The organism is Solibacillus sp., from assembly GCF_040273735.1.
Taxonomy (GTDB): domain Bacteria; phylum Bacillota; class Bacilli; order Bacillales_A; family Planococcaceae; genus Solibacillus.
On record NZ_JBELZM010000005.1, the window covers coordinates 1 to 57,671 of the forward strand.

Here is a 57,671-nt window from a genome sequence, read left to right on the forward strand (position 1 = left end):
AGGAAGGTGAAACTGAAGAATCAGAAACTCCGGTATCAGAAGAGGACCCAGCGGAAGATGTAACAGAAGACCCTGCAGCGCCAGTAACTGATGAAGATCAGGCTGAGGAAGGTGAAACTGAAGAATCAGAAACACCGGTATCAGAAGAGGACCCAGCGGAAGATGTAACAGAAGACCCTGCAACGCCAGTAACTGATGATGATCAGGATAAAGAAGGTGAAACTGAAGAATCAGAAACGCCGGTATCTGAAGAGAATCCAGAAGATGATGTAACAGAAGATGCACCAGCAGCTGAGGATGATCAAACAGAAGATGTAACAGAAGAACCGGAAGCACCAGTAACTGAAGATGATCAGGCTGAGGAAGGTACAGAAGATGACTTTACTACATGGGTAGAAGGATCTTATCAATTTATTGATAATAGCTACCAAAGCTTAATTAACTACTACCAAACTCATATTGAACAATATTTAGGTAATTACGATTCTGAACAAACTAATGAACAAACTGAAAATATTCCAGTAATTGATGAAGCAACAGATGTTTCTTCTGATGTTGTTGAAACGGTACCAACAACTGTAGAGGAAGATACAACTCAAGAAATCCCGATTGATGATACAGCACTACCAACTGAAACTGAAGAAAACCTGGAGACTCCAGTAGTTGTAGAAACTGAAGAGTTACCTTCTACTGTTGAAACACCAGAGCAAGTTACTGAAGAAGTAGAGAATACTGTTTCAGAACCGGTAGAAGAACCAGTACAAACAGATACGGAAGAAATTAGTGTTGAACCTGAGACAGAACAAGATCAAAGTGAAAAAATCGCACTAAAAGATAAAGTGGTTGGTTACTACCAAGACCTTGTAGCATCTTTCTCTAACTTTTTAAGCTTCTTAAAATAAGCGGGGCAAAGTGAAAATAATTAAATAACAGATGGTAAAAGCTTGGAAAGCCTTATTTAATAAGGTTTATCCAGGCTTTTTATTTGGGAGAACGTAATTTATTTTAATTAAATCCACTAATATGCAATAAATAATTCACGAAATTAGATATAAATTTATTGATTTACGATAAATAATGTAATAAGATCAGAAGTGAAAATAAATAAATGAGGTGCGATTTATGGAAAAAGTAACTACGTTGTTTTTAAAAGTTGCTGTTGTTTTTTTAGGTATTCCTGTTTTGGTGCTCTGCATTTTTCTAGTACCTGAGTTGGCAAATGTTGCTGCAAAATTGCTTCCGGAGTTTGCTTTCGTAAAATATTTTGTTTACATCGTTTTCGATGCTTCGGCAATTCCTTTTTTCTTTGCTTTGTATCAGGCTTTCCTACTTTTGCGCTATATCGACAATAATAAAGCGTTCTCCGATTTAGCTGTGAAACCATTAAAGAAAATAAAATATTGTGCTATAACGATCAGTGTTTTACATGTATTGGTTTTGCCGCTGTTTTATGTGTTTGCGGAAATGGATGACGCACCGGGAGTTATCTTAGTCGGATTAGTTGTTCCTTTTGCTTCATTGGTAATTGCAGTCTTTGCAGCTGTTCTTCAAAAACTTTTACATGAAGCAATTAATATCAAATCTGAAAACGATTTAACGGTCTGAGGTGAATAACAATGGCAATTATAATTAATATCGATGTGATGTTGGCAAAAAGGAAAATGAGCGTAACAGAACTTTCGGAAAAGGTTGGGATTACGATGGCAAACCTTTCTATATTGAAAAATGGGAAGGCAAAGGCAATTCGGTTAACAACTTTAGAAGCCATTTGTAAGGCGCTGGATTGTCAGCCTGGAGATATTTTAGAATACAAAAGTGATGAAGACAGTTAACTATTACAGCAGAAATAGATTATGACAATAATTAGGGGAGGGAAAGCAATGGAAAGTAATAACTTGGTTATTGAAAATATTACTAAACCTGATGTACTCGAGAGAATGTATAGAAAAGACCCGAAAGCTTTTACCAAGTCATTTAAACAGGCATGGGAACAAAACTATGATTCTCCAATTTTGAGTGTTTGGTATGAAAGATTGAATTTCAGTGAAAAGGATAGTACAAAAAAGTCTGCGTCGTTTCAAAGCGGATTTATTTTCATGGGTATATTAGCGATCATGGCAGGGGTAAGCACAAGAATTATATTCCATTTTGTCGAACAGGAAGCAATTGCTCCGATTAATCTGGCATTTGGTATTATTCCCTTTATTGCTGCATACTTTGTATACAAGCGTACTCCTAAAAGAAGTGTTATTTATTCTTTAGTAGCAATGTTCTTAGTTTCAGGAGTTTATCTGAATATGCTGCCACTAAATTTCAACGATGATAGCATTATTTTAGCTTATTTACATTTCCCTATTTTCTTATGGGTGCTGTTGGGGCTTGCATATACAGGAAATGATTATTTAAATAGCAGTACAAGATTAGCTTATATCAAATTTAATTTAGAATATGGTATCCTCTATGCCAGCATGGCAATTAGCGGTATGGTTCTTGCATTATTAACATTGCAGTTATTTAGCTTCATTGGCTTGAACATTGAGGAATTCTATTTTAGTAATATTGTTTTATTTGGTGCAGCAGCACTTGCAGTTGTTGGTGTACACCTTGTATCAATGAATTTAAAGCTTGCTAAAAATGTTACTCCATTTATAGCAAAAATCTTTAGCCCGATAGTTTTAATCACTTTGCTTGTATATCTTGTAACAGTCATATCGGTCGGAAAAAATCCATTTTTGGACCGCGATTTCCTGATTGCCTTCAATGGTATACTCCTTGGTATACTAGCTGTTACAATATTTTCCATTACCGAGAAAGACTCGGACGATAAAAAGAGCATCTTCGACTATGTCAATTTCGCTTTAATCGTTGTTGCGCTTATCTTTGACAGTGTAGCATTATCAGCGATCATGTTCAGACTTACTTCCTATGGTATTACACCTAATAGGCTTGCTGTTTTAGGAGTAAATATACTAATCTGTGCAAATCTACTATGGATAATGATTTCCTATTTGCGTTTTCTGCAAAACAAATCCGGACCTACTGCTATCCAAAATGCCGTTACGAAATATCTGCCGGTATACGGATTATGGGCAGCTATCGTTATATTTACTTTTCCGATAATTTTTTAAGTAAAGGTTGTTTAGAAATTTACAATAGCTACATTCTATAAAGGTGTAGCGGGAATAGTCCAATTTCTCATTCACAATAATGGGAAATTGGGCTTTTATTTTAGCTAATAGGTGTAGTAACATCTGAGTAATAGAAGGGGTGTTATGATAAATAAACAGCTGTATTTTCTTCGGAATCTCGGAACGCGGGAATATTAAATAAAATGAATGGGTGCGATATTACAAAATGATAATAAATCAACTAATTGCAAACAATATTTTTAATTTAGATACAGTGGTACCAGTCGATCGATCGTTAGGAATTGCTGGACTTTCTGGATCTGGTAAAACAACTTTTTGTCAAACAATCGGGGAAGAGTCCAAGAAACGACTTGTTTCATTATTGCCAAAGTCCGAATATCAATATCTATTCCCTAATATAATGGAAACCAATTTTAGTGCTATTAAAATGGAAGAAATGCCATTAGTACTTTTTCTCGGAAAGTCGTCCATATCCTCCAACCCACGTTCAACTATTGGTACACATACAGGCGTGTTTAAAGAGATTCGCGATGTTTTTGCCGGGAAATTTGATCTCTCTCCTGAAGTGTTTTCGTTTAACAATGAACTAGGCTGGTGTACTTCGTGTAAAGGACGCGGTACGACTAAAAACATTGAATGTAAAAAGTGTGAAGGAAAACGCTATAATCCGGAAGTTCTGCAAAAAAGAATCGAGTTATTAAATCAACCACATAATATAGCCGATGTTAACGATTTAAGTGTTGAAACCATTTTTGCATTAAAAGATGTGTTACATATTAGTGAAGGAAAACAACATATCCTTAAAAATCTTATCAATATGAAAATTGGTTACTTAACGATAAATCGTATAATGGGCACATTATCAGGGGGAGAATTAACGCGACTTTATTTGGCGGAATTTATGGCTACAAGTGAAAATACCGTTATTATCATCGATGAAATCTCTGTAGGACTTGATCATCAAACATTACTGAAAATTTTAGAGCAAATAAAGCAACTTGGTTACAAAAATCAAATTTGGCTCATTGATCATTCAGACACAGTGCTCGATGTTACGGGGGAGCAGTTGTTTTTCGGACCGGGCAGTGGGAAATACGGTGGAAAAATTGTAGAAGAATCTCCTCGTCCTAAACCAATCAATTATGAACTGAATAAGGCAATGCCAACAGAATACTATCATTTTAAGGAGCTATATAGCCGCAATATTCAGATTGCTGAAATTCAGATTCCTAAAAATAGAATTGTTACTTTTACTGGAGAGTCCGGATGTGGTAAATCTACACTTGTCAATGAATGTATAGCAAAGGATTTTCTGAAAAGATACCCGAAAGATAAAATAGTAATGGTCGGGCAAAATCGAAACCAATCAATAACAAGCCGGTCAACTGTAGCCACTTTTCTTGATATTAAAAGAAAACTAACGAAGTATAGTGAAGAAATTGAAGATATTTTTCAGCGCTCGATTGAAGATATTATTGAAGAATTACCTGCTGGAGATATTACCCATAAACGCTTGAACCTGTTAATCAAACTTGGACTTGGTTATTTAACATTAGAAAGAAAAACACAGTCTTTATCGAATGGCGAATTCCAATGCGTCCATTTAGTTTCCGAGCTGTTTGCCAATTCTAAAAATCCACATATATTATTTATTTTTGATGAGCCTTCAAAAGGTTTGTCGCAAAATATTTTAAATCAGTTCATTGATAGCATTAGAGCCATACTTCAGGATGAATCTGTATCGATTATAATGATTGAACATAATTCGTATATGCTGGAAAACTCCGATTTTATCGTTGATTTCGGAAAAAGAAAAATTGAACCAGTCGAACATCTAAATGTAATGAGTCATGAAAATTATTATAGTGAGCAAGACGGCATAGATAACGTACCGGAGCAAATCCCTTCAGCTATTAACCAACAAAATGGTGTTCATTACTTAAAAGAAAATCATATTGCCTATTTTAAAAATGCAGAAAATATTTATAAAGGCGGTATTCTAAAAAGTTTATCATCCATGGCCCGCTTAATTTATGGTGAATACGAGTCTGCTAAAATAGCTCCAGTCATTGCTATTGATCTGGAACGTCAATTATATAGTCAATATAGTTTTCTGTATGAAGTTGGTGGGTTAATCAATCATATTGTAGCCGCACATCCAACAAATAAAGATACGGGAAGCTTCGATTTCTATCTTCAAGACAATCATTGTCCAAGTTGCTCTGGTCGCCGGTTTATTGAAAAATTTGATTTTGATGTTGTCATTCAGAACAAGACTGTTCCTTTTTGGGAGGGCTTATTGCATCCAGACGTAATGGAAGTATTGAAGTATTATAAGTACTCAAAACTGGAATTCCTTTTTGAAGAAATCAAGAATGAACTCGGTCAAGATATAAGTAAAAGTTATAACGAGATGACGGAAGCTGAAAAGGAAACTTTTTTATATGGATATTGGGAAAATTCCTTCTATGATAAAGCGGAAAAGGCTAGAAGAACATGGCAAGGCTTTAATCAAATTATAGGGATGTATATGTTCATTTCGAAATCACCTATTAAAGAGCTGATGAAGGAATCGAAAGAGATGATTACATGTCCGGTTTGTGAAGGGACTGTGTTAAACCACCAGAAACAGCTGAAGTATGGCAATAGAGATATTCGTGAGATTATAAAGCAGCCGCTTGAGGAAGTAATAAAAATAGTAGGTCCGTTACCAATAATGGTCAAATTAAAATCAATCGTTGGCGGCGATATGGTTTTAACAGAAGATGTCTCTTTACTGGCTCGAGAAATACAAGTGGCATTGAAATTGTTTGAAATTGAAGTGGCGAGTTTTGCACAATATGAAGTAGTTTTACAAAATACCCTCCCTTTTTGGGACAGCATTAAAGGTCATATTGATGTCATTAGTAGAAACAATCGCGTAACCGTTTGTGATTTTGTCAATATCGATGAAACGAGAGAAACGATCATTGATAAATACTTTACGAATGCAAAGTACAAAAAACTAACATATGTTTATGAAGCATTCGGTTACAAAAAACTTATTACCCAAATAAATAAAATCAAGAAAAGTTATCCTTGTTCTTTCTGTAAAGGTAAGAAAGCACTTTCGGAAGATGGACTACACGATGGCGTAGCAAAATTAACAATTCCATGTGTAAGCTGTAATGCAAGTGGCATCAATAATGAAGGTTTGAATGAACTAGTTGAAGGGATACAAGTGAAAACTTGGTTAACCGGAACGGTAAGTGAAATTGTTGATAAGAGTCTATATACAAAAGGTGTTTCAGAAATTCCGATTTTTAATCGAATTCGTGAGTTAAATAAAAAAGAGATGATGGCTGTCTATCAATGCCTTGAGGAAAAAAGTTAAATTAACTTATAAAATTAGCACTGACGCAAAGGCAGATGACGAAGAGAAATTCGTGCATCTGCTTTTGTGTGCAGAAGATAATTTAAATTTAATGGTAAAGCTCCCAGCCGAAAATTAAAACGACAAGGAGCAGCGCCGAAATACAAGAAAATGTATAGCGTATTTTTTGACTACGAGTTGTCGTTGTTATTTTCCAACCAGCAAATATGGCTACAAGACAAATGGCTACGAATGCAATGTACGCATAATTGACCCAAAAATGAATTTTCAAGTTTGTATAAGAAGCATAATTTAATGTTCTGTAAGCTAAAACTATTATGTTTATAAAAGGTATACTATTTGCGGAAAGTAATAGTAATTCCCATTTATCTACAACAGTAGCTCGGACTGTTTTTTTTCGGTTTTTTATCTTTTTGATGAACAATATTAGTAAAACTATGAGTGTATACAGACCACTAAAAGCTACTGCTAAGAGACTGAACAGATTCATTATCTTCATTTTTTGAGTGACTGGTAGAAAATCACTTGTCGGCATTGAAATCTTTTTCACCTTTCCCTCATTCAACGTAACATGAAAATATACACGATAATCATTTAAAGATTTATACAAATATGGAGCGATTTGTTCCAGTTTCATCCCAAAAGCATCCACATTGTTTAAGTCTGTTGCTTCAAAACGACCAATACTAAGTGCACTGTACAGCTTTGTAAAACCTTTATAAGGCTGCCTTGCCATAAAGTAATTTCCTTCAAGTTCCTGCGCATTCGGCATTGTTAGCTTGCCTTCTTCAGCAGAATACTCACCGAATATAAGTGTTGGCAATCCATAACTTAGTCCTGCTTCACCCGCCTGATTCGTGAAAACAATTACTCCCATATCTTCATCATTAGAAAAGGTGAAGTTGCTTGAAAAACTATCAGTATTTCCTGCATGTTCAAGTGCATCAACGGTATATAAACCTTTCCAAAAACCATGTGCATTTCGTGGGAAGCCATCATCATAAAAGTCACTTGTCGTCAGCATTTCATCCAATGTCCGATTGTTTTGGAACAAAGGACTGTTTGTTCCGTCTGCCGGCATAAGTGCCATCATGAATTTGGCAGCATCCGCTATTGTACCAATTGCACTTCCGGCTGGATATAAACCAATATAGATCCGCTCATTTTTTGAAATAGTGAACTCACCATCATTTTTAACAATGTAACCGTTAATTTCATCTCTTTTTGTTGCGACACTAGCGTTATCTTCCTGGGTCGGGTGAATCGTTGTGTCCTTCATATCCAATACAGAAAAAATATGTTCATTAACATAATCATAAAAAGGCTGTGCTGCAAGCTGTTCCACAATAAAACCGGCGAGTGCTACACCATAGTTTGAATAGGCAACTACACTTCCGGGTTCGTTCACCTGATAAGGCTCAGTAATGTGAAGCATTTCTTCCAAAGGCTTTATTTCATTTGCTGACATATAGAATAAATCTGTAAATTTTTCTTCCCACCCAGCGTTATGGTGCATCAAATTCAGCATTGTGATAGGGGCATCATAACGTATTTTCGTCAGAGATCCTTCCGGCAAATACGTGCGAATATCTTCATCTAATTTTAATTTCCCTTGCTCTACTAGCTGCATCACACTGGTCCAGACGAGAAGCTTTGTAACGGAACCCCATTCAAATACATTATCCGTTGTGACATTCACCTGATTTTCAACATCAGAATAGCCATACGCCGTATTCAAGAAAATTTCTCCGTCCTTCACAATTAGTACATTTGCTCCTGCAGTAGTCGTTCCAATGTATTTAGAAGCATATTCATCAACTCTTTCCTTTAGCTCTGCATAAGCAATCCCTGCCGGTGTTGACATGCTTTCTTTTGCAGAAACAGCTGGTACACTACATAGCACCATTACTGCTAACAATAAAATTATTTTTTTTATTACTCCTCGCCTCCTCTATTACATCAATACAAATGAAACAATTAAAATATTCCATTATTAAAGTATTTATATATTTATTTAAGCGAAGCTATCTCTATACAAAATGTAATTTTTCTAATATTCTTAATATAATATAGATGATGGGGTGAAGTTATTGAAAGCAATACGAATCAATCAATTTGGAACATCTGAGAATTTAGTAGTTGAGCAAGCAGAGGTAAATACTCCAGCTGAAAATGAAGTACTGGTAAACCTTCATGCAGCGGGTGTGAATCCTAGCGATGTTTATACTTCTACTGGTACATACGCGATTAAACCGAACCTGCCATATACGCCTGGCTTGGACGGGGCGGGGATTGTTGAACAAGTTGGAGAACAAGTGACAAACGTAAAAGCAGGGGACCGTGTATTTATCGCGAGCTTGCCGAATGGTAAGTCGACTGGTACATTAGCACAACAGATTGTTTGTGAAAGCCGCTTTGTTCATCCGATTCCGGAGCATATCACGTTTGAGCAGGGAGCCGCATTAGGAATACCAGCATTGACAGCGTACAGAGCATTGGTAGGAAGAGCAAAAGTGAAATCAGGTCAAACGGTTTTCGTTCACGGAGCTAGTGGCGCAGTAGGTTTACAAGCTGTTCAAATTGCAAAAGCTTTAGGGGCAAAAGTAATTGGAACAGCAAGCCGTGATTCCGGGAAACAACTTGTAAAAGAAGCAGGCGCAGATGTCGTGCTTGATCATATAAAAGAAGAAACAATTGAAACTGTACTTGATGCCAATGAGGGCAAAGGTCCGGATGTCATCATCGAATTTTTGGCAAATGAAAATCTGCAGACCGATTTGCAGATGCTTGCCAAGCACGGTGTCATCGTTATCGTCGGAAACCGTGGTGAAATTGAAATTAATCCTCGTCTTGTAATGCAAAAAGAATGTGATGTACGTGGGATGGTACTGTTTAATGTATCGGAAGAAGAACACCAGGAACTGATATATGGTGTGGCAAAGCTGCTGGAAACAGAACAGCTAAGACCAGTTGTAGGTTACAGTTATCCAATAGAACAGGCTGGCATGGCATTTGATGCAGTTATCAATGGGGAGCATAACGGGAAAGTAGTTATAAAAACTCAATAATACATTTTGGGACTAGTTTAAATGCTAGTCCTTTTTTATCTGATAATTCTCATAATAAAGTAAGTACTTGTGATATTATTTTGTCAGTTTACAACTATTTAACAAATAGTTAACAAAAATTGTTATAATAGTTGTTATAGAAACGAGAGGAATAGGTAGCAAGTAAATGGGATTTAAAGAGGAATTTAAGCGGGAAATGCGTAACGCTAAAAATGATATTGCAAAAGAAGTAGAAAAATATTGGGTCCTGGAGTTTGAAGGGCATCAAATAGAAGTAAAGAATGGCATGATGGAAGAAGTTTTAAAGGTAGACGGCCAAATGATTGCACAAAATGTACGGAAATCAATCTGGTCGCATATAATGCCATTTTCAACGATGAAAGGATCGTTCCAATCAAAAAGCGGTAAGACTCATAAAGTGTATGTGAAAATAGGCGGCTTTGTTAAATTGAATATAACGGTGAAAGTGGATGGAAAACAGCTGCTCCATGAGGCTATGAAACTGCAATTTTTACCTTGGGCAAATAAGGAGTTTATAGTTCCTTTCCTTGAAGAGCAATTTCAGCAGAATGAGCTGCTTATAACTAAAGATTTGCCGGATGACGATTTTTTATATGATGAATATCATCCGAAATTTGCGCCAGGATTTGCAGACCAGCTTCATCAAGAGGCAGTAACGCCATTTTATACGAAAAAGCTGATAAAGTTATTTTTAGAACAGGTAGCGAATCCGAGTGATCAAACAAGGAAAACAACCTACGAGAAAATTAAAGATGAAAAGGTCATCAGCTATTTCCATGAATTTCTGGAGCTGTTTTCTGAAGCTGAAAAAGATGAAGACCGAGTGAAAGATGAGGCGATTTGGCTGCTTGAACATGCAGCGCATCGCGAAGTTGTGAAATTCGCGCTTCTCGTGTTAGGATCAGTTAAATGTGAAGAGTATAAGGAACGTTTGAAAGTGATTGCATTACATGAAGAATTCACAGGAGTAGCCTTATTTGCGTTAACTAACGGCACAACAAACAGTAATGAGACAGTATGGCATATTGCGCAAAATGTTTCGGACTGGGGTAAACTCGAAGCACTGAATTTCCTGGATGCCTCAAATGATGATATCCGACAGTGGATATTGCTGGAAGGGATAAAAAATACCGTACCCGGTAATGCGTCAGCATTAATGTGTGCTGAAAAAGGAAAGCTTGATATTGAATTGCATGAAAAAATTATTTCCGGGAAAATATTTGACAGTGCAGGGTCATTAATATTAGCTCTTTTATACGAAGGGGCTTATCAAATGATGGATGAATATGAGTATGCAGGTCAAGTATTGATGCGCTATACACATCATGCAAAAACACATTGCCTGACATTCAGCCAATTTTTTATTTTGACACAAATCTATGAGTACTTGCAATATGATGAAGAAACATGGAAGGATCGTTTTTCTTCCAACTGGAAACCGCATGAAAAGCGAACAGTAGAAGAAAACATCGAAGAAATTGCCAAAAATCCATTATGGCTGCAGGAAGCGTTGGAAATACTGCAAAGTGACCACAAGCATGAGGAGAAGGCGTTAGCAGTAGCAAAATTTTATAAAGCAGACATAACGGACATCGTATTCGAAAAATTGAAAAATAATCCGGAAAACGTACAATATTATTATTCATTATTTGCCGCGAAGGATTCGCATATTATCGAACGGCTAATAGAAATTACGCATTATTTTGGAGATTTCAATGAACTGACGAACGACCAGAAAGTTGTTGTTTTATCTCTTATTGAAGAACTGGATCAGTATAATGGTGTGGGTATTGAATTTATAGGGCAGGCATTAAAAACTACTGACGACCATTTACAGTATATGGCGATTCAGACATTACAGTCATTCGATTGTGCACATTGGCAAGGTACAGAAATCGAACAGCTTGTTGTGCGTTATGCAAAAGAATCAAAAGATCCAGATGTAAAGGAAATCGCCAAGCAATTGCTTGCTATAAATGAATAGGTAACGCTGTTTAAAAATTCGAAGTGCTACTACAGGCTTCGAATTTTTGTGCTTTAGCTTTACGGTGAAATGTTTACTGACAAACACAAAGGGAATATTTTTAATAAGTCAATTTGTAAAGGAGTTTGATTATGCTAAATCATACAAAACAATACATCAATGGGGAATGGGTTGATTCTACTGGAACAGATACAATTGAAGTAATTAATCCTGCGACAGAGGAAGTGATTGGTAAGATTAGCAGCGGAACTAAAGAAGATGTGAATCGAGCGGTCAAGGCGGCGAAGGAAGCATTTCCTTCCTTTTCAAAAATGACAGTGGACGAGCGAATCAAGCTGTTGGAAGCAATTGCTGAAGAATATGAAAATCGTAAAGACGATTAGTGGAAATTATGACCGCTGAATTAGGTGCGCCTATTACAAAATCGAAGGAAATCCATTATAAAATGGGGCTAACGCACTTTAAAGAGGCGGCAGAACAATTGAAAACATTTAAGTTTACTGAAGAAAGAGAGAAATCATATATTCAAAAAGAACCGATTGGTGTAGCAGGACTCATTACACCATGGAATTTCCCGACAAATCAGATTTCCACAAAGCTTGCCAGTGCATTGGCAGCCGGTTGTACAATGGTAGTAAAGCCTGCTTCTCAAACACCATTTGCAGCAGTAATTCTGGCGGAAATTTTGGATAAAGTGGGTGTTCCAAAAGGTGTCTTTAATCTTGTCAACGGTTCGGGTTCAACAGTGGGTGAAGCAATCAGTACTCATCCGGATGTGGACATTGTATCTTTTACTGGTTCAGGTGAAGTTGGCAGCGGATTAATGAAGAATGCTGCAGAAGATATTAAAAATATTTCATTGGAACTTGGCGGCAAATCACCATTCGTTATTTTAAAGGATGCGGATGTAAAAGAAGCAGCGAAATCGGCATTAGGGCAAATCGCTATGAATACAGGGCAAGTATGTTCAGCTGCGACACGCATGATTGTACCGGAAGAAATGCATGATGAATTTATAGAATCAATGAAAGAATTAGTCACGGAATTTCCTGTAGGGGATCCACAGGACGAAAATACTTTTATGGGTCCGCAAGTTTCCAAAGATCAGTGGGAAACCGTTCAATCCTATATTAAAAAAGGTGAGGAAGAAGGCGCAAAAATTGTAATCGGCGGCCCTGGCAGACCTGATGGAATCGATAAAGGGTTCTTCTCCAAAATAACTGTGTTTACAAATGTGAAAAACGATATGACAATTGCTCAAGAGGAAATCTTTGGTCCGGTAATGTCCGTTATCACCTATAAAGATTTAGACGAAGCAATTGATATTGCCAACGATACGATTTATGGACTTGCCGGTTATGTATTCGGAAATGATAAAGAAGAACTGAAGAAAGTCGCTTTCTCAATCCGAGCGGGGCAAATCCGTATTAACAATAGTGAAACGGATCGTTCGGCACCATTTGGCGGATTTAAGCACTCTGGTATTGGCCGTGAATGGGGCGATTATGGTATCGAGGAATTTCTTGAGCCAAAAGCGATTATGGGAATGCCATTCTAATTGGAAAGCTGTCCAAGTATCAGTAACTTGGGCAGCTTTTTGTGTTTAGGGGTACCGAGGAGGGTTATTAGAACAGTTAATGAGTATATTAGAAGAAGTACGCTGGTTATTTGAAGATTTAAGGGGAATATTAGAAGAGTTTAGCCTCTTATTAGAAGAATCATCAAACATATTAGATTTTCGGGATTTTATTAGAACAAATAAAATTATATTAGCAGATTTAAGAATTTATTAGAAAAACGGTACACGACACCCCCCGAAAATAATCAACTAAGATTCAAGTTATCCATAGGTGACTAAAAATTCTGAAAATTATTGCGCGGGCAATATTTCCTCGTTTGCCCTAAAATAATTTCCTGAATTTCCTCTAGTTACGCCTTCTTTAATTGATACAATTGATCATTATGCATTATTTGTTTCCTTTCTTGCCTGTATCTAACAGGAACAAAGATAACTTAATTCGGTGCAAATATTCTCTCAAATTAAAAAATCCCCTGGAGTGAATGAACTCACAGGAGATTCGTGCGGAATTTTTTATGGAAATTAATCAATTCATTGGGAAATAGGGAGGAATTTCTATTGCAAGTTCATAGCCAGCACAACATTAAATTTGTAAGCTCACTTGCCCATTATGCTGTTTAAAGTGGTTTCTTTCTGGCCGGACTAAACCTAAATGCTCTCTTAGCGTATCACCTTCATACTCTTCCCGGAAAAGACCACGTTTTTGAAGCTCGGGAATTACTAAATCCACAAAAGTAGTTAAATGATCTGGCAGGACAGGTGGCATAATATTAAAGCCATCGCAAGCATATTCATTAAACCAAAGCTCCAGTAAATCTGCCAGCTGTGCAGGTGTGCCGACAAATTCCAGATGGCCTCGTGCTCCATGCATTTTACGGCCAAGTTGGGCAATAGAAAGATTCGCTTCATGTGCAGAGTCTATAAACAACTGGATTCGGCTCTTCATCGCATTTGATTGTGCAGCTAAGTCCGGCAGCTCAGGAAGGAGACCAGTTGCCGGATAGGAGGATAAATCAATTCCTAAAAAAGCGGATACGGTTTTCGAAGCGTCTTCATCCGAAATTAATTGGTTGAGCTCTTCATATTTTGCCCAAGCAGCTTCTTCTGTTTCGGCAATGACCGGTGAAATACCAGGCATGATTTTGATGCTGTTTGGATCACGGTTTTCTTCAGCCAATTTCGCCTGGATCTTTTTATAAAATGCTTTTGAACTTTCCAGTGATTGACTTGCAGTAAAGACTACTTCACCGGTTTTTGCAGCGAAGGCAATCCCGGCATCTGAACCGCCTGCTACAACGAGTACCGGATAGCCTTGCGGTGGACGGGGAACATTTAATGGTCCACGTGAGGCATACCATTCTCCTTTATAATTTATTTCCTTAACGGAACCAGGCTTAATAAAGCGGCGGTTTTCCTTATCGTTAATGATTGCACCGTCTTCCCAGCTATCCCATAGATTACGTACCAAATCTACATATTCTTCCGCCATTTTATATCGAAGCCCGTGTTCAGGATGTTTTTCTTTACCAAAGTTCTGTGCTTCAGTGTCGTGCTGTGAGGTTACAATATTCCATGCTGCCCGTCCCCGGCTAATATGGTCCAATGTTGCATAGCGTCTGGCAAGATGGAACGGTTTGTTGTATGTCGTAGAACTTGTAGCTGTTAATCCTAACTTTTTTGTGTGAACGGCTATTGCTGATAAGAGAGTGACTGGATCAAGCATACCGGATGCCGTCTGTTCAGCGCCAGAAACATGGAGGTAATCCGCCAGAAACATCATATCGAATTTACCACGTTCGGCAGTTTTTGCGACTTGAATGAAGTAATCAATATCAAAAGGGTTATGGCCAGATCCAGACGGATGACGCCAACTTTCACTATGATGACCACTATAATAAATAAAAGCACCTAAACTTAATTTACCTTCTCTTTTACTCATTTAAAATTCCTCCTTAACCTTTGTATGTGTCCCGCCATTTTAAGGCGCGTTTTTCAAATAAACCGACAAGCGAATCTGTTAACTTGCCGAGGATGATAAATATAATTAGTCCGACAAATACAATATCCGTTTGGGAATAGGCGCGGGCATCCTGAATCATATAGCCGACACCAGCACTTGCGCCCATCATTTCGCTCACAACGAGCACGAGCCAAGACGTTCCCATTGCCAGACGAAGACCGAGTAGTATATTTGGCATCGCAGAAGGAAAGATGAGCTTCGTCAGCTTTTCTTTAAAGGAATATTGTAAAATACCGGTTACTTCATAAAGTTTTTGATCAACAAGACGAATGCCAAGAAAAATATTGACGTATACCGGGAAAAATGCGCCAAGTGCGATCATCAAAACTTTGCTGAACTCACCAACGCCAAACCATAGGATAAAAAGCGGAATGAGCGATAATAACGGAACTGTTCGTAGCATTTGAAGGGACGGATCAATAATCTGCTGTGCAATTTTGCTGAAGCCGGTTGCAACTCCTAAAATAATGGCAGTGATGGTACCTAAAAGAAAGCCTAGTACTACCCTCTGTCCACTGGCAAGTAAATGTACAGATAGATCACCATTGCTTAATAAAAGCCAAAATGTCGATAAAATTTTTAGCGGTGTAGGTAAAATATGTTCTTCTAAGATACCGAGCGTACCGGCCAATTGCCAGAGCACCAATATTGATACAGGAAAATAGAGTGGATATAAAAAACGGTAAAATTTTTGTAATGGCCATTTTCGTTTTACTTCCACTGTTTCTTTCGAAAGTAGTGTCATTTATTTCCCTCCTTCGAAATTGCTCTGCCATTTCAACAATCTTTTCTCAACAGTCAGAACAATAAAATCGGATAACTTGCCGAGTAATGCGAAGATAATAATTCCTACAAAAACTGTAGTAATAATAGACATAGACCGAGCATCATTTATTAAAAATCCTATGCCTTGTGTTGAGCCCATCATTTCCGCGACTACCAACCCGAGCCATGAAACCCCTACTGACAAGCGTAAACCTAGTAAAATATGCGGGAGCGCGGACGGGATAATCAGTTTTATAACGAGCTGCGTTCTAGTAAACTGCAATACACGCGCTACTTCGAATAACTTGCTGTCGGCTGAGCGAATTCCCAAAAACGTATTAATATACAGCGGAAAAAAAGCGCCTTTTGCGATTAGCAATAGTTTTGATGTTTCCCCAAAGCCAAACCATAAGATGAAAAGCGGGGCAATTGCTAGATGTGGCAGCATGCGAATCATTTGAATAGTTGGATCATATGCACGTTGGCATTTATAGGAAAACCCAATAATAATGCCTAGCACCAAACCAAGAGATCCGCCAATAGCCAGACCGGACAGAGCTCTTATAACGGATACTTGCAGATGTCCAAGTAAATGCTGTTGCTGAAGTAAATAAATGAATTCATTCCAAATAGCTGATGGAGCAGGGAGCAGAAGTGGGTTTAAATAGCCACTATGTCCTGCCCATTCCCAAATTATAAGTAAGCCAACAGGTAGAAGTGCACCAAGTAGTAGCTGCCTGCTCCTCACAGTAAAAGTGATTTTTTTCCTGTCTTTAGTAAGAGTTTTATTAATTGATACCATGACAACGCCTCCTCAAAAGAATTACTTAACGGCTTCCTTATAAAAGCGATTGTCGAATATTTTGGAAACATCGATTCTTTGACGAATCGTCCCATGTTCATATTGAAAATCTGCCGTTTTTTGGTGTTCCTCAATAATTGCATCTTCTACTAAAATATTTATGCTTTTTGAGCGTTGCCTTGTTTGCTCTATTAACGCAACTGGTAGGTTACGTTCTTTCGCATAACGCTCAACGGCTTCCTCTTCGTTTGCTGTTTCCCATGCCAAAAGTTCATTAAATGTTTTTAAATACGTCACAACTAGTTCAGGATTTTCTTCAGTAAATTTTGACCGTGCAATCGTATATGAAGGGGAGAGAAGACCGACTGATTCTCCGTCTGCTATTATTGTTCCTTTATCAGACAGTGTATTAATAGTTAAGTAAGGTTCCCAAATTGCCCATGCATCCACACCACCTGAATCAAATGCGGCTTGTGCTTCATCAGGATTTAAATTGATTAACTCCACTTCATCTGGATTGATGTTTAATTTATCAAAGCTTCGTAAAATAAAATCATAGGCATTCGTTCCTTTGCCGACAGCAACTTTCTTACCTTTCAACTCTTCCATTGATGTAATGCCGCTGGATGATTGGACAATAACCCCTACATTTTTCTTGCCTTCCAATGTTTGAGAAATAATCTTGAACGGGATATTGGCCGCTTGTGCTGTAATGACAGGCATATTGCCAAGTCCCGCAAAATCCAATTTGTTAGAGGCAATTGCTTCTGTCATTGGTGGGCCACTATGGAATTCTACCCATTCTACTGTTGCACCGTACGATGCAAATGCTTTTTCAAATAATTGATCTTCCCTTGCCTTTCCGAACAAGCCGCCACTGCCTTGAACACCGATTCGAACAACTACATCATTATTATTTGAAGATGCTTTTGTTTTTTTGGATGTTTCATCACTTGCACACGCTGCCAACAGGAAGGTTAAAGCTAATAATAATAATGTGAATAACTGTTTTTTCATAAAATTTCTCTCCTTTTAAATTCCTGCACCAACTGTGTAGGATTCGTCTTCCACTTTTTCGAATTCGTTCAGTACATTGCGACGCATCTCCTGAAAGGAAATTGAAGACCGCTTTCTTGGGAAAGAAAGCTCAATAGGCAACACGGCTTTAATATGTCCAGGTCGCGGATTCATAATGACAACCCGTTGTCCGAGGAACACGGCCTCATCCAAATCATGTGTTACAAAAATCATTGTTGTTTTGTTTTTCGTCCAAATTTCGAGCAGTACTTCTTGCATATGTGAACGTGTAAATGCATCGAGTGCACCAAATGGTTCATCGAGCAGCAACACCTTGGGGTTTCTTAATAGTGCACGCGCAATGGACACACGCTGTGCCATACCACCTGAAAGTTGCTTCGGGTAGGCAGTTTCAAATCCATCAAGCCTTACAAGTTGAATTAATTCATTTACCTTTTGACGAACAGCCGGATTTTTTAAGGATTGATCGCCTGCGATGTTTTTTTCCACTGTTAGCCAAGGGAAAAGGCGTGGTTCCTGAAAAATAAAACCTTTTTCCAAACTAGGTCCCTTAATAGGCTTTTGGTCTAACTCAACACTGCCTTTATAAGTTGTATCGAGACCTGCAATAATTTTGAGTAAAGTACTTTTTCCGCATCCGCTAGGTCCTATAACTGTAATAAATTCACCTTGCTTAATTTGTAAATTTACATCTTTCAAAGCAATTACTTGTTCTGTCTGCGTTGTGAATACTTTGTTTAATGATTGAATGTTCAAAGCGTATCTTGACATTATTTCCCTCCTTAATCATAAAAAAAGAGGCACATATTGGCATCGGAAAATGCCAATATGTGCCTCTAGTTGTCTAGTCAGCGCTAAAACCTAGTAAACTTATATACATAATAAACAACGTGTAATATATTGTCAAACAATTTTGAAAACAATTTATCTAAGCAGATTTTTGAAAAGGTTACAGCATTATAAGAGTTATTACAAAATAAAGGATAAAAATCATACAATCGCAAATTTATTGTCTAGGTTGTTACGTTTCAGAAAAAAAGGGGTATGTAAATAACGTATTTTGTAAAAAGAGAAATACAATAATTCATTTGGAAAAGGGATGAGCTGTATGCTACATATTGAAAATTTACGAAAGGTATACCGTGGCGGGAAAGTGGCCGTCGATAACTTAACTCTTGATATTAAAAAAGGGGAGTTTATTGCATTTATTGGTACGAGCGGTAGCGGTAAAACAACAGCCCTTCGTATGCTGAATCGCATGGTAGAGCCTACTAGCGGAACGATTTCAATAAACGGAAAAGAGATTACGAAGATGAATCCGGTCACTCTCAGGAGAAGTATCGGCTATGTCATTCAGCAAATTGGTTTAATGCCGCATATGACGATTCGTGAAAATATTACGCTAGTACCACGGTTGCTTCAGTGGTCGAAAGAAAAGCGTGACGAAACGGCAAAGTATCTTATATCGTTGGTGAACTTACCTGAAACTTATCTGGATTATTATCCGTCACAGCTTTCGGGCGGGCAGCAGCAGCGGATCGGAGTAATTCGTGCTCTTGCAGCTGAGCAGGACATTATTTTGATGGACGAGCCGTTCGGTGCACTTGACCCGATTACACGCGATACATTACAGGACTTAATTAAGGAACTGCAAAAAACATTGGATAAGACAATAATTTTTGTTACGCATGATATGGATGAGGCGATTAAGCTAGCCGATCGCATCGCTATCATGCATGAAGGTAAGCTGGTGCAATTTGATACCCCTGACAATATACTAGCGAATCCGGCCAATGATTTTGTAAAAGAATTCATCGGTTCCCATCGTTTAATTCAACAAAAACCGAATATGAAAACGGTAGATGAAGTAATGATTAAACCAGTTTCAATCACAATAGAACGCAGCTTGGATGAGGCGATTCGCTTAATGGTTAAATCACGCGTTGATACGTTGTATGTTACAGATGGTCAAAATCGATTGCTCGGTTTTTTAACAGTCGAAAGTTTAACAGGGAATGCGCGCACGAAAAAAAGTGTTTCCGAAGTTTATAATCGGGATATCATTTTCATGAAGACGGGTTCCAAACTTCAGGATACTGTTCGTCGTATTTTAAATCTCAATCTGAGTAATATTCCGGTTGTTGATGATCAGCAACATCTCATTGGCCTCATTACTCGAGCGAACATCGTAGATATTGTTTACGATACGATTTGGGGAGAAGAGGAACAGGAGCTGATTGATGCATGATAAGCTTTTTTACGGAAAATAGTGCCGATATTTTACTTAAGACATGGGAGCATTTCTACATATCTTTTAGCGCTCTATTATTAGGAGTGGCCATTGCCGTTCCTCTGGGTATAGTGTTATCGAAAACGAAGACAATTGCAAAAATCATTTTAACGGTTACAAGTGTCCTGCAAACGGTACCGTCACTGGCTCTGTTAGCAATTATGATTCCTTTTTTAGGCGTAGGGAAAGTACCGGCGATTGTCGCTTTATGCATCTACTCTTTACTGCCGATATTGAATAATACGTTTATTGGGATGCGATCAGTGAATCAAAATATAAAAGCGGCAGGAACAGCAATGGGCATGACCCCGATGCAATCGATGCGAATGGTTGAATTACCGCTTGCAATGCCGATTATTATGTCGGGTATCCGTTTATCTGCAGTTTATGTTATTTCCTGGGCAACATTAGCATCATATATTGGTGCTGGCGGACTGGGTGATTTTATTTTTAATGGACTGAATCTATATAAAACAGAGCTCATTGTAGGAGGGGCATTGTTAGTAACTGCCTTAGCCCTGCTCGTGGACTTCCTGTTAAGTCGTTTTGAACGCTTCATGATCCCGAAGGGGCTTAGAATGCAAGGAGGTCGAGTATCTTGAAAAAATTCTTACTGCTTTTACTGTCTGTCATTGTTTTAAGCGCTTGTGGCAAGGAAGATGATAAATTACGTGTAGGGTCGGTAGTTTCTACAGAAGGTCAGATTACTGCATACATTGTAAAAGGAATGTTGGAGCATTATACCGATGAAGAGGTGGAATTAATCAAAAATCTAGGCTCAGCTGTCGTGCTTCATCAGGCGATGCTGAACGGGGACGCGAACATTTCTGCAGTGCGCTATACCGGAACGGATTTAACGGGTGCACTCGGACAAGAACCTGTTAGTGATCCTGAGCAAGCATTGAAGATGGTACAGGAAATATTTCAAAAAGAATATCAAATGACATTTTTCGATTCATATGGATTCAATAATACGTATGCTTTTATGGTAACAAAGGAAACAGCGGAGAAATACGGGCTGACTACAATCAGTGACTTGAAAAAAGTAGCAGGGGATTTACAGTTGGGTGTTGATACATCATGGATGAACCGTGATGGTGATGGATATAAAGCGTTCAGTGAAGCGTATGGCTTTAAATTTGGACGTGTCTTCCCGATGCAAATTGGGCTGGTGTATGATGCTGTTGCTCAAAACGAAGTAGATGTCGTGCTTGGCTATACGACTGATGGACGTATTGCATCCTATGATTTAACTGTTTTAGAGGATGATCTGCAATTTTTCCCGGCGTATGATGCATCACCATTTGCTGATACGGAATTATTGGAGAAAAAACCTGAAGTAAGAAAGGCTCTGCAACGACTAGTTGGAAAAATTTCCACAGAAGAAATGCAACGCCTGAATTTCCTGGCTGACAATAACTTAATTGAACCAGCCGTTGTAGCCGAGGAATTTTTAAAGGAACACGATTATTTTTCAGGAGATGATACACCATGACAGATATGACGCAGCTATCGGTAGTTGAACAATTTTTCTTTTATATGAGAGAAAACGGTTCTTATGTATTTTCACAGTTTCTCTCACATTTTCAGTTGTCTGTGTATGGTGTATTGCTTGCATCTATAATAGGTATTCCAATAGGGATTTGGATTTCAAAATTTCCGAATTTTTCGGGACCAGTAATTACACTTGCAAATATTATTCAAACGATCCCAGCGCTTGCATTAATGGCGATCATTATGCTCGTGTTAGGTCTCGGGAAAACGACGGTTATAGTGACTGTACTCTTTTATTCTCTTTTGCCGATTGTCAAAAATACGTTTGTCGGTATCAGGAATATTGATCGAAGCTTAACTGATGCTGGGCGCGGTATGGGGATGACAAAACTTCAAATCCTGTATATGGTGGAACTGCCACTGAGCCTCTCCGTTATCATAACAGGTATTCGAATTGCCCTTGTCGTAGCAATCGGAATTGTCGCAATCGGTGCGTTTATCGGGGCAGGCGGACTTGGTGATATTATCATTCGAGGGACAAATGCTACGAGCGGGACAGCTATTATTGTAGCGGGTGCACTTCCAACCGCTATAATGGCAATTTTGGCAGATGTTTTACTGTTATGGCTCGAGAAACGACTTGATCCAATGAAACGAAAAAAACTAAGAGTTGCTGCTTAAAAAAGAACAGAAAGTCTAAAACCACCTATATTATAAAATAGGTGGTTTTTATTCTTTTAGGAATAATTTAAAATAACCGTCACGACAACTGGTAATATTTTCTGTAAGAGAGGAAAAGGGGGTTTTATTTTTTATGTTATTAATAAAACGATTAGACATATGGTTGATCAGCATTGGAGATTTGTAATGCAAAGGTAGAATATTACATTTTATGAAACCTTTAGGGTGTTTAATTCGTATTATGTAAGTGTAAACAGGTGTTTACGAAAAAGAGATAGGGGGATGAAGAGTGGTAACTTTTAAAAAAGCGGGTGCAATGTTAACTGCAACAGCGCTATCTGTAGGGCTATTAGCACCAATTGCTAGTGCTTCAACAATGGGAAATGAACGTATGGGTATGGAGACATTACCGATTAAGGTCGCACAAACGAATACAACGGTAACAAAAGATGATTTAATGAAGCGTTTCCGAGAATTATTTCCAAATGAGTTCCTAAATGTATCTGAAAAAGATTTTCGTACTGGTACAGGATTTTCACATCCTGCAGATTCCACGGTGCGTTATGAACTTTATTTCTCAAAGAATTTTGATGACCAATATGAACATGGAAGCTTTGTTTTTGTGGGAGATACGTTAGAGTTAGAACAATTCTACTATCAACCAGTAAACACAAAGGATGTATTGTTCCCGGCAAAATATTCAAAAGAAGAAGCGCAAAAATCAGCGGATAAATTTATGGAGAAATTCAATAAAGGCGAGGGGTATGAGCTTGTGCCAAACGCACACGATTATTATTCACCATCCATTTTAACGCAGCCTGTTGAATATTCATTTATTTATGAGAAGAAAAATTCAGGTATTCCAATTTCAGATCAGACTATTAATATCCGTGTTTTAGGAGATGGCACAGTATCATCATTTTATAGAACAACCTCTCCAAAAAATAATTTCACATATGATGATCCGTCCAAAAAACAAGATGAATCTTCCATTGCTAACCGCGTGCAAGATGCTTTAAAAGCACAGTTGTCATATACAATCGTACCGGATTATTCAACAGGGAATCACAAAGTTAAGCTTGTTTACGAACCAAATAGCCAGGTCATTTCAGGTATCCATGCGCAAACAGGGGAATGGTTGACTTTGGACGGGCTCTCTTCAACATTATCAGCTAAACCAATTACACCAATTGTATCAGCGCCATTAGCGGCAAAACAGCCGAATATGACGGCAGAGCAGGCGCGAGCATTGGCCGAGAAATTGCTTGCAACAGATATTAAAGGTGTTCAACTAGAGATTGGGGCAGTTGATGAAACAACATCGGAGACTGGTAAAGAAGTCTTCAACATTCAATATATGTATAACTATCGTAATGGTGGAACAGGGACTGTACTAACAATTGATAAAGCAACAGGGGAATTCATTCATTATAGTGATATTAAAAGTAATCTCGAAGTAGACAATGATGACAGCGAAGAAGAAGTAAAATTAACACAAAAACAGGCATTGGATAAAGCAATCGCCCTTGTGAAAGAATGGATACCTTCATCAGCTCACAAGTATGCATTGCCTGTAAATGATGGCTACCACGAGCGCTATAATAACAGTTATAACTTTTCATTCCCGCGTATTGTGAACGGCTTACCAGTATCAGGAGACTATATCTCAGTAGGGGTCGATGCCAAAACAGGTGATTTAGTAAACTTGTATATGAGCGATTATGGTGATTTGGAGTGGCCGGCAGCAACTGATATTATATCAGAACAGGAAGCAACAAAAATGTTGAAAGATGAGTTGAAACTGAAGCTGCAATATGTGAATCATCCAAAAGTGGGGAATGAGCAGCATTACAGTTTAGCATACCAACCAGTCTTCAAAGAAGGGGCGTCCTCGGGCATTGATGCCAAAACAGGTGAATGGCTAGATACTTATGGGATGGCCAATTCGGACAAGCCGAAAATCGAGCATCCAAAAGCTGCCGAAGAATTAAATTATTTAATTCATGCTGGTATTTTAGAAGTAAATGAAAAGTTTAACCCAGATGCATCTATTACAAAAGAGGAAGCGTTAAAAGTATTACTAAAATCGGTAACATACATGTATTACAGCTCTAGATACAATGAGTTTGAAACGGCAGACGAGTCGTTTACTGATATAACGCCAGACGATTCCTCATATCCATTTGTCACACGTGCATTAAAAATGGGAATGCTTGATGCATCTACTAAAACATTTAATCCTAAAACAGCTCTTACAAATCAGGAGTTGGCAAAATGGGTAATTGGTACACTGAAATTAAATAAACCTGCACAACTTAAAGATATTTATGAATTGAAATACAGTGATGCAGCACTAGTGGATAAGGAATTACGTGGTCACGTGGCATTAGCATATGCAATAGGATTACTTGAAGCTGAAAATAATCAGTTGAAGCCAACTAGTGAAGTTACGTATGCACAATTAGCTCAAGTGACAATTCGTTTAGCTCATAAAATGAACGAATATCAGATTAATAACTATTAATAGCAGGATTTGTTTTTAACACATCGATTAAATGAAATATCCCTTGCCATTCAATCGGCAAGGGTTTTCATATTTTAATATTGATTTAAAGATGCACGGTTCGTCCGTTGTGAATTCGGATGACCAATACATATAAGCGTTATATACAATCAAAGAAGTAAAAAAATACTTATGTGGAACAGAAGCGGAGTCTTATAAGTTGAAGCCGAATAAGCGAACTATTCAATTTAAAAATCATTTTGATCACTGAATTATGTAAATTGCTTAAAATAATTGTTTTACGAAAGGAGCAGTACTATGTTTCCAAATTTAGAAACTGAACGACTCGTTTTAAAAGAAATTCTACCTTCCGATGTAGAAGCGATCTATTCAATTTTTTCAAACGAAGAGGTAACAAAATTTTATGGGTTGAGCACATTTAATAAAATGGAGCAGGCAGAAAAGTTAATACAGGCATTTACTCGTAATTTTCAATCTGAAAAAGGGGTACGCTGGGGAATTGAAAGGAAGGGCGTTCCGGGGCTAATCGGTACAATTGGCTTTAATTCATGGTCAAAAGCGCATCAACGGGCAGAAGTGGGATATGAAATTCATCCGGACTTTTGGCGTAATGGTTATGCATCGGAAGCAGTAGCTAAAATCGTTGAATATGGATTTCAAGAGATGGAGTTAACAAGAATCGGTGCTATCGTTTTTGTAGAAAACAACGATTCCAGTCAATTATTGATGAAACAGGGATTTGAAAAGGAAGGCATTTTAAGAAAGTATATGTACCAAAATAACAAGGCTTTCGATGTAATTATGCTAGCGAAGTTTAATCGGCAAAATGGTGGAGATGAATAATGGATATTAACCAAAATGAGGTTTACTTTAGAAAGTTAAAATTAGAAGATTTTAATGCTGTAGTCGGTTGGAGTAGGGATGATCATTTTTGTGAAGCAAACGGATGGCAGAAAAATAGAGATCATATGGAATTATTTAAATGGTGGGAACGTTGTGTAACCAATCAACAAAAAGAAATGATCCGGCTTGGAATTGAATATAAAAATAAACTTATCGGTTATGCAGATTTAGCAGAAATTAAAAATAATAGTGCTGAAATTGGTATTGCTATAGGAGACAGTACTCTATGGAATGTTGGTATCGGTACACAAATGATAGAAAGATTAATGGGGTATGCGAATGAACAATTCGGAATCACCACATTTTACGGAGAGACACACGAAACAAATCATCGCTCCAGAAGGATGTTGAAGAAGGCTGGATTCAGTGAAGAAAGCTGTGAAGGAACTGAATTATACATAGGTAAAGAAGTGAAGTTAGTACAATATAAGTTATTTTTGAAAGAAAAATAAGTTTTTGTACCGGAAGTGAAGAACGATTTATACAAATTTGTAAAATTTACATATAAACCGAAATAAAAAGTAGTACGAATCAAGATGCATTCGTACCACTTTTTATATAATATCTATTTTTTGTTTTCCTCTTTATTTGCTTTTGAACCCCAATATGTAGCAAGAACCGGTCCTGAAATATTGTGCCAGAAACTGAAGATCGCACTCGGAACGGCTGATACCGGGTCGAAGTGGGCCATCGCTAATTGCGCTCCTAAACCTGAGTTCTGCATCCCAACTTCAATCGATATTGCTTTTTGATCATCGTATTTCAGTTTAAATAGTTTCGCTACTAAATATCCTAATAAATATCCTAAACCATTATGTAAAATAACAATGGCAAAAATGATTAGTCCTGTTTCTAAAATTTTATCGCGGCTTCCGCTTACTACGGCAGCAACGATCATAACGATTGCGACAACCGATACTGTTGGAAGAATATCAACACTTTTTGCAACAAGTGGTTTAAATAAGAACTGTGCAATGATTCCTAAAATAATCGGAATTAACACAACTTTAATTACTGACATAAACATGGCCATAAATGAAACCGGTAACCATTCGCTTGCTAATAAGTAAATAAGAGCCGGTGTTACAAACGGTGCCAATAATGTTGTACATGATGTAATAGTAACAGATAAAGCTGTATTTCCTTTTGCGAGGAATGTCATAACGTTTGATGACGTACCCCCTGGACAACAACCTACTAATATAACCCCAACCGCAACTTCAGGTGGTAAATTGAAAACTTTGGCTAACGTAAATGCCAGTAACGGCATAATGACAAATTGTGAAACAATCCCAATAATAACGCCTTTCGGATGTTGAAGAATTAATTTAAAATCATCTAATTTTAAAGTCATCCCCATACCAAACATGACAATCCCTAGTAATATGGTGATGTAACCGCCAATCCATGTGAAGTATTCTGGTATCCAAATCGCTAAACCAGCTGCAACGAGTACCCAGATCGCAAATGTATTTCCTGCAAACTTACCTATCTTCTGTAAAACTTCCATGATGATGTAACCTCAGCTTTCTATTTAATTCATGTTATTGTAATTTATTAAATTTATAATTGCAATAATTTTCAGAATTTTAAGCAATTTAGTTATTATTCTAGTAAATATAGTCTAAAAGTTTCTTGGAAATGAAATAAGCAAACGTCATAAAAAATAGGCTGTGCAGTCTTTTGCTGCACAGCCCGTAAACTAACATTCTTATCTCTTCTTCAATTTTGCTACTTCTTCACGTACAATTGGTGCAACTTTTGTACCTAACTGTTCGATGGCATGCAGCACTTGGTCATGCGGCATGGAACCGACTGGCATGTGTAAGAAAAATCTTGAAATGCCGACATGTTCGTAAAGATAGATGATTTTCTTTGCAACCGTATCAACATCGCCTACATAAAGAGCGCCTTCCAAGCTGCGGGCATCATCAAATGCTTCGCGTGTGTAAGGAGCCCATCCACGCTCACGGCCAAGTTTTGTCATTGCCGCTGCTGTCGAAGGGAAAAACTGTTCTACTGCAAGTTCTGTTGTATCTGCAATAAAACCGTGTGAATGGGAAGCGACACGCAGCTTTGAAATATCGTGGCCTGCTTTTTTTGCCACATCGTAATACAGTTGTACGATGCGTGCAAAATACAGTGGACTGCCGCCGATAATCGCCAATGTTAACGGCAAGCCCAATGTGGCTGCACGGATTGCAGATTGTGGTGTACCGCCGCTCGCCACCCAAATTGGTAGCTTTTCCTGTACAGGGCGCGGGTAGATTCCGCGCCCTGGAATAGATGGACGGAAATGGCCAGTTGAAGACACAATTTCATTTTCCTGAAGATTTAATAATAAATCGAGTTTTTCTTCAAAAAGCTCATCATAGTCGTTCAAGTTGTTGCCGAACAGCGGGAACGATTCAATGAATGAACCGCGGCCAGCCATAATTTCGGCGCGGCCGTTCGATAGTCCGTCAAGGGTTGCGAATTGCTGGAAGACACGTACCGGGTCGTCAGAGGAGAGCACCGTTACAGCGCTCGTCAGTCGAATTTGTTTTGTTTGCATTGCAGCTGCAGCGAGTACGACGGAAGGAACAGATGCTGCGTAATCTTCGCGGTGATGTTCTCCGACACCATACACATCCAATCCTACCGCATCGGCAAGCTTAATTTCTTCGACAATCTGTCGCAGTCGCTCGGCATGACTTACTGTTTCACCTGTTAAAGCGTCCGGTGTAGTTTCTGCAAAAGTTGAAATACCTATTTCCATGTGATGACCTCCAAATAATAAATGGCTCGTTACCTTTTCTTACTATCATTACCATACGAATTATTTTAGTGCACATTGGTTGGAAATGAAAGAATTGTATCTTTCATAAAGAACTGAGAAATTACTCTTCAACTAATGCGTTATCTTTTATATTTAAAATTCTTGTAGCCACTTGCTTAACAAAATAGTCATCATGAGAAACAAATAGAATAGTGCCGTCATAGGCTTGGATAAACTTTGCCAATGCCTCTTTTGTAGCCATATCAAGGAAGTTGGTCGGTTCATCAAGCAGGAGAACATTATATTGACCTAAAAACAGCTGACTTAAAAGCAATCGAATCCGTTCACCGCCGCTTAAAACAGTTATCCGCTTTTGCAGATCATTCTGTTCAAACTGCATTTGATGCAGAACAGTGCGAATGAACGCATCGCTGTATTCGCTTCGCATTTTTATATAACTCCAAACGGTCTTATCCGGTAAGTTTTGATAAGCAAGCTGTGAAAAATGGCCGATTTTTACTTTCGGCGAAAGATCGATGTTTGGATGCTTTTCGATAATCGCCTGCAGCAATGTTGATTTTCCGCTGCCGTTCGGACCTGTTATTGCTATTTTATCCTGTAAGCGAACTTGAAATTGACATTGATCCAACAGTAACTTCTCTCCAATTGCTAAAGTAAGGCCTTGCATCATAATCGGCACTTTATTATGAAGTTCCATTGCTTTCGATTGTTTAAAATGAAGTGGCACATCTTCTTTAACTTTCTCGACAACAGGTAGCTGTTCAATCCGTTTTTCCATCGCTTTAGCCGAGCGATAAGCCGATTTTTGGCTCGTTCCTTTAGATTTTGTTTCAAACATACGATTCGCTTTGGCCTTCGTTTCTTTTTTTGACATCTTCTTAGCCTCGGTAATTTTTTCGGCTTTTTTCATTTTTTCAGCAACAGCCTTTTCCAGGTGTGCCTTTTCACGAACATATTTATCATGGGCAGCTGCTTGCTCCTGTTTTTCCCGTTCTTTTTGCTCTGCATAATCGGAATAATTCCCGCTATAGATCGAAACATGTCCATCATTTACTTCCCAGATTGTCGTAACGATGCTATCCAGCAAGTTTCGATCATGACTGACTATTACGACTGCTCCGTAGTAATAGCGGAGTTGCTCCTGCAAAAAACGGATGCCGTCCTGATCTAAATGTGTTGTCGGTTCATCAAGAAGCATAGCCTCGTAGTAATGGCTGAATGCCTGTGATAACTTAAACCGCGTTTGTTCACCGCCGCTATGTGGATCGACTGCCTTCATTTTATGGGCAAGCGTGATATCGATATTGTCTTGTATAACGGCAGGGGATGTTTGCTTAAAATAAAAATAATCGACATGTGCATTTACATTCCCTTGTTGTGGAATGAGCTGACCGGTTAATAATTTCAATAAAGTACTTTTACCTGCACCGTTTTTACCGACAATCCCAATGCGGTCAAATTGATAAATAGCCAGCTGCGGGATTGTAAGTACATCCTTATCTAAAAATTGTACGTGTATATTTTTCAGTTCAAAGCTTAAGTTTTCCATTCTTGCTACCTCCGAAATATAAAATTTCGTACCGATAGCCTATCGATACGAGCGGTCTGTGTAATTCGCCCGTATTAAAAGAATAGTAGCATCTGCATAGTTTTAGCCCTCCATTTTGTAAATGAGTCTAAAACGCAATAAAAAAGCAGACATATGTATGCCTGCTCCGAAAAAATATAGAAATCTCCCGTTTAAAGAGGAATCCCTATGATTTCATCGTTTACAAGCATGACAAAAAAGCCCATCACTAATGGGTTTGCTTTTTTATTGCCAGCTTAGCGTAAACGAATTGAAAACATAGAAAAATCCCTCCTTCTCATAAATTAATGCCATCATAATAGATTTCCGGAAATAAATCAATACTGGAATTAACTAGGGAAAGTATAAATATGATTGAAGATTTATAAAAATTCAAATATAATTATATTTATAAAACGGACGTAAGAAGGAATTTTTCTTGGAAGACGTGGTCGAATGAGTTTATATTTTGCGTATGTCATGATTGGCCTTGCCATTGCAATGCCGGTTGGTGCCATTACAGTCGAAATGACGAAACAGGGTTTGAAAAATGGGTTTATGCACGGTTGGGCGGTAGGGCTAGGCGGAATGACAATTGATCTGGCTTTAATCATTGCCTTGTATTTCGGGGTGGCAAAATTTTTATCGCTGGCGTATATTCAGCTTCCGCTTTGGTTAATTGGAGCCGCTTTTTTATTTGTTTTAGCTATCGATTCAATAAAAAATGCAGATAAAGATATTACGTTAGCTGGTGAGAAAGCAAATAAATCTTTTTTATCAACATATCGTAATGGTTTATTAGTTGCTGTTTCACCGGGGAATCTCGTTTTCTGGATTTCTGTATTTGGAGCCGTTTTGGCCGACTCTTATGCAGGGAAAGGGGCCAATCAATTTTTGATTGTTGCACTAGGCATTTTATCGGGTATTTTACTGCATGATATTGGTCTTTTAACGATTGTTTCACTTACAAGGAAAGTCATGAACCGAGCGATGATTAAATGGACTTCCATTATTGCAGGCTTATTATTATTCGGATTTGGCTGTTACTTTATCTATGAATTTATTCATGATTTAAAAGCATTGATTTAACTATTAGAACAGGTGATTCCAGAGTACATATGGTTTCGCCTGTTTGTTTTATACTTGACGTATTAGGAAGAGGCCATGCTGACTGACATATCGCTTTTTGCATAGACATACACTGCTATAAAATTAAAAGTTTTGTGGATGAGGCAACATTTGTGAGGAGAGGACGTTCTATTCTAAAGAAGAACATACATAATAACGGCATGTTTTCACAATTCTATTGTGAATCGGTTAAAGTTTTTGTATGCTAAGTGAATGTAGAAGTGGACTTTGGAGATAAAATCGTGTTTTGTCGATTTTAACTTTGGATATTGCAAATGATTGGAGTTGTTTTTGTTGTTAGATACAATCATTCTATCAATGATTGAGTTTTTTAAAGGGTTTGGCTATTTCGGTGTGTTACTTGCACTTTGCTTTGAGTTTATTCCAGCAGAAGTCATATTACCGATGGCCGGGTTTTGGATTGCTCAAGGGGAATACAGCTATTGGTTAATGGTGCTTGCCGGAACAGTAGGCGGAACAATCGGACCGTTGACTTTATATGCGGTAGGGCGTTATGGTGGTCGTCCAATCGTCCTGAAATACGGAAAATTCTTCTTGATTACTGAAAAGCAAGTGAATGCATCGGACAAGTTTTTCGCAAAATATGGTGCGGGTGTCGCATTCTTCGGACGCTTCATGCCAATCGTCCGTACAGCAATTTCGGTACCATGCGGGATGACTAAAATGAATGTATGGAAATTTACAATCTATACATTTTTAGCAATGTTTCCAATTACCGCACTTTATGTTTATTTAGGCATTAAGCTAGGGGAAAACTGGGAGCAGGCAGGAGATCTGTTTAAACAGTACTTGCAGCCGTTTGTCATCATCATCATTATTCTGGCAGTAATTTATGCGATTTATAAATACCGCATTAAGTTATTAGAGCGTAAAATGAATTTCCCTAATAAAAAATAAATTCAAAGGGCAGCCGTGTTTAACAGGCTGCCCTTTTTAATTTGCTCTATATTATTTAACGATTATATTATTTTTTATTTCTTTCTCCAGCATTTTCACTAGTTCTGCTTGTTCTAAATGTTGAAGTAGCGTTAACCCCTTCTCAATAAAACCTTCATTCAATCCGTTTAAATTATTTAGACAGACGCCTTTTCTCACATAACAAATCGACAGGTTGATAAAAAGCTGCTCCGATTTACATTTACCGATTGCATCATTCAACAGATGGAGTGCGGTTTCAAAGTCTTTTCCTTTTATATTAATAAGCGACAGATTGATCAGAAAGTTTATTTTCAACTTATTAATATTTTGAAATCCGTTGTACTTGTCGATATGGCGAAAAGCAAATTCTTTTATTTCGGTTGCAGTAGAAATCGGAAATACAAATAAAATTGCATTAAGCAAATAAATATCAGCTAAGTACAATGAATTTCGTTGAGAGAGATCCTTCCATAAGGGAGATAACGTTTCAGAAGCCCGTATAAAATCACTGGATCTTGCCAAAACGAGCATGCCTTCCATTACAGTTCGAATATTCATGATTAAATTGTCATTCGGATTTTGCTGTAAATAAGCTGTACATTCTTTAATCATTTGGAGCAGGGCATTTTCGGAATTATATGTTTGATTGTAAAACTTTTTCATAATCCTTTGCCGGTCATGCATTTTATAATTGTTGCTTATGTATTCAAATTCCTCATACGACATTTCAAGCCGCCCCAAAAATTCCTTCAGAATCGAGAATTTAATTTCTCTGTTTTCTCCTTTTTCAAACTTAGAGTAGTTGCCCTGTGAGCATATTTTTTCACTGACATATTGTTGTGAATAGCCTTTACCAACCCTGATTTCTTTTATAACTTGTCCGTAATTATTCATTTCATCACCTAAATTATTCTTTTAGGCATATTATACACTTTTAGTAGGATTGTTTGTAAAATTAATACAAAGGAGGGGACGAAATGGTAAATTTATTAATCACAACTTTAGAACTGTGGATTATTGGAACTGGTGGAGGATAAGTTAAGGAATTAGAAGATTCATATATATAGCAATCAGGTTTTGGAATAGGAATAGGGGAGGAATCAATGATGAAAAAATTTAAATTGTTAAGTTTAAGTTTATTAGCAGCAATTTCTTTAAGTGTATCCATAAATATTTCAAGTATCCAAGCAGCTGAAAGTTTGACGCCTGAAGTTTCTGAATCATCCGATACACTCTGGTATTCTAAAGAAGTGCCATATACAACGACACAATCAATGTGGGTAACGGTTACTCAAGACGGGAAAACGTATTCTGGTTATTTGTATAATCGTGGCTATGCTGTAGGGAAGCCGGGCTATTCCTTCTTTTCAGGTACACTTAAAACAGGACCATATGCACCGCTTAGTAACACAGACCAGGAGTAATGGATAAAATCTGAACCTAATAATTTTCATATCCTCTTTGAACAGGTTGAGCCATCCGCTTTTTTGGCAAATCTGCTCAAAGAGGAATTTATATTTTCAGCATACTATAAGGGTAAGGAGGAGGAATGATGAATGAAGTGATTCGTTTTCTCGTGAAAGGCTGGTTAAAAAGCAAATATATTTTTATATTACCTGTTGCAATTATTGTACTTGTCGGGACGATGCTCGTAATTAATAGTACGCAATCTGGTGCTACCAGGCAGGAATTGCAGGAAACTTTCAACAATCGGAAAGATACAGTACATTTGCTGATCACGAGTACATTAACTAAAGAACGTGTTATAGGTCTCACTCCGGAAGAACAGCAATCATTGGAAAGTCTTCTATTGAAAGAGCAATATATAAACAATATTTTAAAGAAATTAGACGACAACGATTTACAGATTGCCGACCAGCAGCTTGCCTATTTAAACGAATATGAAAACTACATAGCATTCAAAGCAATCCCTTATATTGGGGAACATACAGTGGCAGTTGAAAAGGAGAAAGCGGAAGCGCTCATTGATCATCAGTTGGCCTTTACCGAACAAAATACGCCATTTAAAACGGCCTTATTTACAAAACAATTATTCCAAATTCTATTCAGTCCCGTTACGGCCTTTCTTCTATTACTAGTTTTTTGCTATAAATATATTTTTGATCGGGAAAATCGGACATTCGATTTCTTTAAAATCAATTCATTGTCCAGTACTGCCATTTATTTTGGATACTTGATTCCTTTAATGATGATAGTCCTTTGTTACATCATCATTGCAGGCATTGTGTCGTTACTGCCGCCATTATTAACAGGCAATCTCAACACAATTTACTATCCTGTAGAAGTGGCATTTAATTCCGAAATCATTTTAGTCCCAATATGGAAATGGCTTGTGTTTATACCGATTAGTTGGGGGATTTTCAGTGCGATATTATTGCTGCTGTTTACTTGCCTGATTAAACAGCAAGCGAAACTAGGTTTACTGTTCACGCTGATGAGTTTACCGGTCTTAATCAGCTATATGATTTATTTGAAGTCCGGGTTTCAGATGTATAACCCGATTCACTTGATTGTCTCTTATGAACAGTTGTTACTGAATACAAATCGGTTTGTCCCTTATTTAATCATCATGTTACTGCTAGTTATGATAGGTACCGGCATAACTTATGCTGTCCTTAATATGAAAAATATCAGTTTCGGAGTTCCTGAATTTACAGCATCCAAAAAACAGTATCGACAAAACAGGAAATTTAAATTATTAAAATTTGAGTATATGAAAAAGAAGCGAAATGGCCATATTCTTTTTACCGTTCTTCTACTGTTCGGAATAATTGGCGGTACGGTCATTGTAGTGAATGAGCAGTTCCGGACATTTCCTGACAAAGCACTGGAAATAATTGAGAGTTCCCAAAATACGATTATCCAAGATCAAACACATTGGAAGCTGGTCGCAGATGAATTTGAAATGGAGCAGGAATTGCAACGACGAATGGCTGAGGAAACGGGTGAAGAGCTGGAAATGCCTGATCAAAATCCTTATCACTCAATGATTAAACAATTAGAAATGCGATTTGAGGCGTTGGAACATCTGAAGGCAGATATCCACTCACCTACATTTGCCGAGACATTTCGGAATGTGATGAACTCATTTGAGCCCGGTTCTTATAAAGAAAGCGATAATACACTTTGGACATTGACTGACATGGCATCAGAAGAGCAGGAAATTATTCTGGATGGCAAAAGGATAGCCCCGTGGCCGCTTGGACATAAATGGGTATCCAATTTTGATGATCCGCATCAGGCTTTAGATCAAGAACATTATGAGCGTTTAAATCTGTTCCAGGAACAAAATACGAAATACGGAGACAGCGGTTTGTTTGCAATGTACAGGTTCTTGGATTGGAACATGATGTTGTTCGTCCTGTTTTTATTTGTATTATTGCTATGGACAACGATTGCCGACGAATATAGGCCGAATCCATCGATGAACTTTTTAGCAACAAAACCGATTCGATTTTCCTCTATTTATATATCGAAATGGATTTATAATTTTGTGATTGCCTGTAGTTTGTTGCTTATTACGGGTTCTATTATTTTCCTGATCGCTATATTGGTTGGCGGTGTAGGTGACAGGGATTATCCTGTATTGATTTATGCAACAGAACGGCTGGAGGAGTACTTTTTCTTTTCAACTGCGAACAATGCCTATTTCTATTTTGAAAGTTTGACGACGCTGCTTGTCAAAAGTGGAGTGCTTGTATTCCTGCAGCTATTCTTTTTAAATGGCTTGTTCAGCTTTATCGGGAAACTGATGAAAAACCATTATGCAGCGATTATCGTTACATCCATACTTGTCATTGCCGGGTACTTTGCAGGGAACCATTATATAGAACTAAAAAGTAGTATGTATAATCCGTTTGTATATTTTGATACATGGAATATTGTAGATGGTTGGAAATCGATTGAGGCAAATAACGTAAAAGTGAATTTCCTGACGGGTGCGGTCATTTTACTAATCAGCGGGAGCCTATTGTTCTGTATGGGGCTTTTATTTAAAAGGAAGGTGACATCATAATGGTATTGCAGGTGAACAAACTTGAAATGAAATACAAAAGTAAACGCGTACTGGATAATATTACGTTTTCAATCGGTACCGGTGAAATAGTAGGCATCGTCGGACCGAATGGTGCAGGGAAATCATCATTAATGCGCTCGGTATTAGGATTGGAAGAGATTAATAACGGCACTGTTCACATAAACAATATTTCCAACAGCAATCCTGAATTCTTTAAATTTATTTCCTTTTTACCAAGTGATAATTACTTGTATATGCAGTTAACCGGCTATGATCATCTGTCATTTGTGGCGAACATTTACAATATAGCGCAACAAGAAATAGATGAGGTCATAAAGTTGATCGGCATCAGCTCATATGTGCATCAGCCCGTCAAAGCTTATTCTTACGGAATGCGTCAACATTTGCTGATTGCATTAAGTATATTGACAAGGCCGCTCATTATTTTAATGGATGAACCTTTTAATGGACTGGATCCGACGAGCATCATTGAATTGAAACAATTGATTCCAGTGCTGAATGCAAAAGGAATCAGCATTGTAATTTCGACGCACAACCTGGATCTACTGGAGGATTTGACGGATACGGTCTGGTTTATTAAAGAAGGGAAGCTTTATACAGATCCGTTGCATTCTAATAAGGAAGTCCAATACGAAATTAAGTATTCGCATAGTGATCTTCCTCAAGTAATGAAAAAGAGCCATCTTCCTTTCCAAATTAAAGATAGTCTGCTCATTACAGATGCTGCATTTGCGATTGAAACTTATCTTCAATGGCTATTAAAAAATGGTGTGCAAATTCACTCTGTGAATCCGATCAACCGGAACTTGGAAGAGCTGTATCGGGATTTTTATAATCTATAACAGAAATAAGCCGTTGTCATAAAGTATGACAACGGCTTATTTTTAGTTGAAATTGATAAACTAACTAAACAGTAAGAGACCCTCTAAATCCTCGCGCACCGTAGTAAGAGTCAGCACCGTTGTGGTACATGAAAATTGTCTCGTATCGACGGTCGCAGAAAATTGCTCCGCCAAGTTTACGGATATCCGGTGGTGTCAAAACCCAACTTGATGTTTTCAAATCGAATTTTCCAAGTTGCTGCAAAGAGCGGTATTCGACTTCCGTTAAAATGTCAATTCCCATTGACGCGGCCATATTCATAGCACTGTCTTCTGGTTTGTTTTTCTTACGCGCATCCAATGCTTCCTGGTCATAACAAATACTTCTGCGTCCTTTAGGGCTTTCTGATGAGCAGTCCATAAATGTGTATGTGTCCGTTTCATGGTTATATGCAACGATATCAGGTTCTCCTTCTGTACGTTCCATTTCATTAAGAGACCACAATTTTACCGGATTTGCTTCAAGTTTCGTCTGCACATTTTCCCAATCGATATTCGGATGACGTTCCATATGCTGTAAAAAGCGTGCTTTCAATTTTGTGAGAAGTTGTTCTTTCTGTTCGTCTGTTAATACTTTTTTAGCTGCCATAATAGTGAACACCTCGTTAAGTAGTTGATGCATTTAATGATACTGTAGTTTTGAGAATAATGTCTAGTAATGGTTAACTTTCAAAATAAATAAATCTACTTCCAAACATAGATTGCATCATAATTAAATATGTTCAGACAATGAATTATTTCATATGGATAGACAAATGAAGAAGTTTGTTATATACTAGTGTTAATAAGAAATGTTACAAGACAACAATAAATTCACCTATTACAAAATGTATTCGTGTTTTATTTAGTACTTTTTGTAATATGTGAATTTTTTCTTTCTGAGGAATTGTGATCTTATTAAATATAATTAAATGGAGGTCATTTAAATGACACAAGGTACAGTAAAATGGTTTAACGCAGAAAAAGGTTTTGGTTTCATCGAAGTTGAAGGCGGAAACGACGTATTCGCTCACTTCTCAGCAATCCAAGGCGAAGGTTTCAAATCTTTAGACGAAGGTCAAAAAGTTGAATTTGAAATCGAAGACGGTCAACGTGGCCCACAAGCTACAAACATCGTAAAACTTTAATTTTAATGATGTAACGATAAACTGCATCCCAAATATGGGATGCAGTTTTTTTGTGGCTAAAATTAAGAACAGAAAGAAGTATAGTTTACCGATAAGCGGGATCTTTCCTTCAGGAAAGTTATACCAAATGAGGATTTAATGGTAAAATTTAATGAAAAGGGGGGTATCCATTTGTTTAATGACTTGAACGCTGTTATTGATCAATTAGAAGGCAAAGAACGGAAAGCCTTATTAATGCAAATCTTTTTACGGATGCAAGTAGTCGAAGAAAGAAATGGTTATTCAGAGGAGCAATTCTTTTTAGATATTAAAAATACATATAACAACCTGTTGGAGTACAAAAAGAATCAAGCAAATGTTGAGCCTGTACAATATCAAGCAACACATATTGTCTTTGGAGATTCGCCATCAGGCAGCCTGAAATTTGCTTTAAAAAAGTTAGGGCTAAGTCATCAGGAAAGGATTATTACGTTTTCCGATTTGTTTTCTATTGGTCCCATTTGGAACTTACATAACTTACAAGGTATTTCGAATCGATCTAAATGGTTTAGAAATCATATCATTATTGATGATGAGGACCTCTATCATCACGAAGAACATTTTAAACAAACGATTGTAGACCTCCAACAAACGCCAAATGATCACCCAATTATTATTTGGGCAGGGGAAAATGCACATGAACAAACGGGTTTACGGTTTGTACTTTATTTATTAAAAGAGAAGGCAAACGATATCCATATCATTCATACTAATGAAGCATATAAAACTTATTTTGATAGACCCGATATCGATTTTACGCCGTTAAATATGGGGGAACTGTCATCAGATCAATTAATGGAAATTTACGAAAACGAGAAAAAGGGTCATCTATTGACGCAAGCGGAAAGTAAAACATTAGAAGATGAATGGAAGCAGCTTTGTCAAACTAATGATGTTTTAAGAATCCGGGAAAATCAAAAGATAAAAAGTGTTCCTGAAAATTTTTATGATGCTTACATTATCAATACAGTGAAGAAACTTCATCAAAATAAACAGAATAAGGACTTTATAAAATCAGCCAGAATTATCGGAGAAGTAATGGGTCATCTGGATCAATATATTGGTGACCATTTTTTAGAATATCGTGTCAGACGTTTAATTGTCGATGGTGTATTTGACTTGGAAGGTGTACCAAAGGCAATGCGTTACTATAGTATAAAAATTCGGTAAAGGTACTATATGTAAATTTAGCAACATTACAAAACGACCAGAATAAGAGCAGAGGGAATATGAAAAAAATCAATATACCGATCATCTTGAATTTAGCCGCACTTATCTTTATAATGGCGACCTTTTATTGGGGATTTGAACAATTATTTATGACGAAATTGGTGTTAATTTTCTTTGCACTTGTCTACTTATTATTTGAAATAAAAAAGGATTACATTTCGAGAAATAAGATGTTATTTATCATTTTTAGTGTCGTTAGTCTAATCGCAATAGTGATAAGTATTCTTGCAGATAATAACTCATTAAATCGCGCAATCAATAATACGGATTATCTTATTCCTTTGTTTACGTATGTCCTAATAGTCATTATGTATAAAGAGCTGTATACGGAAAGTGGATAAAGGATCAGAGGAATAATCGATTGAAAAAGATGCTTAGCCAAATCAGGCAAAGCATCTTTTTAGATTGTTGCGGTATTTATAAAATCAAACCAAACTTAGTTGAAAAGCGCCTCACGTACCTCATCGCGAAAATCTGCATTGTTCAAAAGCTTTCTTTCAAATGAATTTCGATTGTTTCTCAACAGGAAATGCTCATAAAATTTCAGGTTATCAAGTAAAATAACAAATTCGTACTGATCTCCCTTAAGGTTTTCGACATACATCGCATTGTTTAAGACGAACAGTGTAGAGCCACCTTTTGAGCCAAGATGTGTATATTTCTTATAATTTTCTTCATTTAATTGCATCGGCCATTCCATTAAATCCCGGATTGTTTCAGCCGCATTTGGTGACAGCTCGTCATTGGAGATAAGGGCGAGCAGTTTCCCGTAATCATTAGCAGAAGCGCCAATTAACCGGTCTGACCAAACTTTTTGTACGGCTGGGGATGAGTCAAATGTAGCTTCACTTGCATTAATTTCGCCTGTTTTCATTTTTAGGCTTATCGATTGGGCTAACTTACGATAGTTTTCCATCGATAAGTTTTGGAGTGCCTTGATTAATTCTTTTTCGGACATCCCATCTTTTTTAATATATTCAGGGATCATAAGCGCACTGACAATTGGATAAACGTCTTCATGCTGTGTTAAGCCTAAGTCTGTTCTGCGTTTATTTATCGCATCAATACCGAGCAGATTAATTAAATAGTCTGTATTGGCATTTGAGCTATACGTAATCATTCCTTTTGCAACATCATGTAAAGTGACTTCATTATTCTCGATGCCCCCATCTTGTTTCATAGCTTCTAACCATGCTTCATGAGCGCCCCCATCAGTATTTTTCAAATAAAAACGGTTCAAATCTTCCAATGGTACTGTTTTGTCTTTTTGAATGTTGTTTTCTTCAACTTGCATGGCATATTCAAGGGCAATAAGAATTTTTACTGTACTTGCTAAAGGCCGTGTAACAGTTGACTGATAAGTAATGACAGGCTCACCATTTTCAGCAAAATATAAAGAGCTGGATTCCGGATTATCTTTTAAATGTTGGATAATATAATTCGGATTGTCTCTGAGTAAAACATATGCTGCAATTCCTGCAATTAAAGTAATGACCCCGTAAATAGTTAGTCTCTTCTTTGTATAGGTTTTACGATCAAGCAAGATCATTGCCAGAAAACCGAACAGTAAAGCAGTGAGGAAATTTATATTGAAAACTAAAACGGCAATAATTATTCCGGATATTATAGCAATTGTTGCAATGGCTTTTTGAATTTCTTCACGTGTTCTTTGCTTCTTATCCAATAAAGGAATTAAAGTAAAGAAAATAAATCCGAACAAACCAATCCAAGCATAAATATTCATTTATGAACTTCCTCCCTTAAAAGACATAGCTCAAATTTATTCAAGCCCCTTTACACCAAATTTTAATGGTTATTATTGTCTTTTACGGAGGAAAACTTTAAAAGTTTCATTTATATAAAATCAATTATGAATTGTTTGTCTATGTATGTATTCTTCTTGAAAAGCCAAAATGAAAAGAAAACGCTACAAGTTCATGTAGCGCTTCCTTTTCGTTAATTATTGTTGATTGTTTGAATTACCGCGTAATTGTTGCTCTGCCATTTGAACTAGGCGTTTCGTAATTTCGCCACCTACAGAGCCGTTAGCACGTGCTGAAGCGTCTGGTCCTAATTGTACACCAAACTCTTGTGCAATTTCGTACTTCATTTGGTCAACTGCTTGTTGTGCACCAGGTACACGTAATTTGTTTGAGCTGTTGTTGTTTGCCATCTATTATCGCCTCCTTATGACTTTAGAATGCACAGGGAGGAAAGTTTCATACCATATCAGGAATAGGTAATTTACAGTTTAATTGGCAATATTATTATAAAATGATGTAGTTTTTATAACCGAATTAACATCTATAAACACCAAATCACTCAGGAAAGAACGTATTGCAACATAAAAAATCAAATAATAGTTGGATTGTAAATTATGGGATAAAATGGTTTAATTGGGATATCTAATATAGATTCATCATTGTACATAATAAATGGGGAAGGAATGACTTTTTTGAATTCAATTATCGAAAACAATAAAAAAAGCTGGGATATTGTTGCGAAGCATTTTGCTGGAGGAGATGCGTTGCCAAGCTATGGACCTTTAGCGCAAACAGAAGAAGAACTGAATTTAATCGGAGATGTCGCCGGGAAAACGGTGCTGGAAGTTGGGTTTGGTAGCGGTCATTCTCTTTTATATATGAATAACAATTGTGCAAAGGAGCTTTGGGGTGTTGATTTTTCGGGTGCCCAAAAGAAACTGGCGCAGAAAACTTTAAACGGCATTGAGGCAAACTTATTTACGGCTCCAATGGAAGAAGAAATCGGATTGCCCAAAAATTATTTTGATTTAGTGTACTCCATTTATGCGATTGGCTGGTCAAGTGATCTACCGGCAACTTTTAAGTTAATTCACAGCTACTTAAAAGAAGGAGGCGATTTCGTTTTCAGCTGGGAACACCCTTTCTATAATCAAATCAAATGCCGAGATCATCAGTTTATTTTAACGGATTCCTACCAGCGTGAAGGATATATTGAAACAATGTCATTTAAAGGGGAAGATGCACCAATGCAAATACCGAAATATAAAATGGCGACATTTATAAACGAACTTATAAAAGCAGACTTTGAACTTGTAGAAATTATTGAAAGTAATATTCCATGCTCTATAAAAGATGAAGAAATTCCGTATTCCGAAAAGTATTATTCTCTACATAAAGCAAGCCACTTTCCAACGACCTTTATTGTGAAGGCTCGAAAACGTACTTTATAGGAGGTAAGTAAAATGATTCGAAAGTTAACAAACGAAGACCTTAAAATTACAATGGCACTTGTACATAAAAAGCCGGCAGAAAATTTATTTATCATAGGTGACATTGAAGCGTATGGGATGGAATCTGATATTCAGGATTTATGGGGGCAATTTGTAGGTGATCAGCTAATAGCGATTTTACTGCGCTATGATCAAAACTATATTCCGTATAGTGAAGGGAATTATGATGTCGAAGGATTTGCCAAAATAGTTAACGAAAACCGAGGTCGGATAGAAATATCGGGACTTCAGCATTTAGTCACTCCATTAAAAAAATGGATTGACCGCGGTATTCGTCGGGACAGCGAAACGTATTATGCAAAATGTACAAAATTAACGGTTCCGACTGCCGAATTGGATTTTTCAAATGTAACGTATTTACAGCCAAGTGAGTACGAAGAAAATATTGAAATGCTCAAATCGATCCCGGAATTTTCAACGGGTACATTTAGTGTTGAAGGAAGAGAGCGTGCTGAAAAATTTAAAACTGGGCGTACTTATATTATTCGTGATGAACAAGGCGTGATGGTCTCATCAGCATCAACAACAGCGGAAAATTCCCAATCCGCGATGATTGTTGGTGTCGGAACGAGACCAGGTTACGGGAAAAAGGGATATGCGACACATTGTATGTTAAAACTATGCGTTGACTTGCTCGCCGAAGGAAAATCAATTTGCCTGTTTTATGATAATCCTGCTGCCGGACGCATTTATAAGCGGATTGGTTTTGAAGATATCGGTTTTTGGACAATGGTTCGATATGAAGAAAGAAAATAAGGGAGATAATATTGTGAAAATTTTATTAGCAGAACAACCGATTCATATAAATGCCTATGATATCGATGCGATGGGCATTGTAAGTAATATTGTTTATGTAAGGTGGTTTGAGGATTTACGTATGGCTTTTTTAAATGAGCATTATCCATTAGCGGAAATGATGGCAGTACAAATCTCCCCAATCTTGATGAAAACAGAAATCGAGTACAAAGCCCCTTTAACAATCTTCGATAAACCGCTCGGACGGTGCTGGATGGTGAAAGTCGGGCAATCAAGTTGGGAAATGGAGCTGGAAATTACAACGGAGAAGCATACACATTGTATCGGAAAGCAGTCAGGATGCTTTTTCGATTTAGAAAAGAAAAAAGTTGCCAAAATACCTGAACCATTAAAAAAACTTTTCGAAATGGAGCAATAAAAAGGAGCAATTCAATTGGTGATGAAAGAACATTTAGAAGGAATAGTAAATAAAACGACCAATCTGGATTTAATTGATTTTAACGGATTAATCGAGTTCATGCTAAAAAATACCGGAAATACGGATGGACATTTACGTGATCACTTAATTTATCGGGGATTTTGCGAATTAATTCTGAATGAACAATATACTGACAAACAATTAAATGCAATATTAAAAACATGTTTGGATGATGAGCATCTTTATTTAAATATTACACACAATGCCCCTTCTGATGATGTTTTTACAAAATCATTTTCAGCACTTGTTATTACGCTTATTTTAGGGAAAGACCGTGAAAAAAGAATTTTGCCTGAAGAACTCGTAGTTGAGGCTATTCACCGTAGTATTCGTTATTTATTTTTTGAGAAGGATTACCGGGGTTTTGTCAATACGAAGGGCTGGGCACATGCGGTTGCACATGGAAGTGACTTATTGACAGAAGCAATTAGACATCCGTTGATGACGGATTCACAATTATTTTGTAGTGCATTACAAAGTTTAAAAAGCTGTCTTCATACTGAATATGCTTTAATCGATGAGGAAGAAGAACGCATGTTACCGGTCATTGATGCATTACTGGATAAGGGACTGACGGATGAGCAATTGTTAACGTGGCTAAAAGAATTGCATTACATAGAAGTAGAGAATTGGCATAAGAAATACCGGTATGAATGGAACGTGAAGAAATTCGAGGCAACATTATTAAAGCATTTATTAAGTTCAACCAAATGTACACAAACAACTAATTGGATTGTTTTTGGAAGTCCAACTATAGTTTAGCAAGGAGTTGAAAAATTGAGACGTCTTTTTTTAATGATACTGCCGTTCTTTTTATACATAACAGGTTTACTATCATATTATTTTGATAACATTAACGGTTATCAATTTATTATTTTTATCATGGTGGGCTTGGGTATTTCAATTTTCGGTTTTTTTCTTTACCGAAACAACAAGAAGTTGAAAGCAGCTTTTTTGGGGATTTTTTATATACTAGCTCTATTGGCTATGTTCGAAAGCCGACTGATTGAATATGAAAAGTATACTTACTTTCTTGTCTCATATAACGAGCCTTTTGAAATAGTCGAAGATTCAGGTATCAATGTACTGGCAGTGGAAGTTATTGAAGCTCCATATATAACAGATTTGGACTACCTAATTCATAGTGTGGAATTTTCAACTAATAAAGAAATTCTGGATGTGGAAGTTGTCACGAATAAAATCCGGTACCGTTCGAAAAACGAAGAATTACTAAGTTATGTACGTCCTGCGGAGAAACATTTTGAAACAATGAAGGAAAATGTCAATGCTTATTTACCTGAAAACTCTTCTGCTATTAATCGATTTTTAGAAAGAGAGGATATAGAAGGTGACAGTGCAGGACTTGCCGCTGTTTTAAGCGCTCTTATCGAAAATGGTGACGTTAACAATGACGTTCCGATTGCCGTAACAGGAGCGATTGATAGCAAAGGTAATGTGAAGGAAATTGGTTCGATAAAAGCGAAAATCTTAATTGCTGAACAAAGCGGCTTTTCTCATATTCTAATACCTATGGAAAATGAAGAAGAGGCGAAGAAAGTAAAAATAAATGAGCAACCTGATATCAAAATTATTGCTGTCACATCTATAAATGATGCCGTGGATTATGTAAAAAAGCTAAATGAACCCGTAACAGGAAAATAATAAAGTGAATAATTGAAATTAAACAACCTTTGATTAGTTGTATAGTAAATTTATGTATAAAACACCTAATACACGACTAATAAACGCTCCAGTTATGCTCAGAAGCTTATGGAGAAAATAATTACCCTATCATTTTTTAACAGACTATGTTATTTTTATAATAATTTAATAATTTGCAATTTAAATGAGTGCTTACAGATTTTTGTAAGGTAAAAGGGAAATTAGTGCAAGACTAATGCAGCCCCCGCTACTGTAATAGCTGATGAAATCACAATGAATCACTGTCGTAATGATGGGAAGATGTGAAAGTAAAAGGAAGCTTAAGCCAGGAAACCTGCTTATTTAAACGATACTTACTTTTCGGAGGGAGAGGTATAGGCGAAACAAGTAATTGTTTTTGTGTTTTCTATACTTTTTTAGTATTAATTTCACATGCCCGTACCTCTTTCTGATGAGAGGTGCGGGCATTTTTTATTTCTTAGTGGATACGTAATACCAGTTTTTATTGGGATCCACACAAGTAAAATTATCATCACTCCCTATGGGGCGAGATGTATTTTTCTATAACGGAGGGTGTATACATGCAAAAGGGAAAAATCTTTGTTGTAGGGTTCGGTCCTGGAGATCGTGAACATATAACAAAACGTGCAGTCGATGCGCTACAGCAAAGTGATCACATTATGGGCTACAAAACGTATGTAGAACTGATTGAGCATTTAGTGACTGCGAAAACCATTGTCAGTACGGGAATGACTGAAGAAGTTTCACGTGCACAAGAAGCTGTAAAACAAGCTGAAGCCGGCCATATTGTTGCCGTTATTTCCAGTGGGGATGCGGGTGTTTACGGGATGGCGGGGCTCGTATATGAAGTATTAATCGAAAAGGGCTGGACTGCAAAAGTAGGCATTGAAGTAGAAGTTGTTCCGGGTATATCTGCGATTAACTCCTGTGCAAGTTTACTCGGCGCTCCGGTTATGCATGATTCGTGCACAATTAGTTTAAGTGACCATTTAACACCTTGGACGGTAATTGAAAAAAGGATTGAGGCAGCTGCAATGGCAGACTTTGTCGTTGCGTTCTACAATCCGAAATCTGGCAGACGCACGAGACAAATTGTTGAAGCACAGCGTATTTTGCTTAAGTATCGTTCTCCGGATACACCTGTTGGACTAGTAAAAGCTGCTTACCGAGATACGCAGGATATTGTGTTAACTACACTAGAAGAGATGCTGGAACACGATATCGGAATGTTGACTACGGTAGTCGTAGGGAATTCCTCAACATTTTACTATGATAATAAAATTATTACACCTCGTGGTTATCAGCGTAAATATACGTTGGGAGAAGAAAAACAACTATTAAAACCGCACCAACGTTTGAAAAAAGAAGCGGAACCTTGGGCGTTGGATCAGGAAACGGGTGAAGCAAAGACAGGGTATGAAAAAATTGAAGCTATCGAGAAAAAAATAGTTGAACCAGCAGCCATTAAAATAACCGCATTACAGCTTGCAAATGAAGCATTAGCGCTCGTACATAAAGAAACGTCAGTAGTAAAAGTTGAAGAAAATCCTTTTTTAGTTCAGCAAGAAGTGGAATCCATATTTGAGTTTGCTGTATCACCAGGTGTTGCCAATAAAATGATTACACCTGCACAAATGATTACATTGGCAGAGGTTGTAGGGGAACGGGGTACGATGGAATATACGCCCGATCATCGTCTCGTGTTGAAGGTACCAACTGATTCACCTCAAAGAATCGTAGAAACGGTAGAAAAAACGGGTTTACTTGTTCAACCTGTCGGCGACGTAGTAATCGTCAAGGCGTGTGATTTCTGTTACGGCGAAAAAGCGGAATCCATTCCTTATGCTGAACAGATCATGGAAACGCTCGGGGGCATTAAAATGCCGAAAGAGCTGCACGTCGGTTTTAATGGATGCGGTATGGCATGTTATCGAGCGGTTTTTGATGATATCGGCATTGTTTACCGTAAGAAAAAGTTCGATTTGTTTATCGGCTCTAAACCAGTTGGGCGAACAGCTCATGCTGCACAACCTGTCCTGGAGGGAATCGATCCGGAAAAATTGATTCCTTTACTAACGGATATCATTGCGGACTATAAAGAAAATGCACATCCTAATGAGCGTTTCTTTAAATATTTTAAACGTGTGAAGAAAATACTGAATTTCAATTATGTTGATATGTCATGCAAAATTAAAGTGGAAGAAGCCCCGTGTGGAGATTAGGTGAGACGATGATTTTATTTTTAGCGGGAACAAGTGATGCAAGAGAGCTGGCGAGTCGATTAATGCAAGCCGGCTATGATCTGGTGGCCACTGTTGTTACGGATTCTGCTGCTGCGAGTCTAAAAGATGCGAATGTTCCATATCATGTCGGTCGCTTAACAGAACAGCAAATGTCGGAACTGATCGAAGAACGATACGTAACAACGGTGGTAGATGCAAGTCATCCGTATGCGGAAGAGGCTTCTAAAACAGCGATGGCTGCTGCAAATATAACGGGTATACCCTATATTCGATATGAACGTCCCCAACAAAGCTATGTACATCTGCTCGTTACGGAAGTGGAAACGTATAAAGAAGCGGCAATTGCTGCATCCGCACATTCAGGAACAATTATGTTGACGACAGGCAGTAAAACGCTCGCAGTTTTTACGGAGCAATTATTACATAACGAAAATATTCGTCTTGTCTGCCGGATGCTGCCAAATAAAGAGAATATGGATAAATGCAATGCACTTGGTGTGAAGCAACGCGATATTATCGCAATCCAAGGACCGTTTTCTAAAGAATTGAATAAAGCGCTTTACGAACAGTTCAGCACAACACTTATTATTACAAAGGAAAGCGGGAAAGTCGGTTCTGTAGACGAAAAGATGGATGCGGCTCTGGAAATGGGTATTCCCGTCATCTTAATTAAAAGACCAAAAATACAATATGAAAACTTATGCACTTCATTTGAGGAAGTGTTTGAAAAATTAGGAGGCAAAAACAATGGCAAATATGAATTTTAATACAGATTTCGTACCACTAACAGTAGACCCGGACAAAATTTATGACTATAGTTTTGCGATGATTAAAGAAGAAATGGGCGAGCATCCATTTACGGATGAACAATGGCTTGTCGTTCGCCGTGTTATCCATGCTTCAGCAGACTTCGAACTGGGCCGCAGCATGATTTTTACGGATGATGCGATTGAAGCGGGCATTCAGTCAATTTTAGCTGGACGTCATGTTGTTGCCGATGTTCAGATGATTGAAAGTGGATCAGGGCGTAAACGATTCCAAAAACATGGTGGGGATTTGCATTGTTATATCGCAGATGAAGATGTATCAATCGAAGCAAAAAAACTGGGAACAACTCGTGCCATTATTTCGATGCAGAAGGCGACGCAACTACAAGAAGGCGGAATTTATGCAATCGGGAATGCTCCAACAGCATTACTTGAATTAATTCGCCTGATTAAAGAAGGTCTTGCAAAGCCGGATTTAATTATCGGAATGCCTGTTGGGTTCGTTTCGGCAGCAGAATCAAAAGCGGAATTAGCGATTTTAGAAGGAATTCCGTTTATTACGAATGTAGGAAGAAAAGGTGGCAGTACTGTAACCGTCGCAGCATTAAATGCCATCTCAATCATGGCAGATGAACGAGCAAAAGAAGCGAAATAAAAAAGATCCGTCGGAAATGCGTCACGGCTATACAACTGGAGCTTGTGCAACTGCGATGACAAAGGCTGCCTTGTACGCACTTGTGACCGGAGAAGTTCCTGAACATGTAACGATTCATTTACCTGTAGGAAAGGATGCCACATTTACGGTGGCATCATTTGCAGTAAAGGACAATGAAGTGATGTGTGAAACGATTAAAGATGCCGGGGATGATCCGGATGCAACACATAAAGCACGTATTCAAAGCACTGTCCGTTTTGTAGAAAAAAGCGGTGTCCATCTGGATGGCGGAGTCGGTGTTGGTCGGGTGACAAAGGCAGGATTACCCGTCCCTGTGGGAGAAGCGGCTATTAACCCTGTTCCGAGAAAAATGCTTCATGGCGTCGTCGAAGAAGCGATCCAACTTTTCCAAATTGACAAAGGAGTCGAAGTAATTATTTCAGTTCCGGACGGTGAGGAAATAGCGAAGAAGACGTTAAATGCAAGGCTTGGTATACTGGGCGGAATTTCTATATTAGGTACGCGCGGTACAGTCGTACCCTTTTCAAGTTCAGCATATATGGCGAGTATCGTGCAGGCGATCAGTGTTGCAAAAGAAGCAGGCTGTGACCATCTTGTCATTACAACCGGCGGACGCAGCGAAAAATATGCAATGAAGCAATATCCGCATTTACCAGAAGAAGCATTTATAGAGATGGGAGATTTCGTCGGTTTTACATTAAAGCATATTGCCCGAAAAGAGATTCCCCAAGTATCGCTTGTCGGGATGATGGGGAAATTTTCTAAGGTAGCACAGGGTGTCATGATGGTGCATTCAAAAAGTGCGCCTATCAGTTTTCCGTTTTTGGCTGAAATCGCAAAAAAAGCCGGAGCTGATCCAGAAATAATCGAGCAAATATTGCATGCGAATACGGCATCACAAGTAGGGGAAATCATGCAGGGGAATGACCAATTTTTTGAAGCGCTTTGTAAAAACTGCTGTTACTTTGCACTGGATCATATGAAAGCGAAATTACGTGTTTCCACATCGCTGTATGCAATGAACGGGGACATGCTAGGAAAGGCTGAGAATATTGAACAAATGGATGAAAATGATTGGTATCGGGGATAACGGTCCAGCAAGTTTACTCCCCCAATATATCGCTTGGATCAATTCAAGTGAAGTACTTGTTGGTGGTGAACGTCATCTTGACTTTTTTCCGGAATACACTGGCGAAAAAATCATTATAAAAGGCGGACTCTCACGACTCGTGAAAAAGCTGCATGCAGAAAAAAGGAACGTCGTTATTTTAGTATCGGGTGACCCGCTATTTTACGGTTTAGGGGGAGTTTTGGCTAAAAAGCTCCCATTAGAAATTTACCCATATGCAAGCTCTGTTCAATTAGCATTCACAAAAATGCAGGAAAGCTGGCAGGATGCTTATTTAACGAGTGTTCATGGCCGGTCAATGAAAGGGCTTGCCCAAAAAATCGATGGCCGAAAAAAAATAGCGATATTGACCGATGAAGAAAATTCACCGAATGCACTTGCCCGTTATTTAAAAGCGTATGGCATGACCGAATACGATGCGTTTGTAGCAGAAAACTTGGAAGGTCCAACTGAACGATGTCGTCATCTTTCTCTGGATGAAATGGAGAATGCCGAATTTTCTCCATTGAATGTCGTTATTTTAAAGCAGCGTGAAACTGTTGAGCGTGCGTCAATCGGTATTGATGATGACAAGTTTATTCAGCGAAAACCGGATAAAGGGCTTATCACAAAAAAGGAGATCCGAGTGCTTTGTTTACAGGCACTGCAATTAAAAGAAACAAGTATCGCATGGGACATTGGGACCTGCACGGGGTCAGTTGCTATTGAGATGTCGAAAATAGCCCGGGAAGGTCAAGTATTTGCGATTGAAAAAAATGAAGCCGATTTGGAAAACTGTCTTCAAAATCAGCATATTCACCGTACTGACTTTACAGCTGTTTTAGGAAAAGCACCAGAAAGATTAGAAGAATTCCCTGATCCGGACGCCATATTCATTGGTGGAAACGGCGGCAATATGGAGCAGTTACTGAAATTATGTGTCGATCGATTAAAGCCAAATGGCCGCATTGTTATGAACATCGCGACTATTGAAAACTTGGCAGAAGCTATGGGGCATTTTAAAAAGTTCAACTGTGATGTTGCTGTACTGCAGGCACAAATCTCAAAAAGTAAGCCAATTTTAAATTTAACGCGTTTTGAACCGTTAAATCCAATTTTTATCGTAACAGCACAGAAAGGGTTGGAAATATGACAATCGGTACATTAATCGGATTAGGTGTTGGACCAGGGGATCCTGAACTTATCACAGTAAAAGCTTTTCGAATGTTGAAAGAATGCCCGGTAATTGCCTATCCTCAAAAACTACGCGGTAGTAAATCGTATGCTCAACGAATAATCGATGTGTACGTTAATCCGGCAGAAAAGGAAATGCTAGGACTTGTATTTCCGATGACGAAGGACGAGGAAACGTTGCAGGAAGCATGGTCTAAATCCGCTGAGAAAATCTATGCACATTTGAAAGAAGGGCGAGATGTCGCTTTTGTAACGGAAGGCGACCCGATGCTATTTAGTACATATATACACTTGATGAAATTAATGAAGGAAATGCATCCCGAAGTTCAAATGAAATCTATAGCAGGGATATCTTCATTTAATGGAACTGCCAACCGTTTAGGAATCCCATTGGCAGACGGCGATGACCATGTAGCAATGATTCCGGCGACTTCGGATATGGCAGAAATGCGTCGTGTTATTGAGACGCATGACGGAATTGTGTTCATTAAAGTAGCAAAAGTATTGGATGACATGCTGGATTTACTTGAAGAAATGAACTTACTAGAAAAAACGTATGTTGTGACAAAAGTAACTTCAGATGAAGAAATTATTTGGAAAACGAATGAATTGCGTGGAGCTGAGCTCAATTATTTATCATGTATGGTGGTGCGAAAATAATGAAGAAAATTTGGATTATAGGTGCTGGCCCCGGAGACCCGGATTTAATTACTGTGAAAGGTCTTAAACTGCTTCAACAAGCGGATGTAGTCATGTATACAGATTCTTTAGTTAGTGAAACTCTAGTTGCCGAAGCCCGTGCGGATGCAGAAGTGATCCGTACAGCAGGCATGCATTTACAAGAGATGGTTGATTGCATCGTCGAACGCGTCAATGAGGGGAAAATGGTTGTGCGTTTACATACGGGTGACCCGGCAATGTACGGGGCAACAATGGAACAAGTTGCATTGTTAAAAAACCATAATATTGGCTATGACGTTGTTCCAGGTGTAAGTTCTGTATTTGCTGCCGCTGCTGCAGTAGGGGCCGAATTGACGGTTCCTGACTTGACGCAAACTTTGATCTTAACACGAGCAGAAGGACGTACACCAGTACCTGAGCGTGAAAAACTGCAAGCGTTGGCAAGCCATCATTGCACAATTGCAATGTTTTTAAGTGCCACATTAACGAAAAAGATTACAAAAGAACTACAGGCTGCCGGCTGGTCGGATGATACACCGGTTGCGGTTATTCAACGAGCTTCATGGCCGGATCAAAAAATCGTTCGCACGACAATTGCTGAACTGGATGAAGCGATGCGGACAAATGGCATTCGCAAACATGCGATGATTTTAGCCGGCTGGGCACTTGATCCGAACATTCATGAAAAAGATTACCGTTCAAAATTGTATGATGCTACATTTACACATGGTTTCCGTAAAGGTGTGAAAGTCGATGATTAATTTACGGGAAGGTGAAATACCGGAAGTTCGTGTAACAAAACCTTATGCACTAGTAGCCATTACAAAGCATGGTGTGGCGAATGCGCGAAAGTATGCGGAGAAGTTTCCGTATGTCGATGTCTATTATATGAAGAAATTTGAGCAGGGCGATGAGGCTGAAAAAAATATTCAATTATTTGACGGGACGGTGCGCCTGCTGCTGCCTGCATTATTTAAAGCATATAAGTCGATGATATTGATTATTTCCCTTGGCGCAGTCGTTCGGATGATTGCCCCGATTTTAGTAGATAAAAAGAAAGATCCGGGTGTTCTCGTTGTTGACGATAAAGGACAATACGTCGTGAGTGTTCTATCCGGACATATTGGGGGTGCGAATGCCCTGACAAATGAGTTTGCACAGGCAATCAATGCGACTCCGATTGTAACTACAGCATCCGATGTTCAAAAAACAATCGCGGTTGATTTATTTGGTGCACGGTACGGATGGGTTTGGGACAGTGAAGAGAAATTAACACCTGTCAGTGCTTCAGTAGTGAATGAGGAACAGGTTGCGATTGTTCAGGAAACCGGTGAAAAAAAATGGTGGATGCATGAAACACCGATGCCTGATACTTTGAAAATTTACCGGACAACAGAGGAAGCAATCGCTGCAAAACCACATGCTACATTGCTCATTACCGATCGTATTATCGGAAAAGAGGAAGAAGTATTACTCGAAAACGGTGTAATTTACCGACCAAAATCAATTGTTTTGGGAATGGGCTGTAATCGCGGAACATCTGCAGAAGAAATTGAACAACTAATTGATGAAACGCTTGCAGAACTAAAGCTGAGCAAAAAAAGCGTCAAAGCAATCGCCACAATCGATTTGAAAAAAGATGAGCAAGGTTTCCTGCAAGTAACGGCTAGAAACAACTGGCAGTTTATAACGTATACACCCGCAGAGCTTAATGAAATGCCGCTGCAAAATCCATCTGAAACAGTATTTAAATTTACAGGGGCTTACGGTGTCAGTGAACCCGCAGCATTAAAGTGTGCCAATGCGACGGACTGGCTTTTGAAAAAAAAGAAAAGCGGCAATGCAACCATTTCTGTTTCCAGGATTACATTTGAAGAGGAGGTAACCGGATGAATCGGTTCGTATTAGCCGGAACAGGAAGTGGTGTTGGAAAAACGACATTTACCATTGGTATTATGCGTGCACTAATGAAGCGCGGCTTAACTGTTCAAGGATTTAAATGTGGTCCGGATTATATCGATCCGACGTATCATACAGCTGTAACGAAACGGTCTTCACGCAATATTGACAGTTTCATGATGTCAGAAGATGTGGTCCGCACAATTGTCGCAAGAAACAGCATAGATTCAGATGTTTCGATTATTGAAGGAGTAATGGGTTTCTATGATGGAAAGTCACCATTATCGAATGAAGGATCGGCAGCACATATAAGTGCTATTACGAGTAGTCCGGTAATTTTAATTGTCAACGCAGCGAGTATGGCTCGAAGTGTAGCTGCCATTGTAAAAGGATTTCAGCAGTTGGATGACAATGCCAATATTGTGGGGATTATTGCCAATCAGTTGGGCAGTAAAAGTCACTTTGAAATTATTAAAACAGCAATTGAATATGAATGCAAAGTTCCTGTTTTGGGCTACTTGCAAAAAGGTGAGGTACCAGCATTGCCGAGCCGTCATTTAGGTTTAGTACCGGCAATTGAACGAGGAGACCTCGATTCATATTTCGACGAGCTTGCAGATGCTATCGAAGCAACTGTTGATCTGGATTTGCTGCTACAAGTTACAAAAGCGGCCGAATTGGAGCAAACTTCAAAAATTTTCAATACGCAAACAAACACGCAAGAAATTCATTTAGCTGTTGCAAAAGATGCAGCATTTAACTTCTATTATGAAGAAAATTTTGAATTACTCAAAGCGAACGGTGCAAAACTGCATTTCTTCTCACCTCTTGAAAATGAACCGGTTCCTGAACAAGCACAAGGTTTATATATTGGCGGAGGGTTCCCTGAAGAATTTGCAGAAAAGCTTTCTAAAAATGAACAGGCAAATATTTCGATAAAACAGGCAATTGATAAGGGAATACCAACACTTGCAGAATGTGGCGGTTTCATGTATTTGACTGAAGAAATTTTCAACCGTGAAGGAAATGGCTACAAAATGCTAGGTGTCATTCCGGGGATTGTTCGTATGCAAGATAAGTTAGCGGCTTTAGGCTACAGAGAAATTACCGGTGTGGAGGGCAACTTTTTAATTGGTGAACAGGAGCTGGCTAAAGGTCATGAATTCCATTATTCGGTATACGAAGGAAATCATGAAACACCTGCTTATTTTACAAAAGGACGCTTTGGAGCGAAACAGGAAGGTTATTCACAAGGAAATCTAGTCGCTGGATATACACATTTTCATTTCGCATCCAATCCACAACTCGTGAAAAATTGGCTTGCAGCTTGTTTGGAGGTAAGAATATGAATTATTTTCCTTTAATGGTCAATATAGATTTTAAAAAAGTGGTGATTGTAGGTGGAGGCCATGTAGCCCGTCAAAAAGTTGAAGCATTATTACCTACGAATGCCCAGATTACCGTTGTCAGTCCGACAGTAACGGATAAGTTAAAAACATATTTAGATGAAGGTAGAGCAGTCTGGAAACAAAAACTTTTTGAACCGGCCGATTTAGACGATGCAGCCCTTATTTTTGCGGCAACTAATGACGAAGCGGTCAATGATGCTGTGGAAGAAGCGACACAGCATTGGCAATTATTAAATCGTGCAGATGCTTTAGGTCGTATGGATTTTATGAACCCTGCTGTTGTCCGTCGTGGAGATTTTGTTGTAACAGTGTCGACAACTGGCGCAAGTCCGGCGCTTACTAGAAAAGTAAAAGCTGACTTAGAGGAACAATATGATGAAAGCTATGCAGATTACGTTGCATTTTTAAAGGAAGCCCGTTTACTTGTTCTTAAAAATTATGAAGGCGATGCAAAAAAAACAGCGCTTGCTCAATTACTTGAACCTGAAATACTGGATTGGATTCAGCAAAAGAATGAGGAAAAATGTGCACAGTTTTTACGTCAGATTGAAGCGGGAGAAGTCAATTGAGTGGATTTGTTTATATAGTTGGTGCTGGACCGGGTGATCCGAAATTACTGACAATACGTGCATTAGAATGCATTCAGTTAGCTGATGTCATTTTATATGACAGATTAGTAAACCCCGAAATACTAAAACACGCAACAGCCCATTGCGAATTAATTTATTGTGGCAAAGAACCGGGAAAGCATGGCCTAATACAAGATGAAATTCATCGTGTACTAGTTGCAAAAGCACTGCAGAACAAGCGGGTTGTCCGTTTAAAAGGTGGCGACCCATTCGTCTTTGGACGAGGTGCAGAAGAAGCAGCAATTCTTCGCAATGAAAACATTGAATTTGAAATTGTTCCAGGGATAACAGCAGGCATAGCGGCACCGGCATATGCAGGCATACCCGTTACACATCGTGATTATGCAACAAGCTTTGCCATTGTTACCGGGCATGGCCGTGAAGAAAAGGGGCAGGATTTTTTAAGCTGGTCAAGTCTCGCACAAATCGATACGATTGCGTTTTATATGAGCATCGGCAATATCGATCATATTACGAAAAGCTTAATCAAACACGGAAAGAAACCGACAACCCCGGTTGCAGTAATTGAATGGGGGACAACAAGCAATCAGCGTACGATTACAGGTAAATTAGAAACGATTTCCGAACAAATTCAGCAGCAAAAAATGGTCAACCCTTCGATGATTTTAGTCGGGGATGTCGTAGGAATTCGAGAAGAAATTGCATGGTTTAGTGAAAGGATTGAGACAACATGTTAGAAGCATTAAAAAGTCGACGAGCGGTTCGTCAATTTTTACCAAAGGAAGTAGAACGGGAGAAAATTGAACAATTATTGCAGGCGGCAACTTATGCACCGAATGACCGAATGCGCGAGCCTTGGCAATTTTATATTTTGCAAGGGGATAGTTTAAAGCGTTTTGAACAAGTAGCATTCGATTATTTACAGCAGCGCTTCCCGACAAAACCAAACTTAGTGGAAAGCTCCATGCAGGCAGTTACAAAAACACCGCTCATCATTGTCGTAACATCTGCCGTAGTGGAAGGAGATGAAGGGGCGACACTGGACAATAAGTTCGCTGTTAGCAGCGCAATCATGTCGATGTGGCTAATGGCTGAAGCGCTCGGTTTAGGTATGGTGTGGCGGACACGTGGTGTCGGTCTTGTACATGACACAGCTTTGCATGAATTTATCGGGGCGACGGATTTCGAACATCTCGTTGGTACGCTATGTATTGGCTATCCGGAGGAACCGGTTACAACTGAGAAAAAACGTACATCGTTTTCAGAAAAAACAACTTGGCTTTAGGGGGCAATTTTAGGATGAGAAAAGGAATGCTGCTCGTATATACGGGTGAAGGAAAAGGAAAAACAACCGCTTCATTAGGTGTAACCTTACGTGCAATTGGCCGTGGGATGACTGTGAAATATTTTCAGTTTATTAAATCACCGGAACGTACATATGGAGAACAAATTGCCCTTCGTAAATTAGGTGTTGA

At 38.2% G+C, this 57,671-nt stretch carries 52 protein-coding genes, 2 pseudogenes and 1 riboswitch (1 of these 55 running past the window's edge); of the genes and pseudogenes, 41 read left to right on the forward strand and 13 right to left on the reverse strand.

Going from position 1 to position 57,671, the window contains the following annotated elements; all coding sequences use genetic code 11:
• From ABS917_RS06680 to ABS917_RS06700, 5 genes and pseudogenes are all read left to right on the forward strand, one after another.
• Window positions 1-902: pseudogene (locus tag ABS917_RS06680) on the forward strand (hypothetical protein); the annotation flags it as partial.
• Window positions 903-1,122: 220 nt separating this feature from the next.
• Entirely contained in the window at window positions 1,123-1,605 is a 483-nt protein-coding gene (locus ABS917_RS06685) for a DUF2975 domain-containing protein (protein ID WP_350478278.1), read from the forward strand.
• A gap of 11 nt (window positions 1,606-1,616) precedes the next feature.
• A complete protein-coding gene (locus ABS917_RS06690) occupies window positions 1,617-1,832 on the forward strand; it encodes a helix-turn-helix domain-containing protein (protein ID WP_251688508.1) in 216 nt (71 codons plus the stop codon).
• A gap of 48 nt (window positions 1,833-1,880) precedes the next feature.
• Window positions 1,881-3,128: a DUF4153 domain-containing protein gene (locus ABS917_RS06695; RefSeq protein WP_350478280.1), complete on the forward strand. Its 1,248-nt coding sequence runs from the start codon at window positions 1,881-1,883 to the stop codon at window positions 3,126-3,128.
• 226 nt (window positions 3,129-3,354) lie between these two features.
• The gene (locus tag ABS917_RS06700) at window positions 3,355-6,522 is read left to right on the forward strand and encodes an ATP-binding cassette domain-containing protein (RefSeq protein WP_350478281.1); all 3,168 of its coding nucleotides are present in this window, start codon (window positions 3,355-3,357) and stop codon (window positions 6,520-6,522) included.
• Window positions 6,523-6,610: 88 nt separating this feature from the next.
• Here ABS917_RS06700 and ABS917_RS06705 read toward each other — a convergent pair whose 3' ends face one another.
• Window positions 6,611-8,440, reverse strand: coding sequence for a serine hydrolase domain-containing protein (locus ABS917_RS06705; RefSeq protein ID WP_350478282.1), 1,830 nt, complete (start codon window positions 8,438-8,440; stop codon window positions 6,611-6,613).
• A 163-nt stretch (window positions 8,441-8,603) separates the two neighbouring features.
• Between ABS917_RS06705 and ABS917_RS06710 the strand changes: the two genes are divergently transcribed.
• From ABS917_RS06710 to ABS917_RS06720, 3 genes and pseudogenes are all read left to right on the forward strand, one after another.
• A complete protein-coding gene (locus ABS917_RS06710) occupies window positions 8,604-9,590 on the forward strand; it encodes an NADPH:quinone reductase (protein WP_350478283.1) in 987 nt (328 codons plus the stop codon).
• Between the two features lie 166 nt (window positions 9,591-9,756).
• On the forward strand, window positions 9,757-11,595 hold the full coding sequence (locus ABS917_RS06715; RefSeq protein WP_350478284.1) for a hypothetical protein: 1,839 nt from the start codon (window positions 9,757-9,759) through the stop codon (window positions 11,593-11,595).
• Window positions 11,596-11,726: 131 nt separating this feature from the next.
• A pseudogene (locus ABS917_RS06720) lies at window positions 11,727-13,153 on the forward strand (aldehyde dehydrogenase family protein).
• A gap of 604 nt (window positions 13,154-13,757) precedes the next feature.
• Here ABS917_RS06720 and ABS917_RS06725 read toward each other — a convergent pair.
• From ABS917_RS06725 to ABS917_RS06745, 5 genes are read right to left on the reverse strand one after another with little or no spacing between them, the layout of a single operon-like run.
• Complete coding sequence (locus ABS917_RS06725; RefSeq protein ID WP_350478285.1) at window positions 13,758-15,113, reverse strand: LLM class flavin-dependent oxidoreductase; 1,356 nt, start codon at window positions 15,111-15,113, stop codon at window positions 13,758-13,760.
• A gap of 13 nt (window positions 15,114-15,126) precedes the next feature.
• Window positions 15,127-15,939 carry an ABC transporter permease gene (locus ABS917_RS06730; protein WP_350478286.1) on the reverse strand — a complete coding sequence of 271 codons (813 nt, stop codon included), beginning with the start codon at window positions 15,937-15,939 and terminating at the stop codon, window positions 15,127-15,129.
• Window positions 15,940-16,761, reverse strand: a complete 822-nt coding sequence (locus ABS917_RS06735; RefSeq protein WP_350478287.1) for an ABC transporter permease — start codon at window positions 16,759-16,761, stop codon at window positions 15,940-15,942.
• A 21-nt stretch (window positions 16,762-16,782) separates the two neighbouring features.
• On the reverse strand, window positions 16,783-17,778 hold the full coding sequence (locus ABS917_RS06740; protein WP_350478288.1) for an aliphatic sulfonate ABC transporter substrate-binding protein: 996 nt from the start codon (window positions 17,776-17,778) through the stop codon (window positions 16,783-16,785).
• A 15-nt stretch (window positions 17,779-17,793) separates the two neighbouring features.
• Complete coding sequence (locus ABS917_RS06745) at window positions 17,794-18,570, reverse strand: ABC transporter ATP-binding protein (RefSeq protein WP_350478289.1); 777 nt, start codon at window positions 18,568-18,570, stop codon at window positions 17,794-17,796.
• 337 nt (window positions 18,571-18,907) lie between these two features.
• Here ABS917_RS06745 and ABS917_RS06750 point away from each other — a divergent pair, with 337 nt between their 5' ends.
• The 7 genes from ABS917_RS06750 (at window position 18,908) to ABS917_RS06780 (ending at window position 26,143) form a co-directional block, all read left to right on the forward strand.
• Window positions 18,908-20,047, forward strand: coding sequence for a betaine/proline/choline family ABC transporter ATP-binding protein (locus ABS917_RS06750; RefSeq protein WP_350478290.1), 1,140 nt, complete (start codon window positions 18,908-18,910; stop codon window positions 20,045-20,047).
• Window positions 20,044-20,691: an ABC transporter permease gene (locus tag ABS917_RS06755; RefSeq protein ID WP_350478291.1), complete on the forward strand. Its 648-nt coding sequence runs from the start codon at window positions 20,044-20,046 to the stop codon at window positions 20,689-20,691. Before ABS917_RS06750 ends, ABS917_RS06755 begins: the two co-directional genes overlap by 4 nt.
• Window positions 20,688-21,584 carry an osmoprotectant ABC transporter substrate-binding protein gene (locus tag ABS917_RS06760; RefSeq protein ID WP_350478292.1) on the forward strand — a complete coding sequence of 299 codons (897 nt, stop codon included), beginning with the start codon at window positions 20,688-20,690 and terminating at the stop codon, window positions 21,582-21,584. The genes ABS917_RS06755 and ABS917_RS06760 overlap by 4 nt, the downstream gene beginning before the upstream one ends.
• Complete coding sequence (locus ABS917_RS06765; protein ID WP_350478293.1) at window positions 21,581-22,264, forward strand: ABC transporter permease; 684 nt, start codon at window positions 21,581-21,583, stop codon at window positions 22,262-22,264. Before ABS917_RS06760 ends, ABS917_RS06765 begins: the two co-directional genes overlap by 4 nt.
• 289 nt (window positions 22,265-22,553) lie before the next feature.
• Entirely contained in the window at window positions 22,554-24,788 is a 2,235-nt protein-coding gene (locus ABS917_RS06770) for a YcdB/YcdC domain-containing protein (RefSeq protein WP_350478294.1), read from the forward strand.
• A gap of 297 nt (window positions 24,789-25,085) precedes the next feature.
• Complete coding sequence (locus tag ABS917_RS06775) at window positions 25,086-25,631, forward strand: GNAT family N-acetyltransferase (protein ID WP_350478295.1); 546 nt, start codon at window positions 25,086-25,088, stop codon at window positions 25,629-25,631.
• Window positions 25,631-26,143, forward strand: a complete 513-nt coding sequence (locus ABS917_RS06780; protein WP_350478296.1) for a GNAT family N-acetyltransferase — start codon at window positions 25,631-25,633, stop codon at window positions 26,141-26,143. Before ABS917_RS06775 ends, ABS917_RS06780 begins: the two co-directional genes overlap by 1 nt.
• Before the next feature lie 113 nt (window positions 26,144-26,256).
• On the opposite strand, the gene ABS917_RS06785 is transcribed toward ABS917_RS06780, so the two are convergent.
• From ABS917_RS06785 to abc-f, 3 genes are all read right to left on the reverse strand, one after another.
• Complete coding sequence (locus ABS917_RS06785; protein WP_350478297.1) at window positions 26,257-27,201, reverse strand: bile acid:sodium symporter family protein; 945 nt, start codon at window positions 27,199-27,201, stop codon at window positions 26,257-26,259.
• Between the two features lie 201 nt (window positions 27,202-27,402).
• Complete coding sequence (locus tag ABS917_RS06790) at window positions 27,403-28,449, reverse strand: LLM class flavin-dependent oxidoreductase (protein WP_350478298.1); 1,047 nt, start codon at window positions 28,447-28,449, stop codon at window positions 27,403-27,405.
• A 121-nt stretch (window positions 28,450-28,570) separates the two neighbouring features.
• The gene (gene abc-f / locus ABS917_RS06795; protein WP_350478299.1) at window positions 28,571-30,019 is read right to left on the reverse strand and encodes a ribosomal protection-like ABC-F family protein; all 1,449 of its coding nucleotides are present in this window, start codon (window positions 30,017-30,019) and stop codon (window positions 28,571-28,573) included.
• A 474-nt stretch (window positions 30,020-30,493) separates the two neighbouring features.
• On the opposite strand from abc-f, the gene ABS917_RS06800 reads away from it, so the two are divergent.
• Both ABS917_RS06800 and ABS917_RS06805 read left to right on the forward strand, forming a co-directional pair.
• Entirely contained in the window at window positions 30,494-31,126 is a 633-nt protein-coding gene (locus ABS917_RS06800) for a LysE family transporter (RefSeq protein WP_350478300.1), read from the forward strand.
• A gap of 357 nt (window positions 31,127-31,483) precedes the next feature.
• Window positions 31,484-32,083: a DedA family protein gene (locus tag ABS917_RS06805; RefSeq protein WP_350478452.1), complete on the forward strand. Its 600-nt coding sequence runs from the start codon at window positions 31,484-31,486 to the stop codon at window positions 32,081-32,083.
• A 51-nt stretch (window positions 32,084-32,134) separates the two neighbouring features.
• Here ABS917_RS06805 and ABS917_RS06810 read toward each other — a convergent pair whose 3' ends face one another.
• Window positions 32,135-32,998 (reverse strand): helix-turn-helix domain-containing protein, encoded by an 864-nt coding sequence (locus ABS917_RS06810; RefSeq protein WP_350478302.1) that lies wholly within the window; start codon window positions 32,996-32,998, stop codon window positions 32,135-32,137.
• 212 nt (window positions 32,999-33,210) lie between these two features.
• On the opposite strand from ABS917_RS06810, the gene ABS917_RS06815 reads away from it, so the two are divergent.
• The 3 genes from ABS917_RS06815 to ABS917_RS06825 all read left to right on the forward strand — a co-directional run bounded on the left by ABS917_RS06815 (window position 33,211) and on the right by ABS917_RS06825 (window position 37,003).
• Window positions 33,211-33,528 (forward strand): hypothetical protein, encoded by a 318-nt coding sequence (locus ABS917_RS06815; RefSeq protein ID WP_350478303.1) that lies wholly within the window; start codon window positions 33,211-33,213, stop codon window positions 33,526-33,528.
• 128 nt (window positions 33,529-33,656) lie between these two features.
• Entirely contained in the window at window positions 33,657-36,140 is a 2,484-nt protein-coding gene (locus ABS917_RS06820; RefSeq protein ID WP_350478304.1) for a G protein-coupled receptor family protein, read from the forward strand.
• Window positions 36,141-36,166: 26 nt separating this feature from the next.
• The gene (locus ABS917_RS06825; protein ID WP_350478305.1) at window positions 36,167-37,003 is read left to right on the forward strand and encodes an ABC transporter ATP-binding protein; all 837 of its coding nucleotides are present in this window, start codon (window positions 36,167-36,169) and stop codon (window positions 37,001-37,003) included.
• Window positions 37,004-37,067: 64 nt separating this feature from the next.
• Here the strand turns inward: ABS917_RS06825 and ABS917_RS06830 are convergent, their stop codons facing one another.
• Window positions 37,068-37,631, reverse strand: a complete 564-nt coding sequence (locus ABS917_RS06830) for a DUF4256 domain-containing protein (RefSeq protein WP_350478306.1) — start codon at window positions 37,629-37,631, stop codon at window positions 37,068-37,070.
• A gap of 337 nt (window positions 37,632-37,968) precedes the next feature.
• Between ABS917_RS06830 and ABS917_RS06835 the strand changes: the two genes are divergently transcribed.
• The 3 genes from ABS917_RS06835 (at window position 37,969) to ABS917_RS06845 (ending at window position 39,779) form a co-directional block, all read left to right on the forward strand.
• Window positions 37,969-38,169 carry a cold-shock protein gene (locus tag ABS917_RS06835; RefSeq protein WP_008406560.1) on the forward strand — a complete coding sequence of 67 codons (201 nt, stop codon included), beginning with the start codon at window positions 37,969-37,971 and terminating at the stop codon, window positions 38,167-38,169.
• A 171-nt stretch (window positions 38,170-38,340) separates the two neighbouring features.
• The gene (locus tag ABS917_RS06840) at window positions 38,341-39,378 is read left to right on the forward strand and encodes a DUF1835 domain-containing protein (protein ID WP_350478307.1); all 1,038 of its coding nucleotides are present in this window, start codon (window positions 38,341-38,343) and stop codon (window positions 39,376-39,378) included.
• A gap of 59 nt (window positions 39,379-39,437) precedes the next feature.
• Window positions 39,438-39,779, forward strand: coding sequence for a hypothetical protein (locus ABS917_RS06845; protein WP_350478308.1), 342 nt, complete (start codon window positions 39,438-39,440; stop codon window positions 39,777-39,779).
• Window positions 39,780-39,874: 95 nt separating this feature from the next.
• Here the strand turns inward: ABS917_RS06845 and ABS917_RS06850 are convergent, their stop codons facing one another.
• Together ABS917_RS06850 and ABS917_RS06855 are read right to left on the reverse strand one after the other, a co-directional pair.
• Window positions 39,875-41,182, reverse strand: coding sequence for a serine hydrolase (locus ABS917_RS06850; protein WP_350478309.1), 1,308 nt, complete (start codon window positions 41,180-41,182; stop codon window positions 39,875-39,877).
• Between the two features lie 216 nt (window positions 41,183-41,398).
• Window positions 41,399-41,611 carry an alpha/beta-type small acid-soluble spore protein gene (locus tag ABS917_RS06855; protein ID WP_008406565.1) on the reverse strand — a complete coding sequence of 71 codons (213 nt, stop codon included), beginning with the start codon at window positions 41,609-41,611 and terminating at the stop codon, window positions 41,399-41,401.
• Between the two features lie 273 nt (window positions 41,612-41,884).
• Between ABS917_RS06855 and ABS917_RS06860 the strand changes: the two genes are divergently transcribed.
• The 18 genes from ABS917_RS06860 to ABS917_RS06945 form a co-directional block, all read left to right on the forward strand.
• Window positions 41,885-42,652 carry a class I SAM-dependent methyltransferase gene (locus ABS917_RS06860; RefSeq protein ID WP_350478310.1) on the forward strand — a complete coding sequence of 256 codons (768 nt, stop codon included), beginning with the start codon at window positions 41,885-41,887 and terminating at the stop codon, window positions 42,650-42,652.
• Between the two features lie 12 nt (window positions 42,653-42,664).
• Window positions 42,665-43,468, forward strand: coding sequence for a GNAT family N-acetyltransferase (locus ABS917_RS06865; RefSeq protein ID WP_350478311.1), 804 nt, complete (start codon window positions 42,665-42,667; stop codon window positions 43,466-43,468).
• Between the two features lie 13 nt (window positions 43,469-43,481).
• Window positions 43,482-43,886: an acyl-CoA thioesterase gene (locus ABS917_RS06870; RefSeq protein ID WP_350478312.1), complete on the forward strand. Its 405-nt coding sequence runs from the start codon at window positions 43,482-43,484 to the stop codon at window positions 43,884-43,886.
• Window positions 43,887-43,907: 21 nt separating this feature from the next.
• On the forward strand, window positions 43,908-44,708 hold the full coding sequence (locus tag ABS917_RS06875) for a DUF2785 domain-containing protein (protein WP_350478453.1): 801 nt from the start codon (window positions 43,908-43,910) through the stop codon (window positions 44,706-44,708).
• Between the two features lie 15 nt (window positions 44,709-44,723).
• On the forward strand, window positions 44,724-45,608 hold the full coding sequence (locus tag ABS917_RS06880) for a S16 family serine protease (protein WP_350478313.1): 885 nt from the start codon (window positions 44,724-44,726) through the stop codon (window positions 45,606-45,608).
• A gap of 169 nt (window positions 45,609-45,777) precedes the next feature.
• Window positions 45,778-45,964: riboswitch (cobalamin riboswitch) on the forward strand.
• 225 nt (window positions 45,965-46,189) lie between these two features.
• Window positions 46,190-47,851: a precorrin-3B C(17)-methyltransferase gene (gene cobJ / locus ABS917_RS06885; protein ID WP_350478314.1), complete on the forward strand. Its 1,662-nt coding sequence runs from the start codon at window positions 46,190-46,192 to the stop codon at window positions 47,849-47,851.
• A gap of 8 nt (window positions 47,852-47,859) precedes the next feature.
• Window positions 47,860-48,639, forward strand: a complete 780-nt coding sequence (cobK, locus tag ABS917_RS06890) for a precorrin-6A reductase (protein ID WP_350478454.1) — start codon at window positions 47,860-47,862, stop codon at window positions 48,637-48,639.
• Window positions 48,629-49,294 carry a precorrin-8X methylmutase gene (locus ABS917_RS06895; RefSeq protein ID WP_350478455.1) on the forward strand — a complete coding sequence of 222 codons (666 nt, stop codon included), beginning with the start codon at window positions 48,629-48,631 and terminating at the stop codon, window positions 49,292-49,294. The genes cobK and ABS917_RS06895 overlap by 11 nt, the downstream gene beginning before the upstream one ends.
• On the forward strand, window positions 49,269-50,405 hold the full coding sequence (locus ABS917_RS06900; RefSeq protein WP_350478456.1) for a cobalt-precorrin-5B (C(1))-methyltransferase: 1,137 nt from the start codon (window positions 49,269-49,271) through the stop codon (window positions 50,403-50,405). Before ABS917_RS06895 ends, ABS917_RS06900 begins: the two co-directional genes overlap by 26 nt.
• Window positions 50,380-51,576, forward strand: a complete 1,197-nt coding sequence (gene cbiE, locus ABS917_RS06905; RefSeq protein ID WP_350478457.1) for a precorrin-6y C5,15-methyltransferase (decarboxylating) subunit CbiE — start codon at window positions 50,380-50,382, stop codon at window positions 51,574-51,576. Before ABS917_RS06900 ends, cbiE begins: the two co-directional genes overlap by 26 nt.
• Entirely contained in the window at window positions 51,573-52,277 is a 705-nt protein-coding gene (gene cobI, locus ABS917_RS06910) for a precorrin-2 C(20)-methyltransferase (protein WP_350478315.1), read from the forward strand. Before cbiE ends, cobI begins: the two co-directional genes overlap by 4 nt.
• Window positions 52,277-53,059 carry a precorrin-4 C(11)-methyltransferase gene (cobM, locus tag ABS917_RS06915; RefSeq protein ID WP_350478316.1) on the forward strand — a complete coding sequence of 261 codons (783 nt, stop codon included), beginning with the start codon at window positions 52,277-52,279 and terminating at the stop codon, window positions 53,057-53,059. The genes cobI and cobM overlap by 1 nt, the downstream gene beginning before the upstream one ends.
• Window positions 53,052-54,191: a cobalt-precorrin 5A hydrolase gene (locus ABS917_RS06920; protein WP_350478317.1), complete on the forward strand. Its 1,140-nt coding sequence runs from the start codon at window positions 53,052-53,054 to the stop codon at window positions 54,189-54,191. The genes cobM and ABS917_RS06920 overlap by 8 nt, the downstream gene beginning before the upstream one ends.
• Entirely contained in the window at window positions 54,188-55,546 is a 1,359-nt protein-coding gene (locus ABS917_RS06925; protein ID WP_350478318.1) for a cobyrinic acid a,c-diamide synthase CobB, read from the forward strand. Before ABS917_RS06920 ends, ABS917_RS06925 begins: the two co-directional genes overlap by 4 nt.
• Window positions 55,543-56,175: a precorrin-2 dehydrogenase/sirohydrochlorin ferrochelatase family protein gene (locus ABS917_RS06930; RefSeq protein WP_350478319.1), complete on the forward strand. Its 633-nt coding sequence runs from the start codon at window positions 55,543-55,545 to the stop codon at window positions 56,173-56,175. The genes ABS917_RS06925 and ABS917_RS06930 overlap by 4 nt, the downstream gene beginning before the upstream one ends.
• Entirely contained in the window at window positions 56,172-56,933 is a 762-nt protein-coding gene (gene cobA, locus ABS917_RS06935; RefSeq protein ID WP_350478320.1) for a uroporphyrinogen-III C-methyltransferase, read from the forward strand. The genes ABS917_RS06930 and cobA overlap by 4 nt, the downstream gene beginning before the upstream one ends.
• The gene (locus ABS917_RS06940) at window positions 56,927-57,481 is read left to right on the forward strand and encodes a nitroreductase family protein (protein ID WP_350478321.1); all 555 of its coding nucleotides are present in this window, start codon (window positions 56,927-56,929) and stop codon (window positions 57,479-57,481) included. Before cobA ends, ABS917_RS06940 begins: the two co-directional genes overlap by 7 nt.
• Window positions 57,482-57,495: 14 nt before the next feature.
• Window positions 57,496-57,671: the 5' portion of a cob(I)yrinic acid a,c-diamide adenosyltransferase gene (locus ABS917_RS06945; protein WP_350478322.1), read on the forward strand. 361 nt of this gene lie beyond the right edge of the window; the window shows 176 of its 537 coding nt (coding positions 1-176); the start codon lies at window positions 57,496-57,498; its stop codon lies off the right edge, out of view.

Coding starts and splice junctions, on each gene's coding strand:
- abc-f (WP_350478299.1), bottom strand. CDS start 30,019: ATGGAAAACTTAAGCTTTGAACTGAAAAATATACACGTACAATTTTTA.
- ABS917_RS06725 (WP_350478285.1), bottom strand. CDS start 15,113: ATGAGTAAAAGAGAAGGTAAATTAAGTTTAGGTGCTTTTATTTATTAT.
- ABS917_RS06820 (WP_350478304.1), top strand. CDS start 33,657: ATGAATGAAGTGATTCGTTTTCTCGTGAAAGGCTGGTTAAAAAGCAAA.
- cobM (WP_350478316.1), top strand. CDS start 52,277: ATGAAGAAAATTTGGATTATAGGTGCTGGCCCCGGAGACCCGGATTTA.
- cbiE (WP_350478457.1), top strand. CDS start 50,380: ATGAAAATGATTGGTATCGGGGATAACGGTCCAGCAAGTTTACTCCCC.
- ABS917_RS06895 (WP_350478455.1), top strand. CDS start 48,629: ATGAATTTTAATACAGATTTCGTACCACTAACAGTAGACCCGGACAAA.
- cobJ (WP_350478314.1), top strand. CDS start 46,190: ATGCAAAAGGGAAAAATCTTTGTTGTAGGGTTCGGTCCTGGAGATCGT.
- ABS917_RS06755 (WP_350478291.1), top strand. CDS start 20,044: ATGATAAGCTTTTTTACGGAAAATAGTGCCGATATTTTACTTAAGACA.
- cobK (WP_350478454.1), top strand. CDS start 47,860: ATGATTTTATTTTTAGCGGGAACAAGTGATGCAAGAGAGCTGGCGAGT.
- ABS917_RS06695 (WP_350478280.1), top strand. CDS start 1,881: ATGGAAAGTAATAACTTGGTTATTGAAAATATTACTAAACCTGATGTA.
- ABS917_RS06715 (WP_350478284.1), top strand. CDS start 9,757: ATGGGATTTAAAGAGGAATTTAAGCGGGAAATGCGTAACGCTAAAAAT.
- ABS917_RS06745 (WP_350478289.1), bottom strand. CDS start 18,570: ATGTCAAGATACGCTTTGAACATTCAATCATTAAACAAAGTATTCACA.
- ABS917_RS06855 (WP_008406565.1), bottom strand. CDS start 41,611: ATGGCAAACAACAACAGCTCAAACAAATTACGTGTACCTGGTGCACAA.
- ABS917_RS06735 (WP_350478287.1), bottom strand. CDS start 16,761: ATGGTATCAATTAATAAAACTCTTACTAAAGACAGGAAAAAAATCACT.
- ABS917_RS06865 (WP_350478311.1), top strand. CDS start 42,665: ATGATTCGAAAGTTAACAAACGAAGACCTTAAAATTACAATGGCACTT.
- ABS917_RS06685 (WP_350478278.1), top strand. CDS start 1,123: ATGGAAAAAGTAACTACGTTGTTTTTAAAAGTTGCTGTTGTTTTTTTA.
- ABS917_RS06780 (WP_350478296.1), top strand. CDS start 25,631: ATGGATATTAACCAAAATGAGGTTTACTTTAGAAAGTTAAAATTAGAA.
- ABS917_RS06785 (WP_350478297.1), bottom strand. CDS start 27,201: ATGGAAGTTTTACAGAAGATAGGTAAGTTTGCAGGAAATACATTTGCG.
- cobI (WP_350478315.1), top strand. CDS start 51,573: ATGACAATCGGTACATTAATCGGATTAGGTGTTGGACCAGGGGATCCT.
- ABS917_RS06730 (WP_350478286.1), bottom strand. CDS start 15,939: ATGACACTACTTTCGAAAGAAACAGTGGAAGTAAAACGAAAATGGCCA.
- ABS917_RS06775 (WP_350478295.1), top strand. CDS start 25,086: ATGTTTCCAAATTTAGAAACTGAACGACTCGTTTTAAAAGAAATTCTA.
- ABS917_RS06825 (WP_350478305.1), top strand. CDS start 36,167: ATGAAATACAAAAGTAAACGCGTACTGGATAATATTACGTTTTCAATC.
- ABS917_RS06875 (WP_350478453.1), top strand. CDS start 43,908: ATGAAAGAACATTTAGAAGGAATAGTAAATAAAACGACCAATCTGGAT.
- ABS917_RS06940 (WP_350478321.1), top strand. CDS start 56,927: ATGTTAGAAGCATTAAAAAGTCGACGAGCGGTTCGTCAATTTTTACCA.
- ABS917_RS06930 (WP_350478319.1), top strand. CDS start 55,543: ATGAATTATTTTCCTTTAATGGTCAATATAGATTTTAAAAAAGTGGTG.
- ABS917_RS06830 (WP_350478306.1), bottom strand. CDS start 37,631: ATGGCAGCTAAAAAAGTATTAACAGACGAACAGAAAGAACAACTTCTC.
- ABS917_RS06900 (WP_350478456.1), top strand. CDS start 49,269: ATGAACGAGCAAAAGAAGCGAAATAAAAAAGATCCGTCGGAAATGCGT.
- ABS917_RS06860 (WP_350478310.1), top strand. CDS start 41,885: ATGACTTTTTTGAATTCAATTATCGAAAACAATAAAAAAAGCTGGGAT.
- ABS917_RS06690 (WP_251688508.1), top strand. CDS start 1,617: ATGGCAATTATAATTAATATCGATGTGATGTTGGCAAAAAGGAAAATG.
- ABS917_RS06790 (WP_350478298.1), bottom strand. CDS start 28,449: ATGGAAATAGGTATTTCAACTTTTGCAGAAACTACACCGGACGCTTTA.
- ABS917_RS06765 (WP_350478293.1), top strand. CDS start 21,581: ATGACAGATATGACGCAGCTATCGGTAGTTGAACAATTTTTCTTTTAT.
- ABS917_RS06805 (WP_350478452.1), top strand. CDS start 31,484: ATGATTGAGTTTTTTAAAGGGTTTGGCTATTTCGGTGTGTTACTTGCA.
- ABS917_RS06925 (WP_350478318.1), top strand. CDS start 54,188: ATGAATCGGTTCGTATTAGCCGGAACAGGAAGTGGTGTTGGAAAAACG.
- ABS917_RS06750 (WP_350478290.1), top strand. CDS start 18,908: ATGCTACATATTGAAAATTTACGAAAGGTATACCGTGGCGGGAAAGTG.
- ABS917_RS06815 (WP_350478303.1), top strand. CDS start 33,211: ATGAAAAAATTTAAATTGTTAAGTTTAAGTTTATTAGCAGCAATTTCT.
- ABS917_RS06920 (WP_350478317.1), top strand. CDS start 53,052: ATGATTAATTTACGGGAAGGTGAAATACCGGAAGTTCGTGTAACAAAA.
- ABS917_RS06700 (WP_350478281.1), top strand. CDS start 3,355: ATGATAATAAATCAACTAATTGCAAACAATATTTTTAATTTAGATACA.
- ABS917_RS06740 (WP_350478288.1), bottom strand. CDS start 17,778: ATGAAAAAACAGTTATTCACATTATTATTATTAGCTTTAACCTTCCTG.
- ABS917_RS06835 (WP_008406560.1), top strand. CDS start 37,969: ATGACACAAGGTACAGTAAAATGGTTTAACGCAGAAAAAGGTTTTGGT.
- ABS917_RS06810 (WP_350478302.1), bottom strand. CDS start 32,998: ATGAATAATTACGGACAAGTTATAAAAGAAATCAGGGTTGGTAAAGGC.
- ABS917_RS06850 (WP_350478309.1), bottom strand. CDS start 41,182: ATGAATATTTATGCTTGGATTGGTTTGTTCGGATTTATTTTCTTTACT.
- ABS917_RS06845 (WP_350478308.1), top strand. CDS start 39,438: ATGAAAAAAATCAATATACCGATCATCTTGAATTTAGCCGCACTTATC.
- ABS917_RS06800 (WP_350478300.1), top strand. CDS start 30,494: ATGAGTTTATATTTTGCGTATGTCATGATTGGCCTTGCCATTGCAATG.